Source organism: Acinetobacter johnsonii (assembly GCF_048551975.1).
In the GTDB taxonomy this organism is placed as follows: Bacteria; Pseudomonadota; Gammaproteobacteria; order Pseudomonadales; family Moraxellaceae; genus Acinetobacter; species Acinetobacter johnsonii_A.
Map to the genome: position 1 here is coordinate 115,178 of NZ_JBIMCF010000001.1, position 57,671 is coordinate 172,848.

Genomic DNA, 57,671 nt, shown 5'->3' on the forward strand with positions numbered 1-57,671 from the left:
TCGAAGTGACAATGACGCGTTTAACAGATTCAGTTTCATTCACGGTGTTTAAGACATTTTCTGTACCCAAAACAGCAGGTTCAATGATGTCTTTCACCGCATCTTTATAGTTGGTAACGACGAAAGGAGAGGCCATATGAAAGACAATTTCACAGCCTTGCATCGCTTCTTTAAAGGAATTGGGTTCAAGCAAATTGGCTTTAAAGAGTTTCAGTGTTCCAGCACTGCTGTCTGCAATTTTAGATAAATGTGCAAAGCTTTGGGTTTTGTTCAAGTCACGTACAGTGGCATGAACGGTATACCCTTGGGTTAATAATTTTTGAATCACCCAACTGGCAATATAACCCGATGCACCTGTGACCAGTACAGGCGCTTGTGTTGCTAAATTTGTCATAGATCAACCGTTGTTGTTTTAAGTATATGCTTAGTGTAAACGTGAATGCAGGGAAAGTCTTTGCGTGTTCATCGTTATCGTCGACCTACAGAGTCATTTATAAGCGTGAAATCAGTTGATTGATCTGAGGATATATTTATTTTACTCAGGCGATATTTAATGGGTCGATATGTTCTCTATTCTTTTTGCTGGGTTATTTTTTCGTTTTTATCGCCAAGCTCAGGCTCGAGTCCAGTCCGCAGAAATGCGATCTGTTTGGTCCGTTGCTCAGAAAAAAATGAAAGATTATGAACCGTTCTAAGGCTGAAATAAGAAGCATTTTTAATGGTTACAAAATGAAGCACAGAGCTGTTCAAGCCTAAAAAGCCTTTGCAAAAGCGATGAAGGTTTGCAAAGGCTTATTTTATAACTATTATTTTGATGAGTCATACTGCAAATGCGTATGTTTCTCATTTTAATTTTATAAAAATCATAAACTTACATAATTTATCTTTTGCAAAGTGAATTAAATGTGTCCATAATAGTTGCATTAGAGAATGGAGATTTTGAAATGCGTGGCAATCCTGAAGTCGTAGACTACTTAAATATGTTGATCGGTGGAGAATTGGCTGCACGCGATCAATATCTCATTCATTCACGTATGTATGAAGATTGGGGTTTGAGCAAAATCTTTGAACGTATTGATCATGAAATGCAAGAAGAAGTACAACATGCGGATGCGATTATTCGCCGTGTTTTGTTTTTGGAAGGCACACCGAATATGCAACGTGATGACGTTGAAATTGGTGAAGATGTGGTTTCATGCTTAAAAGCCGATTTAAAGCTTGAATATCATGTACGTGAAAAATTAGCAAAAGGCGTAAAATTGTGTGAAGAAAAGGGTGATTACATTACCCGTGACATGTTACGTCAGCAAATGTCAGATACCGAAGAAGACCATACCTATTGGTTAGAAAAACAATTACGTTTAATTGAGTTGATTGGTCTGCAAAACTACATTCAGTCTCAAATGTAAGAGATGCCTGTCACTTGATGTAAATGTGGCTTTTGCATTTACATACTGAGTAATCAAAAAAGCCTTCGAATCAATGTCCGAAGGCTTTTTTGTATCGGTTATTTTTTAGAGAATTTTTGAATATCTGCCAATACTTGTCCCGCATGGGTTTGGGTATTCACACTGCTGTAGTGATAGACCACTGTACCTTGTGGGTCAATCAGAAAGGTTTCACGTTTTGCAATTTTCGCGATGCCTAAGTTGCGCACGATGCCGAGTTGATTTGCCAGTTGATGATTGTGATCAGCCAAAATACGGAAATTCAGCCCTAATTTTTTAGAAAATTTTTGATGTGACTGTACATCGTCCAAACTCACGCCTAAGACAACCGCATTATTTTTGCTAAATTGTGGGTAGAGTGCTTTGAACTGATTGGCTTCTTGGGTGCAGCCCGGCGAGTCATCCTTCGGATAAAAATACAGAACGATCCATTTGCCTTGATATTGTTTGAGCTCATGCCATTTGGCATTTTGATCTTGTAACTTAAAACTCGGTGCGGGCTTGCCTACCCATTGCTTTTGGTCTGATGAAGCGCTTGAAAAAGCTGGTGCTGCATAAGAGGCATTACTGATGGCACAGAAACTACCTAGCGAAAGTAAGCTAATCGTTGCCACTTGCATTATTTTCATGGTATAGGCGGTCCAGAAATCTATTTCATTGATCTTAGCAAATTTTAAGGCACTAAAGTGCTGAGATTCTGGTGTCTAAATCTGAATTATTTGTTTAAATTTGCTGTTCATTCAAAGGGCTTGCTTTGCAACGGAGTCTGAGGTTTTATACTGTTTGAAATTTACAGTTTTAGAGTCTGCATTGAATCAACGTATTTTACTCATCACGGGCTGGGGTGGTGGGACCAAGTTACTGCAACCTTTGGCTCATGCTTTGCAGCATAAAGGGCATATGGTTGAGCTGATCAATATTTTTAATGGATTGGATACACAGGCGTTACAGGAACATGCTGAACAAGCCAAAGATTTTGATGTCATTATCGGTTGGTCTTTGGGGGGGCAACTGGCGACTTTATTGGTCGATGCTGTTGAACAGCAATATCAACAGCAAAAAATATTAATCACTCTGGCTTCAAATCCGTGCTTTGTGGCGCATGAAAACTGGCCAACCGCGATGAGTCCAGCGACATTTCAAAACTTTAAACAATCCTTCGAAGCAGATGCGATTGCGACCTTAAAGAAATTTGGATTTATGGTGTGCCAAGGGACGGCAACCACCAAGCAAGATTTTTTGAAGTTGCAAAGTTCGCTTCAGCCTCAATCTTTAGGTCTTTTAAAACAGGGACTCAATTGTTTAGAGCATTTAAATACGGTTGAGATCTTACAAAATTATACGGGACATCAACTCCATCTGTTGGCCAAACAAGATTTTTTAGTTAGCTACAAAGTCTTGGATAATTTAAAAACTTTAGGTGCAATTTTTTTAGATACGATGCTTTTAAGTGGTTCACATGGGCTTCCAGTTTTTTATACCGATGAAGTAACTGACCAAATCTGCCAATATTTACAAAAAATGGATTAAACAATTCGCTGAGTGGTGAATATCGCAATTTCTTTTTGATGCGCGCAGGTTTAAGATCAGTCAAATTGAAATTTTGCTCTAACTGTAGTCGATATGGAGTTAAGGATGACTGAGATCAATGCCAAATTGGATGGTGAGTTGGATGACTTAGCATTTGATCGGGAACATATTTGGCATCCTTATACCTCGATGACCAATCCACTCCCCACTTTTAAAGTCAAAAAAGCCTTTGGCTCAACCATTGAACTAGAGGATGGTCGTCAGCTGATTGATGGAATGTCTTCGTGGTGGTGCACCATACATGGCTATAATCATCCTGAACTGAATCAGGCTGTGACGGATCAACTGCAAAACATGTCGCATATTATGTTTGGTGGTTTTAGCCATGATCCCGCCATTCAACTGGGCAAATTACTGTTGCAAATCACCCCGCCAAGTTTAGATAAAATTTTCTATGCAGACTCAGGTTCTGTTGCAGTTGAAGTGGCGTTAAAGATGGCAGTTCAGTATTGGACGTCGCTTGGGAAACAAAACAAAACCAATTTTGTCACCCCGCGTTCGGGCTACCACGGTGATACATGGAATGCGATGTCGGTCTGTGACCCTGTCACAGGGATGCATCAAATTTTTGGCTCAAGCTTACCCAACCGTATTTTTGTTCCTGCACCGCAAGTTGCCTTTGATGCAGCATGGAATCAGGATGATATCCGTGAGCTTGAAAACACCTTAGCAACACAGCATGAAAGTATCGCCGCGCTGATTATTGAACCGATTGTTCAGGGTGCAGGCGGGATGCGTTTTTATCATCCTGAGTATTTACGACAGGCCAAATTGCTCTGCGAAAAATACGGCGTTTTACTGATTTTTGATGAAATTGCGACGGGCTTTGGACGAACGGGGAAACTCTTTGCTTGGGAGCATGCACAGGTCGAACCTGACATTATGTGTATTGGTAAAGGTTTGACAGGCGGCTATATGACCTTGTCTGCAACCTTAACCACAAAGCATATTGCTGAAACCATCAGTCGAGGCGAAGCGGGTGTGTTTATGCACGGCCCAACGTTTATGGCCAATCCCTTGGCGTGTGCGGTGGCGGCGAAAAGTACAGAACTCCTCATTTCACAAGATTGGCAAAGCAATATTCAACGCATCGAAACACAACTTCGTACCGCTTTGACACCGTTGCAGTCACTTGAATATGTACACGAGGTTCGTGTATTGGGGGCCATCGGTGTGGTTGAGCTGACGTTTAATGTAGATATGAAGACCTTACAACAGGAGTTTGTCCGCCGTGGTATTTGGGTGCGACCGTTTGGAAAACTGGTTTATGTGATGCCCCCTTATGTGATTACCACACAGGAACTCAAGACCTTACTTGAGCAATTGGTTGAAGTGGTCGTACAGATGCAGGAGCCTGCTGTATGAAGCATGTAGAGCATTTTGCTGCGCAGTTGGATGTGCTTAAACAGCAAGGCAATTTGCGCCAGTTTACGTCCAATGTGCAGCAAGGGCGGATGATTCGAATTAATGATCATGAGATGTTGAATTTGGCATCGAATGACTATCTAGGATTGGCTGCAAATATTGAATTGCGTGAGCAGTTTTTCGAGGAAACACCGAATGCGCAGCGCTGGATGAGTTCAGCTTCTTCACGCTTATTGACGGGTAATTTTCCTGAATATGAACAGTTTGAGAGCAGTCTGAGTCAAGCTTTTCATGGTCGAGCGGCTTTGGTATTCAACAGCGGCTATCACATGAATATTGGTATTTTACCTGCGTTAGCGGACAGTAAAACCCTAATTCTGGCTGATAAATTAATCCATGCCAGCATGATTGATGGTATTCGTTTATCGACAGCGAAGTTGGTACGTTATCGCCATAATGACTTGGCACATTTGACTCAACTTTTACACAATTATCATACCGATGATACTTTTGAGCGGATGATTGTGGTGACCGAGTCAATTTTTAGTATGGATGGTGACGAAACCGATTTGACTGAATTGGTCCGCATCAAAAAACAGTTTGAAAAAGTCATGCTCTATGTCGACGAAGCACATGGTATCGGTGTGCGTGGTGAGCAAGGTTTGGGCTGTGCCGAGCAATATCAAGTGATTGATGAGATCGACTTTTTGGTTGGTGCTTTGGGTAAGGCTATGGCTTCAATCGGCGGCTATCTGATTTGTCATCCTGTGATTCGAGACTATCTCATCAATACTATGCGCCCATTGATTTTTAGTACGGCACAACCGCCGATCTGCATGGCGTGGAGCAACTTTATCTTGCAAAAAGTCTTGCAGTTAAAGACCTCAAGACAGCATTTACACAGTATCAGTCAGACCTTGCAGCAAGCGGTTCAGGCCAAAGGTTTTGATTGTCCATCAACGTCTCAAATTGTCCCTGTGATCATCGGGGATTCGAGCAAAACGGTGGAGAAGGCAAAAGCTTTGCAACAGGCAGGTTTTTATATTATGCCTGTACGACCACCGACTGTGCCGCAGCATAGTTCTAGACTACGTATTTCCTTGACCGCTCAAGTTCGCCATACTGATTTAGATCAGTTGATTCAGTTGTTGTGAGTGAGTCGTGAAAAATTCAGAGATTGATAAATCCCAAGTCGCATTGCGCTTTGCTCAGGCAGGGCAAAGCTACAGTGAGCATGCGGTTGTGCAAAAGCAAATTGCACGCCAGCTTTTTGATTTAATCCAATGTTATGCCGTTAAAACGCAATTTGAGCGGGTGTTTGAAATTGGTTGTGGTTCAGGTAATTTAAGCCATTTATTGCTGAAGAATTTCCAAATTCAGCACTATTTACTGAATGACTTATATGCCGAGGTGCAGCAGCACTTTCAGGGTTATTTGAATATAGACTGGTTATTAGGTGATATTGAACAGCTTGTTTTTCCAGCTCATTTAGAACTGATCGTATCAACCTCTGCGCTGCAGTGGATGACGGATCTTGATGCTGTTTTGCAGAAAGCGAATGACAGTCTGCTTCCACAAGGTCTATTTTGTTTTTCTACTTTTGGTGAGCGGAATTTACAAGAGATTAAGACCTTAACGGGGCAAGGTTTAGATTATGTCAACCTCGATCAACTACGGGAAAAATTGCAAAACCAAGGTTTTGAAGTTCTGCATTTGTCTGAACAGATTGAGTACTTAGACTTTGTGACACCGAAACAGGTACTGCAACATTTAAAAGCCACAGGTGTCACGGCAACTGCATCGAGCTTTCGTTGGACCAAGCACTCGCTTGAACGCTTTTATCAAGATTATCAACAATTCTCACAACTCGATACATCAGGTCAGATTCATTATCGCCTGAGTTATCACCCTATTTATTGTATTGCACGGAGAATGCCATGACTGGATCAGTTTACTTTATCAGTGGAATCGATACAGGCATTGGGAAAACCTATACCACGGGCTACTTAGCCAAACTTTGGAATGAACAAGGCCAAAAAACCATTACCCAAAAGCTAGTGCAAACGGGCAATGTTGATGTTTCTGAAGACATTGAACAGCACCGTAAAATTATGGGTATGGGCTGGTTTCCTGAAGATGACAGTAAGCTGACCATGCCTGAAATTTTTAGTTATCCTGCATCGCCACATTTAGCGACTAAAATTGATGGTCGTGAGATTGATTTTGCAAAAATCGAGCGTGCTACTCAGCAGCTGGCTGAAAAATATGAGGTGGTGTTGTTAGAAGGTGCGGGTGGTTTGATGGTGCCTTTAACCACAGATTTGCTTAGCATTGACTATATTGCAACCAAGCAATTGCCTGTCATTTTGGTGAGTTCGGGGCGTTTGGGCAGTATTAACCATACCATTTTAAGTTTAGAAGCACTGAAAAGCCGTGGTTTAGAGCTTTACGCTTTAGCCTATAACTTAAATGATGAGTCACAAGATGAACTCATTTCTAAAGATACTGCGAGCTATTTAAAAGCTTATTTGGCGACACATTTTCCGCAAGCATTGTGGATCGACATCCCCGTATTGAAGTAATTCGTAGAGTCATTAAAAAAGAAAAAAACCGCTAACAGCAAAAGTTGTCAGCGGTTTTTTTGACGGTTTTATTTATTGATTACTCACGACTCCAATTTTTTTTACATCAAGGCGTTGGGCTGCGGCCATGACCATCGCAATGTATTTATATTCCGTTGCGCGGTCAGCTTTGAGTTTAATTTGGTCTTGATCTGCTTTTTGAGCAACGGTTTGAAATAAGGCTTCGAGCGCTTGTTTGGACTCCACAGCTTGTTCATTCCAAAACATTTTGCCTTGAGCATCTAAGCGTAGTTCCACGATTTCAGGTGGTTTTTCCTGAACTGGTGGTGGTGTGCCATTCGGAAGGTTGATATTAATGGCGTTGTTTGGCAATGGAATCGTGATAATGAACATAATCAGTAATACCAACATGACATCAATCAAAGGCGTCATGTTGACATCAAGCATCACATCTTCATCATCTTGGTTGGAACCAACATTCATACCCATAGCTGAATCCTTCTTTGATTAAGGTGAAGAGGGCGGTGTGGTGACAAAGGCAATTTTGCCAATCCCCGCTTGCTGCGTGGTGCTAATGACTTGGTCAATCGCATCGTATGGCGTAAGTTGGTCACCACGAATGTGAACATCGGGCTGAGGTCTCTTTTGTGCCTCTGTTTGTAGTCGTGCCAGTAAAGTGGCTTTGTCGGCAATGAAACTTTCATTCCAGAAAATATCGCCATTTTTATTGACTGCGAGTTGAATATTTTCAGGTTTTGTTTCATAAGGCACATTCCTTTCTTCAGGCAAATTGACTGGTATGGTATGAACTGCAACAGGCACTGTAATGAGGAAAATAATTAGCAAAACCAACATAATATCAACCAATGGTGTGGTATTAATGGTTCCGATTACATCATCATCACTGTCATTTGAATTTACCGTCATTCCCATGGCTGATTCCTCATGTTCTTATTTCATGTCACGGTTAACAGGATTGTTGGTGCTGATTTCACCACTTAACAACACCGCATGCAGGTCTGAACCAAAGGTACGGACTTCTTCCATCACGGCTTTATTCCGGCGGGTTAACCAGTTGTAACCAAGCACTGCTGGAACAGCCACGGCTAAACCAATTGCAGTCATAATTAAGGCTTCACCCACAGGGCCTGCGACTTTATCAATAGATGCTTGACCCGATACTCCAATTGCCGTTAACGCATGATAAATGCCCCAAACCGTACCGAATAAACCCACGAAAGGTGCGGTTGAACCTACAGTTGCTAGAAAAGCCAGCCCACCACTTAAATGACTGTGAATTTTGTCGATAGCGCGTTGAATCGAGATAGTGACCCAAGTATTAAAGTCGATACGCTCTAATAATGTTCCACCATGATTTTTTGTGGATTTAATGCCTTTTTCAGCAATAAAGCGATACACACTGGCATCATCTAAACCTTCAGTTGCAGTATCGAGAGAGGTTGCTTCCCAAAAGTTTTTATCGGCATGTTGGCCTTGTTTGCGAATTTTGCCTTGCTGTAAGCACTTGGTGATGATGATGTACCATGTCCCAATCGACATAATCACCAAAATAAACAGTGTCACTTTAGACACCAGATCACCTTCTTTCCACATTGCTTCTAAGCCATAAGGGTTATGTACTTTTTCTGAAACAGTAGGTGCTTTTTCAGCTAAGGGTGGGGGAACAGGTGTTGCTGTTTTTTCAGTCGTGGTGGCTGGTGTAGTTAGTGCTGTAGTGGGCGCAGCGGTTTCCTCTGCAAAAACAGCTTGTAGAGGAAGTAATGTGCTCATTCCAAGTAGGCTTGCTGCGGTAAAGTTTTTTAATTTTTGCATTGTGTAACTCCTAATGTCGGCTGATCTTTTTCAATTATTCGAGAACAAATTCGTATGGGATGTCGAACCAAGCGCTTTGAGCTACGCCATCTTTCATTGCAGGTTTAAATGTGCACAAGCTATACGCTTTCGTTGCAGCACGGTCTAAAGTACGGTCACCTGTAGAACGCTTTACTTTGACTTCTTGGGCTTTACCATTGGTATCGACAAAGACCGAAATCAGTACAGTGCCAGAAATGCCACTCATCTCTGCTTCGCGTGGATAGCTTGGTGCTTTACATCCAGCTTCACCTTCCGATACTCCACGTGTAACACCTGTGGGTTTGGGTGCAGGTGATGGAGCAGCGGCAGTCGGTGTTGGGGTTGGAGATGGGCTTGGAGAAGGCGATGATGCAACTGGCGTCGGCGTGCTTATCGTCGGTTTAGTGACGGGTGTAGCAACTGTTTTTTGCACTGGGACTACTTTTTCTACAGGTTTGGGGTCAGGTTGCTGCGCTACTTTTTCCACCATTTTTGGTGGCTCTGGTGGAACTTCTTTAGGTGGTTCAGGCTCAGGTGGCTTGACATCTTGCAGAATGACCAATTCCACAGGTTCGGTTGAGGGTTTGACAATATCTTTTGTCAAGCCCGCCATTAGCACCAAGCCAACAAGAACATGTAAGAAAATCACAATGCCAATACCTGTGAGTTTTTTGGCGGAGTTTTTTTCTAAATCTTCAAATGTAGTGCCCATAATTACTCCTAAAATTTAAGCCAAATGTACTTTTTAAAAGCATTGGATTGCACTTGGGAAAATCCATATATATCTGGTTAAAGTTGAGCATGTATAAACATCACCACAGATTGAATATTTCAATCTGTGGCTTCAGATCCGCTTAGAACGTATATGTACCTCTTACATAGAAAGTACGTCCTGTTGGGTCGCTGTAACGTGGGTCATAGCCGTATTGGAAGTTATCTAGAACATTTGATGCTGCAGGTTCTTCATCAAATAGGTTTTTGATACCACCCGTTAGGGTTAAATTTTTAAAACCTTTATAGGTGCCTGCAATGTTGTAGAGGGTATAGTCTGGAACTTTGTGGTTATCAAAGCCTTCTTCACCTGTTGCATTTTGGTCGTGATAGCCTCGGAAAAATTGCTGTTCAAAGACCAATTTCCAGTCTTCATAGCTCCAATTGATGTTTGCGGTATGTTTCCAGCGCAGTACAGCAGGGTCATCATAAACGCCCACTAAGCCCTCCCAGTCTCCATCTTTTTCTTCTTGGTAGTCATTTTTGATGACATAGGTTCCATTAATTCCAAAGCCAAACCGACCTGTTGATGTCATAGGAGTCAGGTAGTCTAAGCTAATGTCGATCCCTTCAGTTTTGATGCCGCCTGTATTCATTAAAGTGGTATTGATGTATTGGATACGGCCGTCTGCATCTCGCACAAAGCGATCTGCATATTTGGTTGGATCTTCGAAAATGGAAGTTTCACCCGTTAAGCCAATAAGATTCTCAATTTCAATATTGTAGTAATCGACTGCTAAGACCAGGTTCTTAAGAGGCTCAAAAACAAAGCCTGCTGTAAATGTGGTTGATTCTTCGGGCTGAAGCTCAGAGTTACCGCCTTGCATACGCTTAAACTGGGTATTACATTCTGTTTGATATTGCGGTGAAGTTGCTACGCCACCTGGACAGAGCACAGGGTCATCGTATTTTGCCCCGGTGTAAGTTTGGCTTTGCGGCGCATTAATTTCATATAAGCTTGGTGCACGGAAACCTGTACTGTAAGTACTTCGGAACATTAATTGTTTTAAAGGCTCCCAGCGTAAACCCACTTTCGGGTTGAAGGTGTCGCCAAAGTCACTGTAGTCATCATAACGTGCTGCAAGTTGTGCTTCTAAAGTTGAGGTAATAGGAATTTGTAGCTCTGAGAAAACGGCTGTAATGTCGCGGTCACCCTTACTGATAGGTTTGTCAGGGTCAATGCCACTACCTGGGACAAGTCGAACAAGATCTGAGTTTACCTTTGCTTCCCAGTCTTGTGTGGTAAAGCTACCACCGAAGGCAAAGCCCACATCACCCGCAGGAAGTGTGAAAATTGGACGGCTGATCGTAAAGTCAAAAGTGGTGGAGTCTAAGGTCGCATCATTGGTCGTACCGCTGACTTCTAATGAACTCCAAACACTTGAATCCACTGAAGGACCAAAGGGGTTAATGGTACCGTTATCTAGTCCTTCTTGTAGTTGACTACGATTTAAATAGCCACTAACGAAACTGTCCTTTGCTTTACCTTTTGCATAGGTTACGCCGCTGTCGATGTTCCAGCCATATGCTTCACCTTCAATCCCTGCAAAAATACGATGTGATTCATTGGTTGCCTTAGAAACACGGTTACCTGCTTGTGAGCGTAGGTAGAGTTGTAAAGGATCACCACTTAAACCGGGAACAGCAGGAGTGATACCTTCACCTGGATAGTATTGGCTTCCTTTGGGAAGTGTCACAGATCGGCTATAGACATCGGGTGCGATTGAGGTAGTGACTTCATTTTTTGCATATACATATTCAGCAATGGCGTTGAATTGGTCACTGAGTTTGAACGTTGCACGCCCTAGGGCAGATAAGTCTTCTGTTTCTGGTTGAATACCAATCAAGGCTTGAGTGTTTAAAAAACACAGACCATCTTCCGCAACGACATTAGGAGTGTTATTACAGTTGGTATTACCGTAAGGATTGGCTAATACACCACTGGTTGGGTCATAGAAGTTAGCAGGAAAACCATTCGCAGAGCCAGCATCGATCCCTAATTCAGGTAAAAGCCCACCACGACGGCTAACTTTACGGTCTTTGGCCATAATTTCTTTAGACTTTTGGTAGCTGATTGCGCCATATACGTTAAAACCTTGTTCGTCTAAGTCGCCATAGCCACCAAAGATAGAGACATCGTATTCTTCCCCCCCTTTTTCTTCGGGTTTAAGTACACCGCTGCTGATACCGAAACCTTCATATTGTTTTTTTGTGATGAAGTTAATCACCCCAGCAATGGCATCCGCACCATATACCGCGGATGCACCATCTCGAAGGACTTCAATTCGTTCAACCATTGCTAGAGGAATTGTATTGAGGTTAGTTTCAGAGGTACTAAAAGGGCTATAAGCCAAACGGCGACCGTTTAATAATACTAAGGTTTTATCTGAACCTAGGCCACGTAAGTTAGCTGTTGAACCAGAGGTATTACTTGCCCCCACGTTTTGCGCGGTTGTGTAACCCGCTTGGTTGGCACTGATTTTGGTTAAAGCTTCTTCGGCAGTTGTGACGCCTTGTTGCGCAAGCTCTTCAACTTTAATGACGGTAATGGGTGAAGAGCTTTGAGCTGCAACTCCTTTGATAGAGGAGCCAGTGACAGTCACTTTAGCAACTTTTTTAGTTGGTTCTGCTGAGACTGAGCTTTCGGTTTCTTCTGCATGAGCTAAAGACAAACACATCATACTTAAAGTCAGGGTACTTAGTTTAAGTATTGATTTGCTGATGGTTGGAGTCCCCATAGATCGAATAAGTTTGTTTTTTTGCATCGTAAATTCAACCCTTCTTTTTCTATATTTAGCGGTATTGCTGTGCTGAGGGAGTGCAAGGCAAATGCCAACTTTCAGGGACAGTCAAAAGACTGTGAATTAAGTTATTGGAAAATATTGTTTTATTTTATTATTTGTATAAATTTATGTAACTTTTTTTCATTTTTCTAGAAATTAAAAAATTAAAATGACAAAAAATTACTTATAAATCGATTAAAAAATAATCATGGAATGATTATTCATATAATAAGTGATCAAAAATGAGTCGTGATTTTTTGAATGTTTAATACAAAATATTATTTGTAATTATACTGAAATATTAATATTTATCTTTAATAAATAAATGCTTGAGATATTTTATTTAGTTTTTTGTAGTTCTTGTGATGTTCGAATTTGAATCATTGGTGTATTAAATCTGTGCAATAGTTTATTTAAACTGAACGTTTTAAAATAGCTACTAATTGGCAAAATGTTTCGATGTGAGTTGAGACTCTCATTTATAACTAATTAATATCCATATATTTTTCTTACAAAATGTTAAATTAGAATGATAAAAAAATAGGCGTGGCATGATATTCGCTTTGTTGCTGAGGTGAATATTTGCTCATGACCGTTTTTTAAATTTTGATAATTAAAATTTAATTTATAAAACATGGGTTTATGTTTTAAGTTTTTGTCAGTGTTGTCTGAAAAATAAAACACTGACATTGAACATGGATGGGATGAGATCACCTTGCTTAAAAAAAAGATGTGTATAGGTATGAACTTGAATTCAAAAAAACTGAAGCTTGCTGCTTTATCCCTTGCGATGGGTTTTGGCTTTTCTGCCTATGCAAAGTCGCCTGCAGATCCAAACAAAGTATTAAATATCGCTTATGAAGCGCCTGATGATGGTTTTGATACGGTTAAAACTTATAATTTCTATAGTGGGAGTATTGCCCAAGCCATTTTTGAACCACTTTTAAAATACGATTATTTGGCGCGTCCCGCTCAATTGGTTCCAAACACAGCAGTGTCGATGCCAAAAATAGAACAAGAGGGCAAAGTCTATATCTTTAAAATTCAGCCCAAGATTTATTTTAGCGATGATGCAGCCTTCAAAGGCAAGCCGCGAGAGTTGGTGGCGCAGGATTATATTTATTCCATGATGCGGATTATGGACCCGAAAAACCGCTCACCGACCTATTCATTTATTGAAGGCAAAATTGTCGGTGGCGGTGCTGCTGTTGCTCAGGCCAAGAAAACAGGTCAGTTTAATTACGATGCCGCGATTCCGGGTTTAAAAGCCCTCGATAAATACACACTACAAATCACATTAACCCGTCCTGACTATAATTTCCCGTATATCTTGGCTTATGCCACATTTAGCGGAACAGCGCGGGAAGTGGTGGAGTTTTATGGGGATCGAATCGCGCAGCATCCCGTGGGGACAGGGCCTTATCAACTGAGCAAATATGTACCGCGGAGTCGTATTGAACTGGTGGCCAACCCGAAATATCGTGGTTTTACATGGAACTTTAAATCTACAGGTTCAAGTTGGGACAATCGTCTGGTCAAGGAGATGCAAGGCAAAAAAATGCCGCAAATCGGCAAAGTCAGCGTCAGTATTATTGAAGAAGAACAGTCTCGCTGGCTCGCGTTCAAATCGGGACAACTCGACTTTGACAAACTGACTTCCAATGCGGTACCACAGGCTTTAAATGGCAAGCAACTCAAACCTGAACTGGTCAAGCAGGGTATTCAACATTTTCCCAATAAAGACGCTGAAATCACCTATACCATGTTTAATATGCAAGACCCTACAGTGGGTGGTTTTGGGCTTGAAAAAGTTGCATTAAGACGTGCGATTAGTCTGGCTTATAACCAAGCAGAAGCCATTAAACAACTGTATAAAGGGCAGGCAGTGAAGTCGGAGATGTTGGTGCCTGAGGGGGTACAAGGCTTTAATCCGAATTATCGCAGTAGTGTGGCCTATAACCCACTCTTGGCGAATAAATTACTGGATCGTTTCGGTTATAAAAAGGGAGTAGATGGTTACCGTCGACTACCGAATGGTCAGCCTTTAACGCTCAAGTTTATGACTGAAAACAGTTCCAGTTCCGTGATTCAGTCTGAACTATGGAAGAAAAATTTAGATGCGATTGGTCTGCGTGCCGACTTTGTGGTGAGTAACTTTGCTGACAATTTAAAAGCAGCGATGCAATGTAAATATATGATTTGGGGCGGGGCTTGGATTGCCGATTATCCTGAAGGGGAAAACTTTGCCCAACTGCTGTATGGGCCCAATTCGGCACAGGGTAATCTCAGTTGCTACCAGTCCAAAGCCTATGATGCACTTTATACACAAGCGATGGCTTTACCACCGCCTCAGCGTTTGCCGTTTTATGAAAAACTCAGTCGTCAAATTGAAGCCGATAATCCATGGATTATTCATAACAGTCGCATTCGAAATTGGTTGTTACATCCACAAGTTCAGGGTTTTAAAGCACATCCGATGATGAATACCAATTGGCAATATCTTGATATTCAGCCTATAAAAAATAATTGAGATGTAGAACACAATGAGAGATCTAAATCAGAAATTGAAACGATGGGGTTTGGGAATTTTGGCAGGCAGCATTCTGCTGAGTAGTTCAGTTTCCAGTTTTGCGCAAAGTACTGCCGACCCGAAAAAAGTTTTACGTTATGTTTTTCCTGTGGCTGAAACAGGCTTTGACCCTGCGGGCGTGCATGACTTGTACTCCGCCCATGTTAACGGTTCGATTTTTGAAACGTTGTTTACCTATGATTATTTGGCCTCACCTGCGAAATTGGTACCACGAACAGCTGTGGCTTTACCCGAGGTGAGCGCGGATGGATTGACCTATACCATTCGTTTGCAAAAGGGGATTTATTTTGCTGCAGACCCAGTGTTTAAAGGTAAAAAGCGTGAGCTGACCTCGGCTGATTATGTGTATACCTTTAAGCGTTTACTGGATCCGAGTTTGCATTCACCCAACAGTTGGCTGCTTGATGGGCGAATCTTAGGGATGGAGGCTTTGCTGAAACAAGCGCAGAAAACGGGAAAATTCAATTACGACCAATCTGTCGCTGGTTTACAAACACCAGACCGTTATACCTTGGTTATTCGCCTGACCAGCCCAGATCAGAACTTTCCAATGCTGCTTGCGCATCAGCCTGCAGGTGCAGTTGCACGGGAAGTCATCGAAAAATATCGTGACAAAGCGGGTTTTGTGATGGGGCATCCAATAGGAACTGGGCCGTATATGCTCAGTCGTTGGACACCGGGTTCGCGGATCATTTTAAAGGCCAATCCTGATTTCCGAAGTTTTGTTTGGAACTTTAAAGCCAGTACGCCTGAGGACCAAAAGATCGTTAAAGCCATGCAAGGCAAAAAGATGCCACAAATTGGGGTGATTGATATTCAGGTCATGGAAGAAGGACAATCACGCTGGTTGTCCTTTATTAAAGATGAAGTCGATCTATTTGCTTTGGATGGTGAGTTGACGGTTCAAGCCTTGCAAGATGGAAAACTAAAACCGGAATTGATCAAGAAAGGTGTACAGCTGTCACGGATCACCGATCCCTCTATTGACTATCATTATTGGAACATGCAAAACCCAGTAGTTGGTGGTTTGAGTAAAGATAAAATTGTTCTGCGCCGTGCCATGGCGATGGCGTTTTCAGCCGATAACTACATCAATATTTTACAAAAAGGCGATTCGCAAAAACTGCAAGCACCGATTCCAAGTGGTGTGGTGGGCTATGATCCCAATTATCGAAGCAGTATTCCTTACTCAGTCAAAGCGGCAAATTTATTGTTAGATCGTTATCACTATAAAGTCGCTGCGGATGGTTGGCGTACTCAGCCGAATGGGAAACCTTTGGTGATTGAGATGACGCTTTCGGGCAATAATTTACGCAGTCAACAACAGGCCGAGTTTTGGAAGAAAACCTTGGACAGCATTAAAATCAAAATGACCACCAAGTCGATGCCTTTTGCTGAAGCTTTGAAATTAGAAAAACAATGTAAAACCATGTTTAAAGCATCAGCATGGATTGCAGACTACCCAGATGCAGATAACTTTATGCAGCTGTTTTATGGCAAAAACATCAAGATTACCAACAATGGCTGCGTCAAAATTCCTGAATATGACCGCCTATATGAACAAGCCCAAAAGATGACACCAAGCCCAGAGCGCGATGCAATCTACGCCAAAATGTCGCGTCTGCTAGAGGTGTATATGCCTGTGCAGGTGATTGGTGCGCGTTATCGAAATATCTTGGCACAACCGCGTGTAATTGGTTTTAAAAAGCATCCCATACTGCCAGCAGAGTGGATGTATATCGATATTGATTTGAAGAAATAGAAATTAAACAAAACTGGAGTCATGATGAAAAAGCAACATTTTAAATTCACTGCATTGTGCATGTTGGGCCTAGGGATGAGTCAGATGGCTTTGGCGGAAACAGCACCGCGCCAAACATTACCCAGCTTTCAAGCCAAAGACATCCCTGCACTGTGTAATGCCAAAATTGCGGATGTGAAAAAGCAACTTAAAACGTTTGAAAATAAGCCCCTTAAAAACGAAACGGCAGCAGCACCTGTATTGGCTGAATGGGATCGTATTTTTGCATCATTTGAAGATTTTTACGGCCCGATTGGTCTGTATAGCAATGTTGATCCTGATGAGGCACTGCGTAAAGCGGCTGAAGACTGTGAAATTAAAATTAGCCAATTCCAAACTGATGTTTATCAAAATCCAAAGCTATATCAACAAATTAAAAAAATTAAAATTGCTGATCCAATTGAAGCCAAGTTCCGTGAAGATATTTTGGAAGGTTTTGAAAAAACAGGGATACAGCTTTCAGTAGATAAACAAGCACGCTTAAAAGCGATTTTTGATGAATTGGCAAAAATTGAACAAGAGTATGCACGTAATGTACGTGATAATCCTGAAAAACTCGAATTTAGCCCAGATGAGCTAAAAGGCCTGCCACAAAGTTATATCGATGGCTTAAAGAAAAATGAAAAGGGTAATTATTTACTCGGGTTTGAGTATCCAGATTATCGTCCGTTTATGGAGTTGGCAGATAACGATGACGCACGTAAGCGTTATCAAATTGCATTTACCCGACGTGGTGGCGAGAAAAATTTAGCGCTGCTGAAGCAAGCGATGGACCTACGTTATGAGTTAGCACAACTGTTTGGCAAGTCTAGTTATGCCGAATGGGTACTGCAAAGCCGGATGGCGAAAACGCCTGAAACCGTGAATAAATTCTTGGCAGAGGTACATGCTACCGTAGCACCCCTAGAGAAAAAGGAAGTCCAAACTCTACGTGAGTTTAAAGCACAAAGTTTAAATATCCCTGTTGAGCAAGCCAGTATTGAGCGTTGGAGCGAAGCATATTGGAGTGAAAAATTACGCAAAGCCAAGTATCAGGTCGATCAAGAGCAACTACGTCAGTATTTTCCAACGCAAGCCTCTCAAGACTGGCTATTTTCCATTTCTGAAAACCTGTATGGCATCAAGTTTAAGCCTGCAAAAGTCGAGGTTTGGCAAGATGAAGTGGAATATTATGATGTGACCGATGCCAAAACTGGGCAACTGCTCGGCGGCTTATATATGGATAAATTTCCACGTAAAGGTAAATATGGACATGCTGCTGTGTGGGGTGTGTATGGCGGCAGTAGCTTAACTGGGCGTAAACCGATTTCAGCACTGGTGACTAACTTTAACCGCAATGGTTTAAATAGCGATGAACTTGAAACCTTTGTACATGAGTTTGGTCATGCGCTGCATGGCATTTTATCTAACACACGTTTTTCATCTCAGTCAGGAACTTCAGTTGAGCGGGACTTTGTCGAAGCACCGTCACAAATGTATGAAGAATGGGCGCGACGCAAAGAGACTTTGTCAAAGGTGGCAGACTACTGTAAACCTGACTGCCCACGCGTGGATGATGCGTTGATTACTAAACTCAATGCCGTGCATAGCTATGGGCGTGGTTTACATTATGCACGTCAGACGTTGTATGCACAGTATGACATGGCGCTACATGGTAGTGATGCACAAGAGGTTCAGCCCTTAAAGGTTTGGGAAAAAATGGAAGGGGCAACGGCCTTGGGCTATGTTCCAACCACCGAGTTTCCGGGGCAGTTTGGTCACATCATGGGTGGTTATCAAGTCGGTTATTACGGCTATATGTGGTCAGAAGTGATGGCGTTGGACATGCTTTCAGCCTTTGGTGATAACTTAAATAACCCTGAAGTGGGGCAGCACTATCGTCAAACCATTTTGTCCCAAGGTGCTCAAAAACCTGCCAAAGCATTGGTCAAAGACTTTTTGGGTCGTGAACCTGATAACAAAGCCTTTTTCGATGAAATTACCGGTCAACGGGTGAAATAAGGGGCATTTTTATGCTGGCATATATTATTCGTCGAATTTGGCAAATGATCCCGACCATGCTTGGGGTGGTTTTGCTAATTTTCTTCTTGTTTAACTGGGTCGGTGGTGATCCTGCCTATATTTTGGCAGGGAAAATGTCGAACCCTGAACAGATTGAAAATATCCGACAGCAGCTTGGGGTCGATCAGCCCTATTATGTGCAACTGTGGATTTTTATTAAGCAGATTTTGACATTTGATTACGGGCTGAGTTGGAGTACAGGAGAGTCAGTATCGCAAATCATCATGACACGACTTGGGCCTTCACTGACTTTGCTCATTCCACTGACGATCTTACAAACCATTATTTCTATTATTTTGGCTTTGGCGGTGGCAGCGGTGCGTGGCAGTTTAACAGATCGTATGGTGATGATGCTGTGTACGATTGGCATGTCGATCAGTATCTTGGTGTATATCATTGTTTTTCAGTATGTCTTTGCCTATCAGCTGAGCTGGTTTCCAGTACAAGGCTGGAGCGATAGCTTTAGTGAGAACCTGTTTAAATATGCTTTATTGCCTATTCTGATCATGTTGGTGGTCAGTATTGCCCCGACTTTACGGTTGTATCGTAGTTTTGTTTTGGATGAAGTCAATCAAGACTATGTTCGTACTGCACGTGCCAAAGGGATGGGTGAACGGCGCATTTTAGGCGTGCATGTGCTACGTAATGCCTCAATCCCGATTATTACAGACGTGATGGCAAGTTTACCTGCTTTGCTGATTGGTGCATTTTTGATTGAGCGTTTCTTTGGCATTCCGGGCATTGGTCGTGAAGTAATTATTGCGGTAGAGCGTAGTGATTTTCCTGTGATTAAAGCCATTACTGTGTACGTTGCTCTCGCAACGATGTTTTTCAACTTGATTGCCGATTTGATTTATAAATGGGTCGATCCACGCGTACAGTTGAAGTAGGTGAATTATGCTCAGTGTTCTCACTAAAAGAAAACCAGATACTGCTGAACCTACAACAGCGTCTACAGGACTATGGCAACTCGCCATACGCCGCTTAAAACGCGATCGAATCGCCATGTTTTCTCTCCTAATCGTACTGTTTTATTTTGTGCTGTTAATTTTGTCATCTACAGGATTGATTGCAAAAAACTGGAATAAAGAAGTCGCTGTGAGTTATGCACCGCCTACGTTTATCGGTGCAACAGCGATACCTGCTACGCAAAGTGAAACAAGAAAAGTTGAAGCGGCTGTGCCTGAGAACCCTGTTGATCCTTTAAACGATGTGATTCGTGAGCTCAACGCAGAAATTGCTGCTGAACAGGGTGTAGGTGGTGCTATTGATTACTATGGGGTTGTTGATCCTTTAGCCGAAGATATGAGAGCGATTGACCAAGCGCTGGATGGGCATTTACTAGATCAACAAGCGGAACTCAAGCAAAGCCTGATTTTAGGTGCCGACAAATGGGGACAAAGTGTTTTACTGAAAACTATTAAAGGTGCAGAAACATCAATTATTGTTGGCTTGGTCGCAGCTTTTCTTGCCGTGGTGATTGGCACGGTTTTAGGTGCCATTTCGGGCTACTTTGGTGGCTGGGTCGATGATGTCTTGAACTGGTTTTATAACATTTTTACCTCAATTCCTTATTTGCTTTTGGTGCTAGCGATTGCTGCTGTACTGCAACAAAAAGGTATTTTATCGATTGTTTTGATTTTGGGTTTAACGGGGTGGACGGGTGTATATCGTTTAATTCGTGCCGAATATATGAAGCATACTTCGCGGGAATATGTGCTGGCGGCAAAAGCAATTGGGGTGAGTCATGGCCGGCGTATCTTTGTGCATATATTTCCCAATGTCAGTCATATCGCACTGGTTCAAATGTCAATTTTAGTGGTGGCCTTTATTAAATCAGAGGTGATTTTGAGCTTCTTAGGTTTTGGTGTCCCTGTCGGTGTGGTGTCATGGGGCAGTATGCTGAATGAGGCGCAAAGTGAGTTGATTTTAGGTAAGTGGTGGCAGTTAGCGGCTGCTTCGGTAGCGATGGCTGTTCTGGTCACTGCATTTTCAATGTTTACCGATGCACTGCGTGATGCATTAGACCCAAAACTGAAATAGGAGCATGAGAATGTCTGAACTTAATCATATGACAGCGCCAGCCTTACTTCAGGTGGAAAACTTGCGTATTAGTTTTAAAAATGAAGAAAAGCAGTACATTGAAACGGTCAAAGGCATCAGTTTTAGTATTCCAGTGAATACCACTGTGGCCTTGGTTGGGGAGTCAGGGAGTGGGAAGTCGGTCACATCGCTAGCCACCATGGGGCTGTTACCTACTGAAAGCAGTCAAATTGCTTCGGACAGTAAAATTTTGTTTGAGGGGAAAAACCTACTCGATTTACCACGCCGTGAAATGCGGAAAAAGTGTGGTAAAGATATTGCCATGATTTTTCAGGAACCGATGTCATCCTTAAACCCTGTGTTTACGGTAGGTTCACAAATTGCAGAAATTTTGCAGTTACATTTGGGTATGAGTCGTAAGCAGGCGCGTGCACGTGCTTTGGAACTCTTGATAGAAGTTGGGATTCCATCTCCTGAAACCAAGATTGATGCTTATCCGGGGCAGTTGTCGGGTGGTCAGCAGCAGCGCGTCATGATTGCTATGGCAATTGCGTGTAAGCCAAAACTATTGATTGCCGATGAACCGACGACAGCGTTGGATGTCACTATTCAAAAGCAAATTTTAAATTTGTTGGAGTCTTTGCGGAAGAAGCATCAAATGTCGATGCTGTTTATTACCCATGATTTGGCTTTGGTCGGGGAAATTGCCGATCAGGTAATCGTAATGCGGCATGGTCAAATTCGTGAACAAGGTAGGGTTAAAGATGTGCTTGAACGCCCTCAAGATGTCTATACCAAAGCGTTGTTACACTGCCGTCCACAACTGTCCAAACGTCCCCTGCGTTTGCCGATGATCAGTGATTTCATGCAGCAAAAGGGTGATGACTATATTGAGATGCATACTATCGATGTCGAGTCACTTCAACAAAGATCTCGCGGTTTAACTGGCCAAGAAGAGATTATTTTAGATGTACGTGATCTTAAAAAGTCATTTTATAGTCGTAAAGGATTGTTCGGTAAGGATGAATTTCAAGCGGTCAAAGGTGTTACTTTTCAGTTAGCAAAAGGCAAGACTTTAGGCTTAGTGGGGGAGTCTGGTTCGGGGAAAACCACGATTGGGTTGTTACTCATGCGGTTACAGGAGGCAACAGGTGGTAAAGCTTTGTTTCAAGGACGCGATTTGCTGTCGATGACAGAAAAAGAGTTTGCTCAGTATCAACGCAAGATTCAAATTATTTTCCAAAATCCCTATGCATCACTGAATCCACGCTTTACTGTTGGGCAGATTTTGATGGAACCAATGCAGGTACATGGGATCGGGGCGGATGATATTGAACGCAAACAAATGGCGTTGGATCTGTTGGAGCGCGTGAGTTTACCTGTACAGGCATTTTATCGTTATCCGCATGAGTTTTCTGGTGGGCAACGTCAGCGTATTGCAATCGCGCGTTGCCTAACTTTAAAACCTGAAATTCTGATTTGTGATGAGTCGGTATCAGCATTGGATGTTTCGGTACAAGCCCAAGTACTGAATTTGCTGCAAGACTTACAGGATGAATTTGGACTGAGTTATATCTTTATTTCACATGACTTGTCTGTAGTGAAATATATTTCAGATCAAATCATGGTGATGAATCATGGTGATTTGGTGGAAATAGCCAATTCAGATGAGGTGTACCAGTCACCGCAGCACGAATATACCAAGCGCTTGCTTAGTGCTATCCCGCAGGGAGTGTAGTGAAGAGGGAGTGGGATAATGAAACGCTCAATAAATTGGGCGTTTTTATGAGGGTTTACATCTTCTTCGCACTTCGGAACACAAAGTGATCTTATTGCACCGTAAACACATATAAAAAGAGCCACTCGAAAGTGGCTCAAATTTTGACTTTAGAAATTAAAATTTCTTAAAGCTTTTATTTCCAAAAGGTTTACGAGGTGCATTTTCGTCACGTGTATCACGCTGACCATAGGTGCCTTTGTTGCCAAAGTTGTCTGGACGACTGTCGCGCTGTGCATAGCCTGAGTTTTGACGTAGTTCACGTTGACCATAAGCAGCTTGCGTATTGTCTTGACGGCGCTGGCTGTGACCATTTGGATTTTCACGGCGATCACGGTTGAAGGCAGGCTTCGCTTGTTGTTGGCCTTCATCTTCATTGTCACGGCGCTGCTGACGTAAGAAGCCACCACGACGTGCAGCCATTGGTTTTTCTTGCATACGTTCAGTACGACGTTTTGCCATGCCGTACAAACCTGTGCCTTGACGTGGTTTTAGCTCAACCGCTTTGGTTAAGTTATCGATGTCGTTTTTGTCCAATTCCATCCAACGACCCGTACGTAGTTCGCGTGGTAAAATAACCGTGCCATAACGTGTACGGAGTAGACGGCTGACTTTTAAACCTTGCGATTCAAAAATACGACGTACTTCGCGGTTACGACCTTCTTTTACCACCACTTGATACCAGCGGTTAATCCCTTCACCGCCAATTTCAGAGAAGGACTCAAACTTCGCTGGGCCATCATCTAACACCACACCTTTGAGCATGTTGTTCTTAATTTGCGGAGTCACTTCACCCATAACACGTACAGCATACTCACGTTCAACTTCATTTGATGGGTGCATCAAGCGATTCGCGAGTTCGCCATCATTCGTGAACAACAGTAGACCTGTTGAGTTAATATCCAGACGACCCACCATCACCCAGCGATCATTCGCGATTGCAGGTAATTGATCAAATACTGTTGGACGTGACTCAGGGTCATTGCGTGAACAAATTTCGCCCTCTGGTTTATAGTAAATCAGAACACGACGACGAATTTCATCTTCAATTTGGAACGATACTTTACGACCATCGATGCGAAGCTCATCACCTGGTTCAATACGTTCGCCTACTTGGGCAACTTGGCCGTTGACACTCACACGACCAGCGGCAATGACTTCTTCCATATAACGGCGAGAACCCAAACCAACTCGTGCAAGTACCTTTTGCAACTTTTCACTCATGACAGCATAACCTTAGAAATTATCATCAACAGTTCACCTATTTACGACTTCGGTGCATTCACATCGAGCGCCATAAAAGCTTCCTTGGCATCCTGCAGGGGAGGCAACTGACCTAAAGAATTTAGACCAAATGCATTTAAAAATTGGGGCGTCGTAACTAACAACGCAGGTCTTCCTGGGAGTTCACGAAAACCAGATTCTTTAATCCAGTTCCAATCAAATAACGTGCGTAAGAGTTGACTGTTATTTGAGACTCCTCGAATTTGTTCTATATCTGCTCGAGTGACGGGTTGATGATAAGCAACCACGGCCAACATTTCGAGTAGCGATGGCGAAAGGCGAGTTGGTCGCTCTGGCCACGTTTGTGCAACGATTTGACGGTATTTTGCTCGAACTTGAAAACGAAAACCTTGAGCAGTTTCAATCAGTTCAATCGAACGACCATGTTGTAGCATGGCAAGTTGTTGTAAAAACTGGCGTAAATCTTGTTTGCTATATTGATTTTGGAACGATTCTTTCAATCGTGCAAGTGAAACAGGCGCATCACTGGTAAAAATAATCGCTTCTAACTGCATCAGTACTTCATGCAAGTTATCTTCGTTCGTTACAGGAGCGGTTTGTTCTAACATTATTTTTTGACTCCTTGTATCGAAAGCGGTGCTTCAACACCTGAACTCACAATTTGAATACGTTGCTGACGAGTTAACTCTAAAATGGCCATAAACGTCACGACCATGCCCATACGTCCTTGAATGGGACGCAGCAAAGATTCAAAAACTAAAACTTCACCTGAAGCGATTTTGCTTTCAATAAAAGCCATGCGCTCTTCAAGTAAAACCGGTTCTTGTGTAATTTGATGGGTGATCGGCTCAGGTCTGTTAAACACGCAGAACAATGCATCACGCAGCTGTTGCACATCATGACCATCATTATTATCCAGAGTTTGGCCTAAGCTGACATTGGTTGAGAATGTGTCTCGCTCTAATATAGGCATTTGCCCCAAGCGTTCAGCCGCTTGTTTAATCCGTAGATAAGTTTCTAAACGGTCAATCAGCTCTTGTTTTGGGTCTTTTTCAATTTGGATTGCATTGGGTGCTTTTGGCAATAGCAAACGTGACTTTAAATCAGCCAATAGCGCGGCCATCACCATATAGTCTGCTGTCAGCTCAATGTTCAGCGACTTCATGGCATCCATATAAGACAGGTATTGCGCTGCAATCGGGGCAATATCTAACTGTAATAAGTCAAAGCCATTTTTTTGAATCAGGTAAATCAGAAAGTCGAGTGGTCCTTCAAAATGCTCTAAAAGAATTTCAAATGCAGCGGGAGGAATATATAAATCCTCGGGGATGGAGTCATGCCACTCATCCATAACACGGATTTGTGGAAGATCTTCCATGGCATTATGGACGGATTGATTCATTACAGTTATTGGCCACGCGAATTTTCAAAGGCATGATTATGTTTTTTCGAATCAGTACTTAGGAGAAAAAGTAGAGGTGATTTAAAAATACATAATTTTAATAGGGCTTAGTGTAAAACAAATTGCGGTGTGAATACATGATTTCACCGACCAAATAACAAAAAAAGCTGTAAATAAATAGAGAGTATTTATTTGTGTGATGCCTTTTATCCACTGATGTCGTAGCTAAATTTGCAGATATGGGGTGGGTTTGAGAGAACTTGGCACACTTAGGGCATAGTCCTGTAGTTTGCAAAATAATCAATTTGCTACAGATAGGTAGATGGGTGATACAGATTTATTGAGATTAGAGTAGTGATGGACAACGCTTTAATTTTATAAATGGTTTGAAAGAGGGAAGAGAGTAGCTGAGCTCAAGTTAATGTCAGTTGACGCCAAAGAAAAGATTTACTCAGGTGCTTGTAGCGCAAATTCAATGATGCGCTGACAGCTGTCTTGTAGGCAGAGATTTTTAGGTTCAAGATATTTAAAGTATTGTTGGATGGTCGAGATCGTCAGGAAATAGCTGTACAGATTGTCTTTCTGTATATTGCAGTTGATTGAGCTATGGCGTTGCACCAAGGTCTCGGACTCAAGCGTCCAAGGACGCTGCACATATAAACTATGTTGCTCGGAAAATTGATCCAGATTGAGCAAAACTATAAACAGGGTTATGTTGATCTCTTGAAAATGTGAGATTCAGTTTCCCTAGCGAATAAATGCAGCGCATCACTCAAATGCGCTGACATCGCCAAGCCCACGGCGAATCACTTCAGGGTGATCACCTGATAAGTCGACAATACTGGTGGTGCTCAAGGTGCCCAGCCCGCTGTCGATAAACACATCAATTCGTTTTGATAGTTGCATTTCAATGTCATAGGGGTCATCCAGTGGTTCTTCCTGATTCGGCAGGATTAAGGTGCTGGTTAGTAGCGGCTCGCCTAACTCTTTGAGTAACATTTGGCACACTGGATTACTTGGAATACGTAAACCAATGGTTTTTTTCTTAGGATGCATCAAGCGTTTAGGCACTTCACTGGTTGCAGGCAAAATGAACGTGGTCACGGCTGGTGTGTTGTTTTTCAGTAAACGATACATGGCATTGTCCACTTTGGCGTAAGTAGCAATATCGGAAAGATCTGCACAAATGATGGCATATTGATGTTTGGCCCCAAGGCCGCGAATTTGAGCAATCCGCTCCATGGCATTTTTATTCCCAATCTGGCAGCCAATAGCATAAGCGGCATCGGTCGGATACACCACCACATCGCCTGCGCGAATCCGTTCTACTGCTTGGCTGATTGAGCGTGCTTGAGGGTTATCAGGATGGACTCTTAAGTGAAGCATCGTTTTTATCTCCTGATGATTTTTTCAACATTATCGCGCTTTATCTTGGTGATGTTCAATAACCAAAATGTGAATTGTGCTAAATTTAGTCGAGCATTTCTCTTTGAAATTCATTGCTCTGTAATGTTTTGCCAGCACGGGTACATAAGCAAATACAGTGAATGAAGTGTTTCGCATCGCGCGGTAATTGGGCTTGTCCTGAAAAATAAGCCTGAACTTGAGCGAAAACATGGTCTTTAAACCGTTTTCCGTCACCACCTTCACCAGTCAGATTGTCTAAGGAAACACGGAACTTCCGACCAAAAGCTGTGGCAAATAACCATTCAATGGCTTGCGGTTTAATTTCAACCTGTTCAAATAAAGCTTGTTGCTCAGCCGTACGACCATCGGGTGCATACCAGTAGCCTAAGTCGGGGAGTAGACGGCGTTTATCTCCTGCAATGCTCCAATGGCTGATTTCATGTAAGGCACTATTAAAAAAACCATGGGCAAATTGGATACGAGCAGGAGTGCTGTCTATTGAGGGAAAATATTCAGGTTCAAAGTCACCTTTAACCAAGTTGACATTCAGGTGGGAAAACCAATGATTAAAGTGTAAGATGAGCCAATCAACTTGTTCTGCTTCTGTACACAAATTCTCCCACGTCGAGAGTTGCACTTGGCGGTTTGAAATGTCAGAATCGACAGTTGAAATTGTGCTCACAAGTGATGAATTACTCACTTCTGTTTGCGGCTGCAACAGATGCATGACTTAAGTTACCCAAATGGTCTGTCTAAATAAGTACAAAATTGTATCTTAATCTTTGACAGAGTACTGATGAATTTGTAGAATTGCCGCCTTAATTATGTCAGCAAATACCTTTCCGGCACAGATTGAGCCGTTTAAATGGGCCGAACAAGGCTTTACATGGTCAGGAACACTGCCATTGTCTCGCTTTGCTCGTATAGCCCGTGAAGCTGTTGGATCAATTGATGATCAATTGATTAACATAGACTGTAAGCTATCAATGGATGCGTATCATCGTATTGTATGGCTAGATGGTCACGTTGAAACACAAGTCCCAATGGAATGCCAGCGTTGTTTAGACGTGGTTAACATTGAACTGGTTTCAGATTTTCATCTAGCTCTAGTGGATGATGAGTCACTGATAGAGCGCTTGGATGAGGATGCTGATTTCATCGTCTTAGGTGAAAGTGAAGCAACGACGAAAGGTAGCTATGATGCGCCTGCGACGGCTGATTTACTGTCTCTGATAGAAGATGAATTGTTATTGTTGATGCCTTTGTCTCCCAAGCATGACGCTTGTGAACATAAGCACCAACCTGCCATTGAAGAACTTGTTGAAGAAAAGCGGGATAATCCGTTTGATGTTTTGGCAAGTTTGAAGGGTAAACTTAACTAATTTTTGTGTTATACTCTTCCGTATAAGACAACTGAATTTGTTCTGATCCATATTTTTCGATTTGTAAGGAGCCATCATGGCCGTTCAGCAAAACCGTAAAAGTCGCTCTCGCCGTGACATGCGCCGTTCACATGACGCTTTAACCGAGAATGCATTAACTGTAGACCAAGCTACTGGCGAGACTCACCGTCGTCACCATGTATCTAAAGATGGTATCTACCGTGGTCGTCAATTATTCGCTAAAGCATCTGCTGAATAATTGTCGAAGCATTAAGCTTAAAGCTTAGTCGAAAAAAGGGGAGCGTAAAGCTCCCTTTTTTTGTTGTCGAATTTTTATCGCTGCTGTTTTTGTTGTATTTGGCAATTACATCGACCTAAATTAAGTGTTAAATTTTCGCTCCATAAACGAGAGCAAAGACAAGAAAGGACTTTTTTATGTCTGCGAAACAACTTGATCAAGTCGCTCAGGCAACAAAAACAGCTTTTGTATTTCCCGGTCAGGGTTCACAAAAGGTTGGCATGTTGGCTGAATTGGCAGAACAATTTGCCAGTGTTGAAGCAACATTTGCAGAAGCCTCTAAAGCGGTTGGATTCGATTTGTGGCACATTGCACAATCTGGTGAAGGTTTAGACCAAACTGAATTTACCCAACCTGTATTGTTAACTGCCAGCATTGCTTTGTGGCGTATATGGTTAGAACTTGGTGGTGTTGCACCAAAGTATTTGGCGGGACACTCACTTGGTGAATACAGTGCGTTGGTTGCAGCAGGAAGCCTAAGCTTAGGCGATGCAGTCAAGCTGGTAAACTTGCGTGGCAAGTTAATGCAAAGTGCTGTACCTCAAGGTAAAGGCGCAATGGCAGCCATCTTAGGTTTAGATGATGCGCAAGTTGTTGCTTTATGCCAACAAGTTTCGAGTCAAGCTGAAGGTTCAGTTGAAGCAGCTAACTACAATGCTCAAGGTCAAGTGGTGATTGCTGGTGAAAAAGCAGCAGTTGAAGCAGTCATGGTTTTAGCCAAAGAAAACAGCGGCAAAGCGATTGCACTCCCAGTTTCTGTTCCATCGCATTGTTCATTGATGAAGCCTGCTGCAGAACAGTTTGCACAAGCTTTGGAACAAACTGCCATTGAGCTGCCTAGCATACCTGTAATACAAAATGTGGGCGCGGAAATTGCTACAGATGTAGCACAAGTCCGCCAAGCACTTACCGCTCAGTTATATGAGTCTGTACAATGGACCAAAACAATGCAGTTTATTCAGGATCAAGGGATCCAATATGTTTCTGAGTGTGGTCCAGGTAATGTCTTGGCAAACTTGGCGAAACGTTTACCAAATATCGAAAAAGCTTTTCCACTTGATAGCAAATCACGTATGGAAGATGCACTCAATGCCATTTTAGTGGCTGAAGGAAAAATTGTATGACACAGGAAGGCAAAATTGCACTCGTGACAGGTGCAAGTCGAGGGATTGGTGCTGCCATCGCTCAGCAACTTATTCAAGACGGTTATTTTGTTGTGGGTACTGCGACATCTGAGTCAGGTGCAGAAAAACTTGCTGCAAGCTTCGGTGAACACGGTGCAGGTAAAGTGCTCGATGTTCGTGATGGTGCTGCCATTGATGCGCTTGTCACTGATATTGAACAAAACTATGGCCCTGTGTTGGTTTTGGTGAACAATGCTGGGATTACCAAAGATAATTTGTTACTTCGTATGTCAGAAGATGACTGGGATGACATTTTAAATATTCATTTAAAAGCAGTTTACCGTTTGTCGAAACGCGTTTTAAAAGGTATGACCAAAGCGCGTTTTGGACGAATTATTAATATTAGTTCTGTGGTTGCGCATTTTGCCAACCCAGGTCAGGCCAACTATTCAGCAGCGAAAGCTGGTATTGAAGCATTTAGCCGTAGCCTTGCAAAAGAAATGGGCAGCCGTCAAATCACTGTAAACTCGGTGGCGCCTGGTTTTATTGCAACAGAAATGACTGAGCAATTAAGCGAAGACATCCGTAAAAAAATGAGCGATCAAGTGGCCTTGAACCGTTTAGGTGATCCACAAGATATTGCCAATGCGGTGAGCTTTTTGGCATCGGACAAAGCAAATTACATTACTGGTACGGTAATGCATGTAAATGGTGGTCTATACATGAGCTAATTGGCTGATGGATAAACTTTCAAAATTTTAAAGATTCAATTAAACTAACGGCATTAAAAACGCCACAAGCAATGAGGAGAATTCCTGTGAGCGATATCGAACAACGCATCAAGCAAGCAGTTGCAGAACAACTTGGTCTTAAGGCTGAAGAAATCAAAAACGAAGCATCTTTCATGGATGACTTAGGTGCTGACTCTTTAGACCTTGTTGAGCTTGTTATGTCTTTCGAAAACGACTTTGACATCACAATCCCAGATGAAGATTCTAACGAAATCACAACTGTACAATCTGCGATTGACTACGTTTCTAAGAAACTAGGTTAATCCATATTGTTTCAGCTTTGCTGAATGGAAAGGCCACCCACTTGGGTGGCTTTTTTATGCCTTTCAAAAAATGCAAAGTGCCTAACTCACCTTTAAAATCTAATATTTACTGGGCTAACTTACAAAGCTTTACCTTAACAGGACTTTTCGCTACCAAATCTGTTGTCTTTTTGGGGTATAAAAAAGGGTGTCTCATTTTTGAGCATTCACTATAACAACACTGATATAACAAGATGGAGCATACACATGGGTCTTTTTGATTTTGTTAAAGGCATTGGTAAGAAAAACACAGCAGCAGCTGAGCCTCAAGCCGCACCAAGCACACCAGCAGAGCCATCTGCTCAAGAAATTGCCAACAAGTTATTAGGTCATATCAAAGCATTGGGCTTACCTGTGACGGGACTTTCAGTTAGCTATAACTCAACTACGGATTTGGCGACCGTGAAAGGGCAAGTTCAGAGTCAAGCTGATAAAGAAAAGATTGTTTTAGCTGTTGGTAATATTGACCACGTTGCACAAGTCGATGATCAACTCACCGTTGCAACCCCAGAACCAGAAAGTAAGTTCTATACAGTAAAATCAGGCGATACCTTATCTAAAATTTCTAAAGAGTTTTATGGGGATGCCAACCAGTACAATAAAATTTTTGAGGCCAACCGTCCGCTATTGAAAGATGCAGATGATATTTTCCCAGGCCAAGTCCTACGTATTCCTGCTTAAGTTAAAAGGTTGAAGAAAAGGCGCATGAAGCGCCTTTTTTATTTTAGACTGGAATGTTGACAAGTGCTTAGCGACTTGCTTTCACAACAGCATGCTGACTGAGCATACCTAAGGTAATTTTTTTTACTTCATCCCGACTTTGTTGAATGTGAGCGCTGATCTTTTCAACGGCAAGTTCCGTCTGTTGCTGTGCTATATAATTCAAAATAGCTTGATGCTCGGCATAGGTGGCTTCAATCCGATCTGTTTTTGAAAAATCGAGGCGACGAATAATGCGAATTTTTTCACTGCCCTCTTGATGAATTTTGATCATTTCTTGATTGCCAATGGCACGAACCAACGCACAGTGAAAATCTTCATCAATTTTCGCCATGGCTTTTAAACTCGATAGATACTGTTCAGGTGCAACCATCCAAATTTTGTGTAGATGTTTCATTTCCTTCGATGGCTGAGATGCACTGCTGCATAACTTTCGAATTGCATACTGCTCAATCATGATGCGTAGCTCATACAGCTCATCGTAATATTGTAAGTTCAACGGACGGACAGTCCAGCCACTACGAAATGCTACCTCTACATAGCCTTCTTGTTGCAATCGATATAGCGCTTGCCGCGCAGGCGTGCGGCTGACCTGATAGTTCAAGGCGATTTCGGATTCGGTAAAACGTTCACCCGGCATCAATTTGAAATCAAAAATATCGTTTTTAATTTGCTGGTAAACAAGTTCAGACAAATTGTCTGAACTTGAACCTGAACGTGTCATATTGGGCATGTACTATTCCATATAAATTAAAGGCTCACCGCTATGAACGGTTTGTCCAGCCCGACAAATGATAGCTTTGACAGTACCATCATCCGCAGCGTACACTGGTAATTCCATTTTCATTGCTTCAATGATAGCAATGGTTTCACCTTTTTTCACAATCTGACCTTGTTCCACTAATATTTTCCAAATATTACCTGTCATCGAAGCATGTAGTGCTGCATAGGCGCTGTAGTCGGTCTCATCAGGTATTTCTGCAATCAAATGTTCTTGATGATCAACACTTTCTTTCCACAAGCCCACTTCAGCGCTAAAAGCGTGTTGTTGCTGTGCACTAAATTCGGCAATGCTGTCTTTTTCATCCTCAAGCAGTTGTAAATACGCGGCATAGTCAAATTCAGTATCTTCAATTTGAATTTGTGCTTGTCCATTTTCAAAGTCGGCACGCCATTGTTCTAACTCTGACTCAGATACGGGGAAGTATTTGATTTGATCAAAAAAGTTTAGGAACCATTCTTTGTCGCCAAACTGTTTGTTCTTTTTAAACTTATTCCAGATGGGTAGGGTGCGTCCGACCAGTTGGTAGCCTCCCGGAGAGTCCATACCGTAGATACACATATACATGCCGCCAATGCCTACAGTACCTTCAGCGGTAAAAGTACGTGCAGGGTTGTATTTCGAGCTTAATAGGCGGTGGCGTGGGTCAATCGGTACTGCACAGGGCGCGGTGAGATAAACATCACCAAGGCCTAAAATGAGGTAATGGGCATTGAAAATAATTTCTTTGACTTGCTCACGGCTTTCTAAACCATTGATACGTTGAATAAAATCGACATTGTTCGGTAGCCAAGGTGCTTTGGCACAGACACTTTCTTGATAGCGTTCAACAGCACCTAAAGTTGCACTGTCTTCAAATGCCATTGGGAGATGGATGATCCGTGACGGAATCTTGATTTGGCTTAAATCTCCCATTTGTTGTCCAAGCTTGAGTAGAAATTCGATCAATTGGTACTGTGGAAGTGTGAGTCCATCGTATTTGATTTGCAGCGAGCGTACACCGGGGGACAGTTCCAATATGCCTTGAATATTAGCCGCGCGGATCAGCTGCATCAGTTGGTGAACGCGCAAGCGTAGCGCCAAGTCTAAAACGTTGTCACCGTACTCCAGTAAGATATAACTGTCCCCCGCTTGGCGGTATACCGTGCGTGGAGACATGTCAGTTGCCTCTAAGCTGGCAAGAATTGCGGATGTTGGAATATCACTGCTTGGCGGCTCAGAATGAAGTACTGCATCGGTAAAGTTTTCGATTCGTTCAATTTGTTGTTGTTCTAAGGCATTGGCTTGTTCAACAGTTAAAGGATAAAAGCTGATTTTATCATCGGCTTTAAGCTGACCCACTTTCCAAAGTTCAGCTTTGGCAATGGTTACAGGGCAAACAAAGCCCCCCAGACTCGGCCCATCTTTGGCTAAAATGACAGGGAAGTCGCCTGTGAAGTTAATCGCACCAATGGCATATTCACAGTCATGGACATTGGATGGGTGAAGTCCTGCCTCACCGCCATTTTCACGTGCCCAGCTTGGTGTTGGCCCTGATAGACGAATGCCTAAACGGTTGGAGTTAAAGTGTACGCTCCATTGGGAGGCAAAAAACTCTTCAATATATTCGGGTTTAAAGAAGTCAGGTGCACCATGTGGTCCATACAGCACCCCAATTTTCCACTCTTTACCGTAGCTTGGAATGAGTGCAGGAGATAGAGCTTCTGGTTCTTGCGTTGCTAAAGGTGTATCGCTATTTGGATGGATTGTGTTGACGAGTTTGATCATGTCACCTGCACGAAGCACGCGTCCTGCATGCCCGCCAAAGTTACCTAAAGCAAAAGTCGAACGACTGCCCAAATATAGGGGGACATCAAGTCCATGGCGAACTGCTAAATAGCTACGGCAACCAGACTCGACCTGTCCTAAGCTGAGAACCTGACCTGCATGTACATGAATGGGTTGCCAAAATGCAACAGTTTCATTATCTAATTGTGCAGGACAAGGCGCACCAGTAAGCGCAATCACACTGTCTTGGTGGAACTTGAGGCTTGGGCCTTGCAGGGTGAACTCGAAACCTGCTGCGCTAGCATCATTCCCTACAATTCGATTGGCCAATTGGAAAGCATAGTCATCCATTGGGCCTGATGGCGGTACACCGATATCCCAATAGCCAACACGTCCCGGAAAGTCCTGAATCGAGCTTTGCGTGCCAGCTTGGAGTACTTCAATCACATTCGGTACGTAGTCAAAGTCATCTAGCAAGCGTGTCCAGATTTGCATTTGTGCAAAGCGTTCATCAGAGATCACGCTATGTGCATAGTCTAAATTGGTGCTGATGCCATTTAAACGAGTTTGAGAGAGCACACTTTTTAGTTGCTCAATGGCTTGTTCACGGTTGTCAGCATGTACGATGATTTTGGCAATCATCGGGTCGAAATATTGTGAAATTTCTGTTCCTGTTGAAACCCATGTATCAACACGACAATTGTCTGGAAATGCAACTTCGGTCAGTATACCCGGGCTAGGTTGGAAGTTCTTAACAGGATCTTCTGCATAAATACGCACTTCAATCGCCGCACCTTGCGGTTGGATATTGCTAAGTGCATTCCAATCCAGTGCATCGCCCGCAGCAACTTTAAGCATGCATTCAATCAGGTCTAAACCCGTCACCATCTCAGTAACAGGGTGTTCCACTTGTAGTCGGGTATTGACCTCAAGGAAGTAAAATTCATCACGTGCAGCATCATAAATAAATTCGACCGTACCTGCGCTGCGGTAATTGACCGATTTGCCGAGTTCAACTGCTGCTTGGTGTAGTTTTTGACGTGTGGCTTCGGGGAGATGAGCCGCTGGGGTTTCTTCCACCACTTTTTGGTTACGACGTTGCAATGAACAGTCGCGTTCGCCTAATGCAACCACTTGACCTTGGCCATCACCAAAAATCTGAACTTCGACATGGCGTGCACGGTCAATAAATCGTTCTAAAAATACGCCCGAATCTTTAAAAAATTGTGCGCCTAAACGTTTGACGCTTTCATAGGCTTCAACTAAGGCTTGTTCATTATCACAGCGGGTAAGACCAATACCACCACCGCCTGCGGTACTTTTCAGCATGATGGGATAACCAATCTCTGTAGCCGCAGAAATTGCCTCATCTAAGCTTTCAAGTAACCCTGTCCCTGGTGTCATAGGCACTTGTGCAGCCGCCGCAAGTTCACGTGCACGGTGTTTTAAACCAAACTCTAAAATTTGTGTCGCGGTTGGCCCCATAAAGGCAATATTATTTTTCTCACAAGCCTCTGCAAATTCAGTACTTTCTGATAAAAAGCCATAGCCGGGGAAAATAGCTTCAGCCCCCGTTTTTTGTGCAGCTTGAATCAATTTTTCAATGCTTAAATAAGTGTCGGATGGTTTTAAGCCGTCTAAGGCAATGGCAATGTCCGCGTCTTTGACATGTTGTGCGTAACGGTCACTGTCTGAATATACGGCTACACTGGTCATCCCCAGTTTTTTTAAAGTGCGAATTGCACGTACGGCAATTTCGCCACGGTTTGCAATCAATACAGTTTTAAACATTTTAAAATTCCTAAATTTGACTAAGCTTGTTCTACTTTTGAATTGTTACGGTGCTGGATATAGGCGCGCCAACCGCCAAAGTGACTGATATTTTCGGCATCGTTTAAGCCATAAGGCTCACAAATAAAACCTTTCACCCATCGACCGTCTGCCAGTTCGACATTGCCCATGCCCAGTGGTGTCGGAATCTCTGCGACAAATTCTCCAAAGCGAGCGGTGGGTACATCCCACAGTTCAACAATGATCTGCTGACCGTGTTCATCGACTCGGGCTAGACCGGGTTTAGGTGGGACAGTGTCGTTTAGTGCAAACAGGGCATAGTGCTCAGCGGTATGTGTGGTTTCCACAAGCACAGCATCACGTGTGAGCAATTGGAAGTTCAACGGCATTCCTGTCAGGTGTGCGCCAACCACCGCAACACGGATATGATGTGGAGAGACTGAGTTCTGCAGCACTGGAATGGGTGCATAGCGTTCTAAGGCCCCCAGTTTTAAGTTCAAATGCGTCTGCCAAATTTTTCCAAATTCAATCAGGGCTTGGTCATACCATGCAGGTGCAATTAGGCTGATGCCGAAAGGTAAATCGTCGGTGCGGAAACCTGCGGGCAGGGCGAGAGCACTTAAATCGGCGAGGTTGGTAAAATTGGTATAAGTCCCAAACTCAGAGTTCAGACTAATCGGTGATTGTTCCATTTCTACAAGGGTATGAATGGTTGGGGAGGTAGGAACAATCAATGCATCAAATTGGGATAAAGTATCTTGAATTTTTCGGCTTAAGTCTTGCTTTAAGTACTCTGCGTTATAGGCATCAACTGCACTAAAATCATGACCTTTTTGAATGATTGTGCGCACTGTCGGATCGAAAACCTCAGGCTGCTGAGCCAATAATTCGGCAACCGCCGCCGTACGTTCTGCCACCCATGAGCCTTGATAGAGTTGGGCTGCCAATTGTTCAAACGCTGAAAAATCAATTTCAGTAATTTCAGCACCGAGAACTTTTAACTGTTCTACAGCCAATTGGAAGGCATATTTAGCTTGGTTATCACCAAAGAAGTCCAGTTTTTGGGGAATAGCAAAATGCGGTTTAGCCGAGAGTTTCGCAGGTGCAGTCTTTGGATGCTGGCGTGAATAGCCATCTAGCGCATCGTAGTGTTCTATCATTTGGGCAATGGTGTCGGCGTCTGTTACCGTTAATGCGAAAATGGAAATACAGTCCAAGCTTTTACAAGCTGGTAATAAACCACGATTTGAAAAACGGCCTTTAGTCGGTTTTAGCCCAATAATATTGTTAAACGCAGCAGGAACACGACCAGAGCCTGCAGTATCTGTTCCGAGTGCAAAGGGCACCAAGCCACGAGCTACAACACTGGCTGAACCAGAGCTAGAGCCACCACTGACATAGTCAGCGTTAAACGTGTTACTGACTGCACCAAAAGGAGAGCGTGTCCCGACAAGCCCCGTTGCGAACTGGTCTAAATTGGTTTTTCCCACAACAATGGCCCCTGCATTTTTAAGCAGGCGAATGGTTTCCGCATCTTGCGTAGCAACAGTTGTCAGGGCCTTGCATGCGGCCGTGGTGATAAATCCAGCAACATCGATGTTATCTTTCACTGCAAACGGAATGCCGTATAAAGGAAATTCTTTGTTGAGGTCTGTGGCTTGATCTGCTTTTTGTTTTAAGGCTTCAATTTGTTGGAAAAGTATTTCTGTGGTAGTAATTGAAATCCATGCATGATCAGGTTGTGGTAATTGCGCTACATAGTCGATTAAATCTTCAAGATGAATGTCTTGGTTGAGATAAGCGGTTTGCCATTCTTGAAGTGTCCAGCCAATGCATTTGTTCTGACTCATTTTTTGCATTCCAACTTGTATACATGATGGAATACAAAAATGCAGAATCTATGCCAATCTAATTAATTTGATTTATTTTTGCTTATAATTTTTATAAATCAATTGGTTGTGGTTGAGTTTTGGGTTTAATTGAGTGATTCTAAATGTTTTTAGAGTTGCACCAAAACAAGCGCATAGGGGAGCTAATGGTGCTTTTTATGATCAAGCCTTGGGTAGTTTGACGTTAAACTATTTAAAAATAGGCTTTAAATCATATTCTTTGTTTATGTGGATTGAGGGAATTAAAGCCAAAAGGATTGATAATAAAAAAAATCAAACCAATGCAATAGGAGCAATCCATGGGGGGAAGGTATTTGCAGTGGGTTTATTTGATAGCAAAGTAAATTCGGATGTATTTCATTTTTGGATAGATAAGTTTTTATTACCAGAATTACCCTCGAATAGTGTAATTGTCATGGACAATGCAACCTTCCATAAACGACCAGATATACAAGATCTATTAGCCCAACATGGGCATCAAATACTTTGGTTATCACCTTATAGTCCTGACCTTAATCCTATTGAAAAAATGTGGGCATGGGTGAAAGCAAAAAGGAAAAAATGGTTGGTTAACTCAATAGATAAGCTTTTTAATCGTTTCTTTAACGAGTGTATGGGTAATTAAGCGTTTTGACTATAGATGCATCCATATCAGATGGTATCAATTTAAATTTGCCTACACCTTGGGTTTGTCATGAACTAAATCTTAATTTTAATAAAGACTCTTTAACATGGGATGACCATGAAGGTAATGTAGTAATAAGGAATATTAGTTTTGAGGCAAATACATGTACTTTGTTGAATTATAAAGCTGCGGAAAAATTCTTTAACGAAGATAAAACTTTTATATCTATCTATCTCTCTGAAAGGGGGGGGCTTGGCTCAAAGGAAGTAATGGAAATGTTTCATGGGTAAGGGTTGAGGGTGTATGTTGGAAAAATGGAACAAGAGTTTTCGAGAAAACTAAAATAAAAGAAACAAGGAAAAATATGGAATGAAAAAAATAGAGCCATTAGGCTCTATTTTTTATTTCAAGGAAATTTCATTTGTCGCTAAGGAAAACTTATATGTCGTCTTACGCGCGTGACGCGCGTCATGCGACACATACTCTGTCATTATCGAATACAGAAATTCAAAAACTTATAAATCGTTGCGACACATAATGACATTGGAATACGACACAACCTATGACATTTTATGAGAAAAGCGACTCATCTAGTGTCATTTTTAGAAAAAGGCTATAGATTAATCATGCTTTAATCAATGAATATTGGTATATCCATAAACTTACTGATCATATCTCCTATTGAATTAATAGAATTATATCCACCAGAAAAGTTCTGATTGAGGCAGTTTTTGTTAAGTATACGATTATTTTCAGTCTTAACTTGGCCTATACCGGATTTTGTGTAACCTAGTTTAGTAAGAGTGAAATTGTTCAGCTTACTTTCAAATATATCAACGTATTCATTAGGTACAAGGCAAGCAAGTTGCCAATCACCAAAGCTATAGAAAATATTCTCTAAATTGATATTCTTATTTAAAACAAACCCTGTGATTTTTGGATCAAGATCCCACTGGACATCATTGTAAATAGTTATATCCAAATCATTTAAGTGAGCGAGCTGGAATAGAGCATTAGCTGCACCATCAGAGCAATCCATACATGCAACTTCAAAGCTCAAAGAACCAATTATTTGTCCAGCTTTTGTTTGTGGTACTGGAAAACAGAGAGCCATATTAAGCTCATTTTGTATAGTGGTAGGCAGATTATCCCAACCATAGTGGTTTCCAATTACTGATGACCAAAAACGACCAGACTTACCTACTAAATAGAAGGTACAATTTTTTTGCTTTATATGACGAGTAATTTTCTGTTCAGACGCTGTTCCTATGATCGTCCCTGTTGCTCCAAACTTAGCAGTACTCTTAACATTGCCACCTAATAATTTCGCATCTGCTTTTTGTAAAGCGGCCATTAATCCTGATTGATATCTTTTAAGAAATTCAACAGAAGTATTATCAGGGATTTCTAAGGACACTAACATTCCTATCGGATTACCCCCGGAAGCTGCTATATCAGATAAGTTAATAATAGCTGTATAGCAGCCCCATACTTCAGGAGTTGCCTTATCAAACCATTTAGCCATAGGGGTTGGGCAAGGATCAATAGACCAAAGCAAGTCGCCATTAGCTTGAAAGTGAGCGCAATCATCATTTATTTCTTTTGTATTTGAACTTACATCAGGAATAAATATCTCTTTTAATAATTGAATTTCACCTAAATCTGAAACAGTTAAGGATTTGGCCATATAGAAGCTCCAATCTTATCTAAGCCAATTAATGTCCAAACTAATTCCATTTCATCGTAGCCGCTTAACCCTAAAACAACTAAAAATAGACTACCGAAATAATTTTCTTTTGCAGAAATTAGACTTTCATTTTCTTCACAAAATTTATTTAATACTTTTTGTGCTGATATACGAGTTGTTCGGATGCACAGATACATACGTTTTATGGCACTAATTTGATAATCTTCAAGTGAGTCAATTAATGCTACATTTTCAAAAAAAACATTCCAATCAGGTAAATCAAAACAATATTTACATAGAAAATCTTCAATATTTTCATAAATGTTGATAGGAATATGTAGAGGGGCTTCTCGAGTAGGGCGTTCTATATTTTTAAGTAACTCGGATAAAAGCATATATTTTAAAGTTGCTTCTATAAGGACAAAATCTTTTGCAGGATGTCCGTAATGGCTCCAGCCAAAATCAATTAATTCAGTATCATTTGGTTGTTTAGCATCTAACATTAAGTTTCTTGCATGTAAATCACCATGAACCAAATAAGGAGTAAACTCAAAATCTAACTTTTTTGTTATGTCTGAATAATATTTAAAAATATTATTACCAAGCTGATAAATACCTGGGTAACTTTTTGAAGAATCAATAAGAGCTTGTATTCTTTCAATGGGTTTATTTTTTCGTTCTAAGTACCTAGAAAAGTCTTCTATAAAATTCTTTTTCGTTAGTTTATTAACATCTAAACAAACTTTTCTAAAAACTGAATCAAGAGCTAATGTACAGTCCTCATGAGAATTTTTCATATCAAGGAAAAACCCCCGAAACTCTTGGTGATTGGGTATTTTGGCTAAGTCGTAAATAATAACCCCTAAATCCTTAGTGGAATGTTCTTCAGCAATTACTCTCGAACACAGAGAGTGATGTTCAGCTAGTTCGGCAGCTTGTTTCTCTTTAAAAGTAGCTTTTTTATTTTGAAATTTCGCGATAAATCTTTTGGGAATACTACTTGACGTAATATAGTAATCGAAATAAAAGACTTCACTTCCGCTTTTCCCAGCACGGGCTACTGGATATAAATCTACTTTATCAATTATAAAAGATTTTTTAAAATGTTTATCAATTACTTGTCTAATCAGATCAATTCTTAATTGAGTTTTATCTCTATTGGACTCCAAATCACGATCAAATCGGAATTCAAATTTAATTTTTTCTAATAGATCATCATCTAATGAGTTAGGGGTTAAACTAGTTGCAAGAGATGTATTCATGCGAGATCTACCTTTTCAAGGATAGAAAGCATATTTTCTTCTCGTTCTGCTTTTCGCCAATCCCATTCATTTTTATCAAGTTGAGTAGCTATAGCTTTTCTAAGAGTTTGGCTTGGCAAGGCTTCATTTAACTGTAGATGATAGAAGCCATCTTTCAAATTTCCAGCAAAAATATATGGCTTATCAATAGATGTATTCTTTAGTACAGATTCAATATTAGTTATGAGATCTTTATTCTGAAAATTATAAAGTTCACTTACATCGACTTGACTAGTTGAAGGTAAAACATGGAGGTGTGCGTGATAAATTCCACAACTACCATCATTAGGCCCTAATGCTCCATGCTCGAAAATTAAGCTGTTAGTTAACTCAAAGCCTAAGATTAAATGAACTTGTTTAAGTAAATGGGTTAATTCTTGATTAAGATTGTTTAATCTTTTTTGTGTTTGCGCTAGCGTAGAATCATGACTCTTGGGTACCACAAGAAAATGTCCATTTACTAGTTGCCCAATACAAGGGAATGCTACTAGAGATTCAGTTTCGTAAATAATTCTACTCGGAATTTCTGGGTATCGAGTAGCAAAATTTGTGTCACGGCTTCCATTGAGTTCTCTACAAAACACACAATCATTAATCATGTAATGCCCCTTAATACAAATTTATAAGTATGAATTTATCGAATTCTACTATACCAAAGAACAATCTATTTTTTTAAACTATTCTTTCAGCTAAAAGTTATTTATCTTAAAAGGAGAAAGTGTGATTCAGAAATTAATACAATTTGGTTTTGATATTCATGTTGAGATGTCATTAGATGAAATCATACAGGCATTGAGATTCTGCCCAATTACATACGAGGTAGAACGATTAGATTCTCAACATTTCTTTTTTAAAGTTGAAGATTCGTATCAAAAAAATTTAATTCTTAATTTCTTAAATGATTTTAAATTACGTAAAGAGTTAAATAAGCAAGTTAGTCCTCAACAGAAGTCTTTTGTTGATGCAATTATTTTAGCAAGTATAAGTAAATAAAATGATTTTTAAAAATGTGGAATTAATGCCATTTAACTTTAAACGAATGACAGATGATAATTATCTCATAACAAGTGTTACGGGTGATTTTGAGTTTATTTCTCAGGATAATTTAAAAAAAATTATTGCTAAAGATGAATCATTAGATATGGATATCTATCTCAAATTGAAATCCAAATTTTTTCTGATGAGTCAAAATGCTATTGGTTCAAAGCGAGCTTTAACTTCAAGGTTACATGCAAAAAAATCAACAATTCTAGAAGGAACTTCGCTCCATATTATTGTTGTGACGATTCAATGTATGCACTCATGTTCTTACTGCCAAGTCAGTCGCCAGCAAGCAGGAGATGAGTTCACTATTTCTAGAAAAGATTTACTCTTGGCCTGCGATACTATCTTTGAAAGTACATCAGATACTTTAACAGTTGAGTTCCAAGGGGGAGATCCTCTAATCAAATATGATTTAGTACAACTTGCTATTGAATACATTACTGAAAAAAACAAAGAGCACAATAGATCTATTCGTTTTGTGGTAACTACAACATTGCACCAGTTAACCTCTGAAATGTGTTTATTTTTCAAAGAACATCAAGTGGTATTGTCTACAAGTATTGATGGTCTTGAAGACTTACATAATAAGAATAGACCGATTGCTAATCGAGATGCTTATGAAAGAACTATTGAAGGCTTAGAACTAGCACGTCAAGAATTAGGCCAAGACTCAGTTTCTGCATTAATGACGACTACACGTAAAAGCTTGAATTATCCTAGTGAGATTGTAGATGCATATGTTCAATTAGGATTTAAGGATATTTTTATTCGTGGTTTGAGTGATTATGGATTTGCTAAGAAGAACTCAAAGCGACTTGCCCCAACTCACGCTGAGTTCTTAGATTTTTATGAGAAAGCATTGGAACGTGTCATTCATTGGAATGATAGAGGATATGAACTAATAGAAGTTCATTCAGCAATTTTATTAAACAAAATCCTTTCTCCATTTGATCAAGGTTATATTGATCTCCAAAGTCCATCCGGCGCTGGATTAGGGTGTATTGTCTATAACTATGATGGATACGTATACCCTAGTGATGAATCTCGTATGCTAAAAGAAACAGGGGACACTTCTTTACGCTTAGGTAAAATTGGTGAACCTTTATCTCAATTGTTAAGCTCGGATCTACAAAGAAATATCATTACTTCGAGTTTGAATTTCAATGATCCGAGTTGTAGTCAATGTGCTTATCTACCGTATTGTGGGCCTGATCCTATCAGTGCTTATAACGAATTCAAAACGATGACTCCACCAACACATTTAACCAGTCATTGTAGGCGTTACATGGGTTTGTTCGATTTGATATTTAACAAGTACCAAAATTCTGACAAGTTTAGAAAGTTAGCAAATCAGTGGGCCTTTAGTAAGTAGATAGTATGAGAAAAATAAAACTAGACTCAGTCACAAAACATACCCCACAAATCTTTAGGGTACTTAATCTGGATAACTTAGATGGAGAGTGGTTGCCTAATCAATCTATTTTAGTGCCAGTTACTAATATCCAGGAAGTTGAAATCTTTGATCGATATATTCAGGCTGGGCTAGATAATCTTTATTCAATTTATAGCTCAGACTTGCTCGAAAGGGTTGGTGCAAATAATCTCTTTATTCCAGAACAACAAGCACTAGAATCAAATGACGTGGTTACTATTGATCCATATAAAAAGAACCTAAGCGTACTTTTGAGAGCAAGTGATACTCACCATACTTTGTTTTTAACTAACAGATGTAATAACTATTGCATCATGTGCTCTCAGCCACCTACTAAGCATGATGATTCATGGTTAGTACAACAAGCATTAGAAATTATTGATCATCTCAGCTATGAACCGATGAATATTGGTTTAACAGGTGGTGAGCCATTACTACTAGATACTCAGTTAAGGTTAATCATCGATACCATTCATAATAAATTTCCTACAACCAAGATTGATGTATTAACGAATGGTCGCTTGTTGAGTAATCCTAAGATAGCTAAATCAGTGTTATCTAATCTTGAAACAAAAGTGAATTGGCTTATCCCATTATATGGTCACGCAGATCTTTTACATGACTTTGTCGTGCAGCAACATTCGGCTTTTGAAGAAACACTAGAAGGTCTATATGTCCTCCAGCATTACGAACAACCGATACAGTTAAGAATTGTTTTAGTTAAGCCTGTATTGGAGAACTTAATTGATCTTTGTACCTATATACGAACCAATCTTCCATTTGTGAATGAGGTCGCTCTGATTGGATGTGAACCTATTGGTTTTGCACTTGCGAATAAGGAACTTAGCCAAGTTGATATTAAGGACTGGTGGGATCAACTAAATGCGGCAGTGGATTTATTGCTAAGTACTAAAACTCGGTTAATTTTAATGAATATTCCGCTATGCTGTTTGCCGCAAAGCTTATGGCAATATGCAGCAAAAAGTATTTCTGATTGGAAAAATACATATGATGATGTATGTAATAGTTGTGAAATTAAAGCTGATTGTTGTGGACTATTTAGTTGGTACAAATCAGGATGGATGCCATCTACGTTGTCGCCAATTAAACTTGTTGATATTATGAAAACTTAAATTGCATAATATATTTATTAATTAGTATCTTATTATTTTTTGGGGCGGTGGAAACTTGAGTAAATTTATAAAATCGTTAGCTCTTTTTGCTGTATCAGCTCCAATCGTTCATAATAAAGCGGAAGCAATGGCGAATGTGACTGTTGATTCTTATGATAACTTAGAGCCAGTATCAATTCGTCCTCTCAATTATGAGTACGAAAATGTGTTTGCTGCACATCGAAGTCACTCAAGTCATCGTAGCCACTCAAGTCATTCGAGTCATTATTCTGGTACTGGTTATTCGGGCTATTCAAGTTCTAAACTTCCAACCTATTCTGTACCGACTTATAGTGCACCAAGTACAAGTAGTTCATATGCTGGGACTACTTCAACTGCGAAAAAAAGTTCAAATATAACTGTAAAAACATATAGTAATGTACCTACACGGACTGATACAGCCTCTAATCCTTTCTATGGCAACTCTACTTCAGTTAATACTGGAGCAACAGAAGACCCGGTATTAGCTCGTGTGCTACAGGTGAAACGTGTACAAATGTCTTTACTACGACTCGGTTATTATTCCGGAAAAATTGATGGTGATTTGGGTAAAAACACAAGGAAAGCTATTGCAAATTATCAAGTTGATAAAGCATTAACAGTTAATGGTCGAATGACTACAGAATTATTAAATAGTCTAGGAATTCCAGCGGTCAATTTTGTTGAAGACTCTTATTAAGAATTTAGATTCAAAAAAATAAAAAATGTCAGAATTTCTTAAATTTCTATTCTTGAAGATAGAATGGCTAATAGGATTTAGTGGGCTAATTACTAAGTTTATTATTGGTTTTGGTATATGCCTTATACTTTGCTATTTTATTTATATTGATTATTTTCCAACAGATTTGTCGTTGGGGGATGGTCTTTTATTCTTTCTTATCACAGTTAAATTTTGTTTTGTGTATCTGTTATTTTTAGGGTCACACTATGCTCTCGGAAATACTTTAGTTGGTTTATTAAGTGTATTAAAAAATATATGTATCACCTTATTTTATTTTAGAGAAAAGTTAGCCAAAAAATTATTGAATCTTTTTTTTATCAAATTAGATTTGAAAGAAAGTGTTGATCGAATTGGAAAATTTTTTATCAAGTTTTTACTTTCTGTTTTTGGCTTGGCCTTTGTGTTTGCTTTTTATGGTGGAAAATTATTGAATTTGATTACAATGATTTTTTTAAGTTTATTACTAAAATTTTGTATTGATAAAATCATAAATCAATTAAAAACAGAAAAATTAAATAATGAAAATTTAACTGAGAATGAGAAGGACTATAAAAATAAAAAATTATTATTAATGTTGGTTTATATTTTAATCGTTCCTAGTGTCGTATATCTTTTTTATGCAGGAAAAGATACAAATATTTTTATTAAGAATACACTAGGTTCTGTACGAGAAGATGATAAAAATAGCCTTATTTATATCAAATTAGTATTCAAAGATTTTTTTCCTGAAGCCAGAATTGGAGAGAAGAAAGGTGAATACATAGAAATTAAAGATGCTGAAGTCTTGTTAAGAGGTGTTGGGGTAATCCCCCCTAAAAATAATAGGATCTAAAAGTAGAATTTTCTCTTAAGATACGAGCAGGAGATTCTGCATGAAAACATCTAAATTTACTGACAGTCAGATCATGTCCATCTTGAAACAGGCAGAATCTGGCACACCTGTAGCGACCCTTTGCCGTGAACACGGCATGAGTAATGCTACCTTTTATAAATGGCGTGCCAAATATGGTGGTATGGATACATCATTAATGGCTCGACTGAAAGAGCTAGAAGCCGAAAATACCAGACTTAAAAAGATGTATGCGGAAGAGCGATTAAAGGCCGAAATCATCCAGGAAGCGATGGCAAAAAAGTGGTAAAGCCATCTTGCCGGCGTAAGATGGCACAACAGGCAGTTGCCCAGCATGCCATTAGTATTCGTTTGGCTTGTAAAGCATTTGGCATTAGTGAAACCTGCTACCGCTATCAAGCCAAACTCAGCGATGACAATGCACTCATTGCTGAACAGCTCATTGAACTCACTGAGGAAAATTCCGATTGGGGCTTTGGTTTGTGCTTCTCGTATTTACGGCATGTTGAGAGTTGCTGCTGGAATCACAAGCGGGTTTACCGCATTTACTGTGAGTTGGCACTGAATCTGCGTATTAAACCGAGAAGAAGACTAAAACGGCATGCGCCTGAACCATTGAAAGAACCAATCCGAGAAAATCAGGTTTGGTCATTAGATTTTATGCATGATCAGCTTTCCGATGGTCGCAAGTTTCGATTATTGAATGTGATTGATGATTACCGCCGCGAAGGCCTAGCCATTGAAGCAGGGTTCTCATTGCCCACAATCAGGGTTATTCGTACGTTGAATCAATTGCTGGAGTGGAGAGAAAAACCGTTAGTGATCCGATGCGATAATGGTCCCGAATTTATCAGTCACGAATTTGTGCGCTGGGCTACTGAGCACGGTATTCGTATTGAATATATTCAACCGGGTAAGCCACAGCAGAATGCGTATATTGAACGCTATAATCGGACCATACGTTATAGTTGGCTGAGCAAGCATTTATTTGATACTTTGGATGAAGTACAAGATTATGCAACAAACTGGTTGTGGCATTACAACCATGAAAGACCACATCAAGCTAACAAAGGAAAGCCACCTCTAATGGCTGCTTAACCTCTACTTTTAACTTCGGTTATTTATGGGAGGATTACCGAACAGTACAAAAAACTGAATCAGATGCTGATATTAATGCTGTTAACTTATTATTTACATTATTGTTAGAATTTACTCAAAAAGAAGTCCCAGGATTTCAAATAATAGTTACTGAGCATGCAAACTTAAGAGATAAATGGTTTCAGGAGTGTCTAGTCGAAACTCCTTGGACAAAACCACCAGCGCTGGTCCCTGATGATTGGCCTACTTTATAAGCTTTCATATTTATAATGTAAAAAACCGCCATTAATGGCGGTTTTTTCAATGACAACTTATGTGTCGCGCAATGACATTTTATGTGTCGCAAATGACAACTTATGTGTCGCGTGACGACGCGGTTTTCCCTTACCAGCTCAACGCACCACCAGTCTGATAATCTGTCACACGCGTTTCGAAGAAGTTCTTCTCTTTACGCAAGTCCATCATTTCAGACATCCACTGGAATGGGTTGTTCACACCAGCAAACTGCTCAGGCAAACCTAACTGAGCTAAACGACGGTTACAGATGAATTTTAAGTATTCTTCCATCATCGCAGCATTCATACCCAATACACCACGTGGCATAGTGTCACGTGCATATTCGATTTCAAGCATTGTTCCTTCAAGAATCATCTGAACGATTTCTTCTTGGAATTCAGCAGTCCACAAGCTTGGGTTTTCGATCTTGATTTGGTTAATCATGTCGATACCAAAGTTCAAGTGCATAGATTCATCACGCAAAATGTATTGGAATTGCTCTGCAACACCATTCATCTTGTTACGACGACCCATCGACAAAATTTGGCTGAAACCGCAGTAGAAGAAAATCCCTTCAAGTACGCAGTAGAACGCGATCAAGTTGCGCAGCAAAATTTGGTCGTTTTCAGGTGTACCAGTTTTGAAAGAAGGATCACTTAAAGATTGAGTATACTTTAAGCCCCAAGCTGCTTTACGTGCTACAGATGGAACTTCGCGGTACATGTTGAAGACTTCGCCTTCATCCATACCTAAAGATTCGATACAGTATTGGTAAGCGTGAGTGTGAATCGCTTCTTCAAAGGCTTGACGCAAAATGTACTGGCGGCATTCAGGGTTGGTAATGTGGCGATAAATTGCCAATACCAAGTTGTTTGCAACCAATGAATCCGCAGTCGAGAAGAAACCTAAAGAACGCATAACAATGGTGCGCTCATCTTCAGTTAAGCCATTTTCAGACTTCCAAAGTGCGATGTCATGGTTCATGTTGACTTCTTGTGGCATCCAGTGGTTTGCACAACCATCTAGATACTTCTGCCAAGCCCATTCGTATTTGAATGGTACAAGTTGGTTCAAGTCAGCACGACAGTTAATCATCGCTTTGTCGTCAACCTGTACACGTTGAGCACCCATTTCTAGTTCTTCTAGACCTGGAGCAACATCTAAACTTTCTAAGGCGTTAGATGCTCTTGCCAATGGATCGGCTGGATTTGTTGATCGGCTTCGAGCGGTTGAAGCGGGTTGTGCAGTTGCCACATTCTTCTGTGGTTGCTCTGCAGTAGATACCATCTGCGGATTAGCCGCTTTTTGCGGTTCGACGGGCGCAGACTTGTGTTCAGGTGCAGCCGGTTTTTGCGAATCATCTTCGAAATCGTCCCAACTTAGGATAGACATATCAATTCTCTCTACGTTGCTTTATATCTTTTATCGACATCCAACAGTGCTGAGATGTCTTACTATACGCTTAATTTGTGAAAGCAAAATTAAGTTTTGCCAATCATTGTTCTAAAACTGTGCATAGAACGTGATTCTCACGACTTATTTTGCTTTCGCTTTTTGCTTTGGTTTGCTTTTACCCAAAAGTAGGCAATCGGCATATAAAACAAAACCACAAAGGAAATCACCAAGGTCGCAAGACCTAACATATAGTTATGTGTCATATGGAGCATGGTGATTTCCTAGGTTGTCTTTAATTTTTAATCTCCCTAAATCCATCTTTAAAAAAGAGGGACTTTCACACCTCAATAATTTTGGTGTAATTCCCCTTCTTTTAGGAGGGGTTAGGGGAGGTTATTACTGACAAGCCTCACAGTCTGGATTGTCAATTGAACACGCCATTGGCACTGGAGCTGCTTGACCGAAGCCTTCATCTTCAGTAACCACTTCTGGTTTAACTTCTTGAGCAACTGCTGCAACAGGCGCTGCCGTTACCGTTGCAGGTTTTACTGCATTCAATGCACCCGTGTTAATGGTTGATTTCTCAGCAGAAGTTGCACCTAAAGCTCGGAGGTAATACGTCGTTTTCAGACCACGTAACCAAGCCATTTTATAGGTCAAGTCCAGTTTCTTACCGTTTGCACCAGAGATGTAAAGGTTTAAAGACTGCGCTTGATCGATCCATTTTTGACGACGTGATGCAGCATCCACAATCCAGCGCGGCTCAACTTCAAATGCCGTCGCAAAGATCGCTTTAAGTTCTTCAGGAATACGAGAAATCTTCTGAACTGAACCTTCAAAGTGTTTCAGATCATTCACCATCACAGAGTCCCAAAGACCACGGTCTTTCAACGCACGTACTAGGTACGGGTTGATCACTGTGAACTCGCCTGACAGGTTCGACTTCACATATAAGTTTTGGAATGTCGGCTCAATAGACTGAGAAACGCCACAAATATTTGAAATGGTTGCAGTCGGTGCAATCGCCATCACGTTTGAGTTACGCATACCGTCTTTTTGAACTTTGGCACGTAAGCTGTCCCAATCTAAACGCTGTGTACGGTCTACTTCAAACATACGTTCTGGACGTGATTTCGCCACAATGTCTAAAGAGTCAATTGGTAAGATGCCTTGATCCCACAATGAACCTTTAAATGTTTCGTAAGTACCACGCTCAACCGCCAAGTCACTAGACGTTTGAATCGCGTAGTAGCTAATCACTTCCATAGATTCATCGGCAAATTCAACTGCAGCATCTGAACCATAAGCCAAGTTCATTTCATAAAGTGCATCTTGGAAGCCCATGATGCCCATACCTACAGGACGATGTTTCAAGTTTGAATTGCGTGCTTGTGGTACCGCGTAGTAGTTGATGTCGATCACGTTGTCGAGCATACGAACCGCTGTTTTTACTGTACGTGCAAGCTTTTCACGGTCTAACACACCACCTTGAACGTGTTGTACAAGGTTGATCGAACCTAAGTTACATACCGCAATTTCATCTTTGCTTGTGTTTAATGTGATTTCTGTACACAAGTTAGAAGAGTGAACTACACCAACGTGTTGTTGTGGTGAACGTAAGTTACATACGTCTTTGAATGTGATCCACGGGTGACCAGTTTCAAACAGCATCGACAGCATTTTGCGCCACAAATCTTTTGCACGGATTTTCTTGTGCAACATGTTTGTTTCTTTTGCAATTGCTTCATAGTGTGCATAACGCTCAGCGAATTCTGCACCTGTTAAGTCGTGTAGGTCTGGTGTTTCAGACGGCGTGAACAGTGTCCATTCTGCATCTTCAAAGACACGTTGCATAAACAAGTCAGGCACCCAGTTTGCCGTGTTCATGTCATGCGTACGGCGACGGTCATCACCAGTGTTTTTACGTAGCTCTAGAAATTCTTCGATGTCTAAGTGCCAAGTTTCAAGATATGCACAGACAGCACCTTTACGCTTACCACCTTGGTTGACCGCAACAGCAGTATCGTTAGCCACTTTAAGGAATGGAACTACACCTTGTGACTTACCGTTAGTCCCTTTGATATATGAGTTCAAGGCACGAACTGGCGTCCAGTCATTACCTAAACCGCCTGCCCATTTAGATAGCATTGCGTTATCACGCATAGCGCCATAAATGTCATACAGGTCATCATCAATGGTCGTTAAATAACAGCTCGACAACTGTGGACGCAGCGTACCTGAGTTAAACAGGGTAGGCGTAGACGCCATGTAATCAAAGCTTGACAATAAGTTGTAGAACTCGATTGCACGTTCTTCACGGTCATCTTCATTAAGTGCCAGACCCATCGAAACACGCATGAAGAATAATTGTGGCAATTCGAAACGCACGCCATCTGAGTGGATGAAGTAACGGTCAAATAATGTTTGTAGACCTAAGTACGTAAATTGGTTTGAGCGTTCTGGTTGAATCGCTGCGGCTAATTTCGCAAGGTCAAAGTTAAGAAGCTCTGGTGAAAGTAGGTCTAGCTCAATACCTTTCTTCAGGAAAGTTTCTAAAGCATCGCCTTCAGCTGTGTCTTCAGACAAGCCAAGGAAAGTTAAACCAGTTGCGACCAATTCATCACGAAGTAGGCGAGCCGTTACGTAGGTATAGTTTGGTTCTTGTTCGATACGTGTACGTGTTGCCATCATCATCGTGGTTGCGATGTCAGACGCTTTTACACCGTTGTAAAGGTTTTTGATGGTTTCATCGATGATCGCTTGAACATTGATGCCTTCTAAACCTTCAGCCGCTTTGGTTACAGTCGCTTCAAGCTTACGCATGTCAAGCGGTTGAAGCTGACCATTGGCGTCAGTAATTTGTAAGGTTGGGTGATGGTTTTCACCTGCTTGTTTACGTGCATCAGCACGTTGATCGCGGTAGATGACATACGCACGAGCAACTTTCTGTTCACCTGTACGCATTAGCGCAAGTTCAACTTGGTCTTGGATTTCTTCAATGTGAATTGTACCGCCAGAAGGTAGGCGGCGACTGAACGTATTTAATACCATCTCGGTAAGTTGAGAAATACGATCGTGGATGCGGCTTGAGTCAGCACTTTGTTGGCCTTCAACAGCCAAAAATGCCTTACCAATGGCAACAGAAATTTTTTCTGCGTCAAAGCTGGCAACATCTCCAGTGCGTTTAATCACCTGAATTTGACCAGGGGTTGAATTCGATACGCTCATGCTAGCATAGCTCCATTTTGTCATCTATTTTTATGTCTATGGACCGTTTGAACTGGGCAGTTTTTATGCCACAGTGTTTGAGGTTTAAACACAAGACCTAGTGGTTTAAAAATTAATTGAACACAAGATACGGGAAAATTCAGGGTAGATCAATCTTGACATTTTATTAAATATTTTGATCGATCTGGTCTCGGAAAGATCTCAAAAAGATCTTTTTTTTATGATTCTTGTATTAAGCCTTATTAGACAAGGCGATAGCATAACAAAGCTCGGTTTAAGTGCTTATAGATAACATTGTGGATAAGTTCAAAACAGACGAATGAGTGAGTTATAAACTGTTCAAACAGTGACTTGGTATGAAAAATCGCCATTTTGTAAAGAAACGTTTCTTTTGCTTTGGTTGGATATACAGCAAACGCGAGAAAGCCTGCATTTGGAGGTTAAAAAAATGTATAACAAAATGCTACTTTGATGTATCAGTTTGGTGAACAAGATCTTGTTTACAATGTAAACGTGTGTATATTGCAAAATATATCACAGCGTATCCCTTGGATTTTAAAGGATACGTTAAGTCGTCAAAATAAAGGGGCACTCCATGAGCCAAGAAGAAAAGTTACCAAAAATTTTAATCGTAGAAGACGATGAGCGCCTAGCTCGCTTAACTCAAGAGTACCTGATCCGTAATGGTCTTGAGGTTGGGGTAGAACCTGATGGTAACCGTGCCATTCGCCGTATTATTGCAGAACAACCCGATATGGTGGTGTTGGATGTGATGCTTCCAGGTGCAGATGGTTTAACCATTTGCCGTGAAGTACGTCCACATTATCACCAACCGATTTTGATGTTGACTGCACGTACTGAAGATATGGATCAAGTGCTTGGTCTAGAAATGGGTGCAGATGACTATGTGGCAAAACCAGTTCAGCCACGTGTTTTACTTGCACGTATTCGTGCTTTATTACGTCGTACTGATAAAGCGCCTGAAGATGAAGTGGCACAGCGTATCGAATTTGATGATCTAGTGATTGATAACGGTGGTCGTTCAGTGACTTTAAATGGTGAGCTGGTTGACTTTACCAGCGCTGAATATGACTTATTGTGGTTGCTGGCTTCAAATGCAGGCCGCATTCTTTCTCGCGAAGACATTTTCGAACGCTTACGTGGCATCGAATATGACGGTCAAGACCGTTCAATTGATGTGCGTATTTCGCGTATTCGTCCAAAAATTGGTGATGATCCTGAAAATCCAAAACGTATTAAAACGGTACGTAGTAAAGGCTACTTATTTGTAAAAGAAACCAATGGTCTTTAAGCCGTTTATTTGATTCGTTAAAACGGGACATTTTTAGTGTTCAAACACAGTATATTCTTGCGTATCTATGCTGGGCTGGTAGTGCTGGTCGCTATTGTTGCCCTCATGGGGTATTTGCTTGTACAAATTATTAACTATCAGCGAGTGCAAGAATATCGAGAGTCTTTGACGGACGGGATTTCCTTTATTATTAGTGAAGGTGTATCCCGTCAGACCAATGCACAGCAAAAAGCAGACTGGATTTCAGATGCTTCAGATTTGCTTGAACTGCCGATTAATATGATCCCTGCCGATAAGGTAGATTTGAGTCGTGCAGAGTTAAAGCGGATCAGTGAGCGTAAAGCGGCTGTGCGTTATGATGCGCAAACGCAAGTGGCGTATCTGATCATTGGTCTAAAAGATGATCCGAAACATTTACTGTATATTAAAGTAGATAAAATTGGTGAGCTGCAAATGAAAGCACTCCCGATTTTTATCCTAGATTATCTGGTGTATTACCCAGGCCAAGAAGAAGAGTACTTGGAAAAAGTACAGAAACATTTCTCTTATCCTGTACAAATTGAAGAAGTACAAAATCTGGCTTTAGAGTCGGAGCAGATTGGTCGCTTGCGTTTAGATCATAGCGTGATCTTATATCGTGATAGTGCTTCTGTGCGTGGCACCACCATTTCTATTGTGTCTCCACCTTTACCAAATTCACCGAGCAAGGTTTTGGTATTGGGGCCTGTGCCTATTTTCAACTGGATGCCGTTTCAGCTCGCAGCAGGGATTACCTTGTTGAGCCTGTTTGTACTCAGTTTGGGGGTATATGGCTTGCTTGTACCGATGCAGCGTAAACTGCGTGAGGTTAATTACGGTTTAAACCGTATGAAAGCAGGTGATATGACCCTACGTTTGCCTGTCGACGGCACTGATGAAATGGCCAGTCTAGCTAATAGCTATAACAGCATGTCAGATCATATTCAGCGACTCATCGAGGCACAGCGTGAGCTGATGCGTGCGGTATCGCACGAGCTTCGTACGCCCGTTGCTCGGATTCGTTTTGGTATGGAAATGTTGGCTGAAGAAGACGATTATGAATATCGTCTTCAACAAGTCGATATGATTGATAAAGACATTGAGGCTTTAAATACCTTAATTGATGAAATCATGACCTATGCCAAGTTAGAGCAGGGCACACCATCACTCGATATTGAAAACATTGTATTGTTTGAAGTGTTAGATCAGGTGGTGGTTGAGACTGAAGCACTAAAAACCCAGAAAGAAATTCATTTAAATGCCCCTCCTTTAAGCTTAAAAGTTGAAGCTGAGCGTCGTTATTTACACCGTGTGGTGCAGAACTTGGTTGGTAATGCGGTTCGTTATGGCGATCATCAGGTGCTGGTCAGTGGCGGAATTAATGACAATGGTATGGCCTATGTGTGTGTTGAAGATGATGGGCCTGGTATTCCAGAAGACGAGCGAGAGCGCGTTTTTGAAGCATTCGCACGTTTGGATGATAGTCGGACTCGAGCATCGGGTGGTTATGGTTTAGGTTTGTCGATTGTGAGCCGAATAGCCTATTGGTTTGGTGGTAGCGTTACAGTAGATCAGAGTCCAAGTCTCGGTGGTGCACGTTTTACTATGACATGGCCGGCACACCGCTTTAGTAAGTCTAAAAAGAAATATAGTGTCAAAGATAATACAGACTCAAAAAGTTAAGCATTAAAAAAGCACCGAAATTCGGTGCTTTTTTATTTCTCATACTGACTTATTCTTGGATGCTGGCATCGGGAGAAATAATCTGCTTGCCTTGTTTTAGGCTTTCAAGCGCATCTGCATTAAAGTCAATCAATAATGAGTTATTTTGCGTATCTATGCCATAACGGCTAATGAGCTTTTGATCACCATTAATCGTTTCAATTTTATATTCATCCACAATATTCATAATGCCATCAAGATTGGTGGTGGCTGAAGCCTTGTCTTGGCGAAAAAGTTCATAAATGTCGCGTAAATCAAAGATGGCATTATTGGCATCGGGGTGTTTACGAACATAAGTTTCAACATGGCGAATAAGCAACTGGGCAAATAAAAAATAGTTAGGTTTATGGGTGAATTCTAGACTCATGTGGTGCTCCTTATTCTTTGTTGTTGGTTATTTATATCAATAGCATAAGAAAAAGCTGAGTGCATCTATTGATTGATTTGATTTGCAAATAAACACAAAAAATATGAGTGACTTAATTTGTTTTTGTACTTTTTAAATAAGCAAAATGCTGCGGTTTCTGAGCTGAGTTTTTTAAACTGCTGATTGTGGATTGTTATCCAAATAAAGTTGAAAAATGCTTTATAGGCTTTGTTTGATGTTAAAATTTGGAAAAATAATAGAATAGTAGTGTTTTATTAGATAAAGCGATTGGTTTCGAAATAAAAGGGCTCCATCGAAAAAATCTCAAAAAACGAAGAGAAATCATCCTAAAGACGAATATCTATAAGCTAGCAACTTACGTCAGCAATCGGGTACAATTGGCGGGATTAATTTTGTGTTTGGTGTATTTGAAGGCCAATACATACATTCTTTGTTAATAAATTAGGCCTGCCAGGAGTTATCCCCGCATGAGTGCCATTACTCCATACGAATGGGCAATTATTGCCTTCGTGATCGGCGTTACATTTCTTTGCGTCTTTATGCTGACCGTTCCATTACTCCTTGGGGGTAAGTCATGGGGCCGTGCCAAGCAAGAGCAATTTGAATCGGGTGTGGTTGGTGCTGGTGGTGCACGTATCCGCCTATCAGCAAAGTTCTATTTGGTTGCTATCTTCTTCGTCGTATTTGACTTAGAGGCGCTCTACCTTTACGCATGGGCGAACTCTGTTCGTGAAGTGGGTTGGGTTGGGTTTACAGCAGCAGCAGTATTTATTTTAGTTTTACTCGTTGGTTTGGTTTATGAGTTGTCTACTGGTGCGCTTAACTGGTCGCCTTCTGACAAACGTAAAGCAGCAGGGATTAAACCTAAAGTTGGTTCTCCAAATATGAATCTTGCAGAAATCACTCGCTTTAATTCAATTGAAGAGTTGGTTATGGACCCTACAGGTCAAATCCCAGCTCAATCATCTGGTCGTGTGAAAGATAAGTCACCGGCTAAATCGTCTGATAAGGAGTAACTCGGGATGAAATATACATTAACCCGTGCGAATCCGGATGCTGATCAATATCCACTTCAAGAGCGTCAAATCGTAACGGATCCGCTTGAAGAAGAAGTGAATAAAAATGTGTTCATGACTCGTTTAGAGGATGTGGCACATACAGCAGTGAACTGGGGTCGTAAGAACTCGGTTTGGCCGTTTAACTTTGGTACATCTTGCTGCTACGTAGAATATGCAACGACTTTAACAGGCGTGCATGACTTGTCGCGTTTCGGTGCCGAAGTAATCCGTGCTTCACCTCGTCAGGCTGACTTGATGATTGTTGCAGGTACATGTTTCGTCAAAATGGCTCCAGTTATTCAACGTTTATATGAACAAATGTTGGAACCGAAGTGGGTTATTTCAATGGGCGCATGTGCAAACTCTGGCGGTATGTACGATATTTATTCAGTTGTACAAGGTGTTGATAAAATCATCCCAGTCGATGTTTATATTCCAGGTTGCCCACCGCGTCCAGAAGCATTAATCCAAGCATTAATGTTGTTACAAGACCAAATTCAATTAGAGCGCCGTCCACTTTCTGCCGTGATTGGTGATGATCTTAAGCCAGTGTATAAGCCAAAGATGATGCCAGAACGTGACCGTAAGAATGCTGAACGTATTGCAGTGAAAAACTTACGCTCTATGGATGAAATTAAATAATTTAAACGACAGTTGTTTTGATGCACCCGGTCTGGGTGTAGTTGTCGTTTAGGTTGAATGAATTTGTATTAAATAGGAAGCCAAGCCAATGGCTGAAACTGAAAACGCTATGCCAGAATCAGCGCAAGTTGATTCACG

At 41.1% G+C, this 57,671-nt stretch carries 54 protein-coding genes and 1 pseudogene (2 of these 55 running past the window's edge); 32 read left to right on the forward strand and 23 right to left on the reverse strand.

Annotated features, from left to right (window positions below; translation table 11 throughout):
• A protein-coding gene (locus ACG9ZB_RS00545) for an SDR family oxidoreductase (protein WP_419323435.1) crosses the window boundary here: on the reverse strand, positions 1-394 show its 5' end (the start). 674 nt of this gene lie to the left of the window's left edge; 394 of the gene's 1,068 nt are visible here — the first part of the coding sequence; it begins with the start codon at positions 392-394; its stop codon lies off the left edge, out of view.
• Positions 395-944: 550 nt separating this feature from the next.
• Here ACG9ZB_RS00545 and ftn point away from each other — a divergent pair.
• Positions 945-1,409: a heteropolymeric bacterioferritin subunit Ftn gene (gene ftn, locus ACG9ZB_RS00550; RefSeq protein ID WP_419323787.1), complete on the forward strand. Its 465-nt coding sequence runs from the start codon at positions 945-947 to the stop codon at positions 1,407-1,409.
• Positions 1,410-1,507: 98 nt separating this feature from the next.
• Here ftn and ACG9ZB_RS00555 read toward each other — a convergent pair whose 3' ends face one another.
• Positions 1,508-2,068, reverse strand: a complete 561-nt coding sequence (locus ACG9ZB_RS00555) for a peroxiredoxin (RefSeq protein ID WP_419323789.1) — start codon at positions 2,066-2,068, stop codon at positions 1,508-1,510.
• 163 nt (positions 2,069-2,231) lie between these two features.
• On the opposite strand from ACG9ZB_RS00555, the gene ACG9ZB_RS00560 reads away from it, so the two are divergent.
• The 5 genes from ACG9ZB_RS00560 to bioD all read left to right on the forward strand — a co-directional run bounded on the left by ACG9ZB_RS00560 (position 2,232) and on the right by bioD (position 6,985).
• Complete coding sequence (locus ACG9ZB_RS00560; RefSeq protein WP_419323437.1) at positions 2,232-2,978, forward strand: hydrolase; 747 nt, start codon at positions 2,232-2,234, stop codon at positions 2,976-2,978.
• A 105-nt stretch (positions 2,979-3,083) separates the two neighbouring features.
• The gene (gene bioA / locus ACG9ZB_RS00565) at positions 3,084-4,403 is read left to right on the forward strand and encodes an adenosylmethionine--8-amino-7-oxononanoate transaminase (RefSeq protein ID WP_419323439.1); all 1,320 of its coding nucleotides are present in this window, start codon (positions 3,084-3,086) and stop codon (positions 4,401-4,403) included.
• Positions 4,400-5,557 carry an 8-amino-7-oxononanoate synthase gene (locus ACG9ZB_RS00570; protein WP_419323440.1) on the forward strand — a complete coding sequence of 386 codons (1,158 nt, stop codon included), beginning with the start codon at positions 4,400-4,402 and terminating at the stop codon, positions 5,555-5,557. Before bioA ends, ACG9ZB_RS00570 begins: the two co-directional genes overlap by 4 nt.
• Positions 5,558-5,564: 7 nt before the next feature.
• Positions 5,565-6,344 (forward strand): malonyl-ACP O-methyltransferase BioC, encoded by a 780-nt coding sequence (gene bioC / locus ACG9ZB_RS00575; protein ID WP_419323441.1) that lies wholly within the window; start codon positions 5,565-5,567, stop codon positions 6,342-6,344.
• A complete protein-coding gene (bioD, locus tag ACG9ZB_RS00580; RefSeq protein WP_184118457.1) occupies positions 6,341-6,985 on the forward strand; it encodes a dethiobiotin synthase in 645 nt (214 codons plus the stop codon). Before bioC ends, bioD begins: the two co-directional genes overlap by 4 nt.
• A 72-nt stretch (positions 6,986-7,057) precedes the next feature.
• Here bioD and ACG9ZB_RS00585 read toward each other — a convergent pair whose 3' ends face one another.
• From ACG9ZB_RS00585 to ACG9ZB_RS00605, 5 genes are all read right to left on the reverse strand, one after another.
• A complete protein-coding gene (locus tag ACG9ZB_RS00585) occupies positions 7,058-7,474 on the reverse strand; it encodes an ExbD/TolR family protein (protein ID WP_004695313.1) in 417 nt (138 codons plus the stop codon).
• Between the two features lie 18 nt (positions 7,475-7,492).
• Positions 7,493-7,918, reverse strand: coding sequence for an ExbD/TolR family protein (locus ACG9ZB_RS00590; RefSeq protein ID WP_419323442.1), 426 nt, complete (start codon positions 7,916-7,918; stop codon positions 7,493-7,495).
• A gap of 18 nt (positions 7,919-7,936) precedes the next feature.
• Positions 7,937-8,833 carry a MotA/TolQ/ExbB proton channel family protein gene (locus tag ACG9ZB_RS00595; RefSeq protein WP_419323791.1) on the reverse strand — a complete coding sequence of 299 codons (897 nt, stop codon included), beginning with the start codon at positions 8,831-8,833 and terminating at the stop codon, positions 7,937-7,939.
• A gap of 19 nt (positions 8,834-8,852) precedes the next feature.
• Positions 8,853-9,551 carry an energy transducer TonB gene (locus ACG9ZB_RS00600; RefSeq protein ID WP_279702234.1) on the reverse strand — a complete coding sequence of 233 codons (699 nt, stop codon included), beginning with the start codon at positions 9,549-9,551 and terminating at the stop codon, positions 8,853-8,855.
• A gap of 142 nt (positions 9,552-9,693) precedes the next feature.
• Positions 9,694-12,375 (reverse strand): TonB-dependent receptor, encoded by a 2,682-nt coding sequence (locus tag ACG9ZB_RS00605; protein WP_419323444.1) that lies wholly within the window; start codon positions 12,373-12,375, stop codon positions 9,694-9,696.
• Positions 12,376-13,129: 754 nt separating this feature from the next.
• On the opposite strand from ACG9ZB_RS00605, the gene ACG9ZB_RS00610 reads away from it, so the two are divergent.
• From ACG9ZB_RS00610 to ACG9ZB_RS00635, 6 genes are read left to right on the forward strand one after another with little or no spacing between them, the layout of a single operon-like run.
• On the forward strand, positions 13,130-14,923 hold the full coding sequence (locus ACG9ZB_RS00610) for an ABC transporter substrate-binding protein (protein ID WP_419323793.1): 1,794 nt from the start codon (positions 13,130-13,132) through the stop codon (positions 14,921-14,923).
• Positions 14,924-14,936: 13 nt separating this feature from the next.
• Positions 14,937-16,745: an ABC transporter substrate-binding protein gene (locus tag ACG9ZB_RS00615; RefSeq protein WP_419323445.1), complete on the forward strand. Its 1,809-nt coding sequence runs from the start codon at positions 14,937-14,939 to the stop codon at positions 16,743-16,745.
• A gap of 24 nt (positions 16,746-16,769) precedes the next feature.
• Positions 16,770-18,785, forward strand: coding sequence for a M3 family metallopeptidase (locus ACG9ZB_RS00620; protein ID WP_419323447.1), 2,016 nt, complete (start codon positions 16,770-16,772; stop codon positions 18,783-18,785).
• Between the two features lie 11 nt (positions 18,786-18,796).
• Complete coding sequence (locus ACG9ZB_RS00625; RefSeq protein ID WP_205667666.1) at positions 18,797-19,735, forward strand: ABC transporter permease; 939 nt, start codon at positions 18,797-18,799, stop codon at positions 19,733-19,735.
• A 7-nt stretch (positions 19,736-19,742) separates the two neighbouring features.
• Positions 19,743-20,888, forward strand: a complete 1,146-nt coding sequence (locus ACG9ZB_RS00630; protein WP_419323449.1) for an ABC transporter permease — start codon at positions 19,743-19,745, stop codon at positions 20,886-20,888.
• A 10-nt stretch (positions 20,889-20,898) separates the two neighbouring features.
• Positions 20,899-22,626 carry an ABC transporter ATP-binding protein gene (locus ACG9ZB_RS00635; protein WP_058870160.1) on the forward strand — a complete coding sequence of 576 codons (1,728 nt, stop codon included), beginning with the start codon at positions 20,899-20,901 and terminating at the stop codon, positions 22,624-22,626.
• A gap of 156 nt (positions 22,627-22,782) precedes the next feature.
• On the opposite strand, the gene rluB is transcribed toward ACG9ZB_RS00635, so the two are convergent.
• From rluB to ACG9ZB_RS00665, 6 genes are all read right to left on the reverse strand, one after another.
• On the reverse strand, positions 22,783-23,889 hold the full coding sequence (gene rluB, locus ACG9ZB_RS00640; RefSeq protein WP_081313262.1) for a 23S rRNA pseudouridine(2605) synthase RluB: 1,107 nt from the start codon (positions 23,887-23,889) through the stop codon (positions 22,783-22,785).
• 41 nt (positions 23,890-23,930) lie between these two features.
• Positions 23,931-24,518, reverse strand: a complete 588-nt coding sequence (scpB, locus tag ACG9ZB_RS00645) for an SMC-Scp complex subunit ScpB (protein ID WP_419323451.1) — start codon at positions 24,516-24,518, stop codon at positions 23,931-23,933.
• Positions 24,518-25,312: a segregation and condensation protein A gene (locus ACG9ZB_RS00650; RefSeq protein WP_419323453.1), complete on the reverse strand. Its 795-nt coding sequence runs from the start codon at positions 25,310-25,312 to the stop codon at positions 24,518-24,520. The genes scpB and ACG9ZB_RS00650 overlap by 1 nt, the downstream gene beginning before the upstream one ends.
• Positions 25,313-25,759: 447 nt before the next feature.
• Entirely contained in the window at positions 25,760-25,966 is a 207-nt protein-coding gene (locus tag ACG9ZB_RS00655; RefSeq protein WP_419323455.1) for a hypothetical protein, read from the reverse strand.
• A gap of 114 nt (positions 25,967-26,080) precedes the next feature.
• Positions 26,081-26,698: an L-threonylcarbamoyladenylate synthase gene (locus ACG9ZB_RS00660; protein WP_004695345.1), complete on the reverse strand. Its 618-nt coding sequence runs from the start codon at positions 26,696-26,698 to the stop codon at positions 26,081-26,083.
• 85 nt (positions 26,699-26,783) lie between these two features.
• The gene (locus ACG9ZB_RS00665; RefSeq protein ID WP_160362259.1) at positions 26,784-27,446 is read right to left on the reverse strand and encodes an elongation factor P hydroxylase; all 663 of its coding nucleotides are present in this window, start codon (positions 27,444-27,446) and stop codon (positions 26,784-26,786) included.
• Between the two features lie 97 nt (positions 27,447-27,543).
• Between ACG9ZB_RS00665 and ACG9ZB_RS00670 the strand changes: the two genes are divergently transcribed.
• The 6 genes from ACG9ZB_RS00670 (at position 27,544) to lysM (ending at position 31,297) form a co-directional block, all read left to right on the forward strand.
• Complete coding sequence (locus tag ACG9ZB_RS00670) at positions 27,544-28,101, forward strand: YceD family protein (RefSeq protein WP_279669738.1); 558 nt, start codon at positions 27,544-27,546, stop codon at positions 28,099-28,101.
• A gap of 76 nt (positions 28,102-28,177) precedes the next feature.
• Positions 28,178-28,360: a 50S ribosomal protein L32 gene (gene rpmF, locus ACG9ZB_RS00675; RefSeq protein WP_004279227.1), complete on the forward strand. Its 183-nt coding sequence runs from the start codon at positions 28,178-28,180 to the stop codon at positions 28,358-28,360.
• 176 nt (positions 28,361-28,536) lie between these two features.
• Positions 28,537-29,523, forward strand: coding sequence for an ACP S-malonyltransferase (fabD, locus tag ACG9ZB_RS00680; RefSeq protein ID WP_419323458.1), 987 nt, complete (start codon positions 28,537-28,539; stop codon positions 29,521-29,523).
• Positions 29,520-30,254, forward strand: a complete 735-nt coding sequence (gene fabG / locus ACG9ZB_RS00685) for a 3-oxoacyl-ACP reductase FabG (RefSeq protein ID WP_419323460.1) — start codon at positions 29,520-29,522, stop codon at positions 30,252-30,254. The genes fabD and fabG overlap by 4 nt, the downstream gene beginning before the upstream one ends.
• Before the next feature lie 86 nt (positions 30,255-30,340).
• A complete protein-coding gene (gene acpP, locus ACG9ZB_RS00690) occupies positions 30,341-30,577 on the forward strand; it encodes an acyl carrier protein (protein WP_004695351.1) in 237 nt (78 codons plus the stop codon).
• Between the two features lie 246 nt (positions 30,578-30,823).
• Positions 30,824-31,297, forward strand: coding sequence for a peptidoglycan-binding protein LysM (lysM, locus tag ACG9ZB_RS00695; RefSeq protein WP_419323462.1), 474 nt, complete (start codon positions 30,824-30,826; stop codon positions 31,295-31,297).
• 67 nt (positions 31,298-31,364) lie between these two features.
• Here the strand turns inward: lysM and ACG9ZB_RS00700 are convergent, their stop codons facing one another.
• The 3 genes from ACG9ZB_RS00700 to atzF are packed head-to-tail and all read right to left on the reverse strand — an operon-like array spanning position 31,365 to position 37,525.
• Complete coding sequence (locus ACG9ZB_RS00700) at positions 31,365-32,069, reverse strand: GntR family transcriptional regulator (protein ID WP_419323464.1); 705 nt, start codon at positions 32,067-32,069, stop codon at positions 31,365-31,367.
• Positions 32,070-32,072: 3 nt separating this feature from the next.
• The gene (gene uca / locus ACG9ZB_RS00705; protein WP_419323466.1) at positions 32,073-35,675 is read right to left on the reverse strand and encodes an urea carboxylase; all 3,603 of its coding nucleotides are present in this window, start codon (positions 35,673-35,675) and stop codon (positions 32,073-32,075) included.
• Positions 35,676-35,695: 20 nt separating this feature from the next.
• Positions 35,696-37,525 (reverse strand): allophanate hydrolase, encoded by a 1,830-nt coding sequence (gene atzF, locus ACG9ZB_RS00710; protein ID WP_419323468.1) that lies wholly within the window; start codon positions 37,523-37,525, stop codon positions 35,696-35,698.
• A gap of 133 nt (positions 37,526-37,658) precedes the next feature.
• On the opposite strand from atzF, the gene ACG9ZB_RS00715 reads away from it, so the two are divergent.
• Both ACG9ZB_RS00715 and ACG9ZB_RS00720 read left to right on the forward strand, forming a co-directional pair.
• A complete protein-coding gene (locus ACG9ZB_RS00715; protein WP_419323470.1) occupies positions 37,659-38,189 on the forward strand; it encodes a transposase in 531 nt (176 codons plus the stop codon).
• Between the two features lie 5 nt (positions 38,190-38,194).
• Positions 38,195-38,479 carry a hypothetical protein gene (locus ACG9ZB_RS00720; protein WP_419323472.1) on the forward strand — a complete coding sequence of 95 codons (285 nt, stop codon included), beginning with the start codon at positions 38,195-38,197 and terminating at the stop codon, positions 38,477-38,479.
• 341 nt (positions 38,480-38,820) lie between these two features.
• On the opposite strand, the gene ACG9ZB_RS00725 is transcribed toward ACG9ZB_RS00720, so the two are convergent.
• From ACG9ZB_RS00725 to ACG9ZB_RS00735, 3 genes are read right to left on the reverse strand one after another with little or no spacing between them, the layout of a single operon-like run.
• Positions 38,821-39,876, reverse strand: coding sequence for an AIR synthase related protein (locus tag ACG9ZB_RS00725; RefSeq protein WP_353142107.1), 1,056 nt, complete (start codon positions 39,874-39,876; stop codon positions 38,821-38,823).
• Complete coding sequence (locus ACG9ZB_RS00730; RefSeq protein ID WP_353142106.1) at positions 39,861-41,138, reverse strand: phosphotransferase; 1,278 nt, start codon at positions 41,136-41,138, stop codon at positions 39,861-39,863. Before ACG9ZB_RS00730 ends, ACG9ZB_RS00725 begins: the two co-directional genes overlap by 16 nt.
• The gene (locus ACG9ZB_RS00735) at positions 41,135-41,776 is read right to left on the reverse strand and encodes an HIT family protein (protein WP_353142105.1); all 642 of its coding nucleotides are present in this window, start codon (positions 41,774-41,776) and stop codon (positions 41,135-41,137) included. Before ACG9ZB_RS00735 ends, ACG9ZB_RS00730 begins: the two co-directional genes overlap by 4 nt.
• A gap of 121 nt (positions 41,777-41,897) precedes the next feature.
• Between ACG9ZB_RS00735 and ACG9ZB_RS00740 the strand changes: the two genes are divergently transcribed.
• The 7 genes and pseudogenes from ACG9ZB_RS00740 to ACG9ZB_RS00770 all read left to right on the forward strand — a co-directional run.
• A complete protein-coding gene (locus ACG9ZB_RS00740) occupies positions 41,898-42,170 on the forward strand; it encodes a hypothetical protein (protein WP_353142104.1) in 273 nt (90 codons plus the stop codon).
• A gap of 1 nt (position 42,171) precedes the next feature.
• Positions 42,172-43,593 (forward strand): His-Xaa-Ser system radical SAM maturase HxsB, encoded by a 1,422-nt coding sequence (hxsB, locus tag ACG9ZB_RS00745; protein ID WP_130113994.1) that lies wholly within the window; start codon positions 42,172-42,174, stop codon positions 43,591-43,593.
• A gap of 5 nt (positions 43,594-43,598) precedes the next feature.
• The gene (gene hxsC / locus ACG9ZB_RS00750; protein ID WP_419323475.1) at positions 43,599-44,786 is read left to right on the forward strand and encodes a His-Xaa-Ser system radical SAM maturase HxsC; all 1,188 of its coding nucleotides are present in this window, start codon (positions 43,599-43,601) and stop codon (positions 44,784-44,786) included.
• A 55-nt stretch (positions 44,787-44,841) separates the two neighbouring features.
• Entirely contained in the window at positions 44,842-45,504 is a 663-nt protein-coding gene (gene hxsA / locus ACG9ZB_RS00755; RefSeq protein ID WP_130113992.1) for a His-Xaa-Ser repeat protein HxsA, read from the forward strand.
• 25 nt (positions 45,505-45,529) lie between these two features.
• On the forward strand, positions 45,530-46,378 hold the full coding sequence (locus ACG9ZB_RS00760; RefSeq protein WP_419323477.1) for a hypothetical protein: 849 nt from the start codon (positions 45,530-45,532) through the stop codon (positions 46,376-46,378).
• Between the two features lie 40 nt (positions 46,379-46,418).
• Positions 46,419-47,494 (forward strand): IS3 family transposase gene (locus ACG9ZB_RS00765; protein ID WP_101494812.1). Its coding sequence is split into 2 segments (ribosomal slippage): positions 46,419-46,671 and positions 46,671-47,494, totalling 1,077 coding nucleotides; the frame shifts between segments, so codons are not numbered across the junction.
• A 47-nt stretch (positions 47,495-47,541) separates the two neighbouring features.
• Positions 47,542-47,748: pseudogene (locus ACG9ZB_RS00770) on the forward strand (DUF3732 domain-containing protein); the annotation flags it as partial.
• Between the two features lie 130 nt (positions 47,749-47,878).
• On the opposite strand, the gene ACG9ZB_RS00775 reads toward ACG9ZB_RS00770, so the two are convergent.
• From ACG9ZB_RS00775 to ACG9ZB_RS00785, 3 genes are all read right to left on the reverse strand, one after another.
• Positions 47,879-49,162 carry a ribonucleotide-diphosphate reductase subunit beta gene (locus ACG9ZB_RS00775; RefSeq protein WP_419323479.1) on the reverse strand — a complete coding sequence of 428 codons (1,284 nt, stop codon included), beginning with the start codon at positions 49,160-49,162 and terminating at the stop codon, positions 47,879-47,881.
• Positions 49,163-49,299: 137 nt separating this feature from the next.
• Positions 49,300-49,437 carry a hypothetical protein gene (locus ACG9ZB_RS00780; RefSeq protein WP_004695369.1) on the reverse strand — a complete coding sequence of 46 codons (138 nt, stop codon included), beginning with the start codon at positions 49,435-49,437 and terminating at the stop codon, positions 49,300-49,302.
• Positions 49,438-49,561: 124 nt separating this feature from the next.
• Entirely contained in the window at positions 49,562-52,393 is a 2,832-nt protein-coding gene (locus ACG9ZB_RS00785; protein WP_419323481.1) for a ribonucleoside-diphosphate reductase subunit alpha, read from the reverse strand.
• A gap of 595 nt (positions 52,394-52,988) precedes the next feature.
• On the opposite strand from ACG9ZB_RS00785, the gene bfmR reads away from it, so the two are divergent.
• Both bfmR and bfmS read left to right on the forward strand, forming a co-directional pair.
• The gene (bfmR, locus tag ACG9ZB_RS00790) at positions 52,989-53,705 is read left to right on the forward strand and encodes a response regulator transcription factor BfmR (RefSeq protein ID WP_004695375.1); all 717 of its coding nucleotides are present in this window, start codon (positions 52,989-52,991) and stop codon (positions 53,703-53,705) included.
• Between the two features lie 36 nt (positions 53,706-53,741).
• A complete protein-coding gene (gene bfmS / locus ACG9ZB_RS00795; protein ID WP_419323483.1) occupies positions 53,742-55,406 on the forward strand; it encodes a sensor histidine kinase BfmS in 1,665 nt (554 codons plus the stop codon).
• A gap of 49 nt (positions 55,407-55,455) precedes the next feature.
• Here the strand turns inward: bfmS and ACG9ZB_RS00800 are convergent, their stop codons facing one another.
• The gene (locus ACG9ZB_RS00800) at positions 55,456-55,812 is read right to left on the reverse strand and encodes a hypothetical protein (protein ID WP_004695379.1); all 357 of its coding nucleotides are present in this window, start codon (positions 55,810-55,812) and stop codon (positions 55,456-55,458) included.
• A gap of 488 nt (positions 55,813-56,300) precedes the next feature.
• Between ACG9ZB_RS00800 and ndhC the strand changes: the two genes are divergently transcribed.
• From ndhC to nuoC, 3 genes are all read left to right on the forward strand, one after another.
• On the forward strand, positions 56,301-56,849 hold the full coding sequence (gene ndhC, locus ACG9ZB_RS00805; RefSeq protein ID WP_419323485.1) for an NADH-quinone oxidoreductase subunit A: 549 nt from the start codon (positions 56,301-56,303) through the stop codon (positions 56,847-56,849).
• 6 nt (positions 56,850-56,855) lie between these two features.
• Positions 56,856-57,533, forward strand: coding sequence for a NuoB/complex I 20 kDa subunit family protein (locus ACG9ZB_RS00810; RefSeq protein ID WP_004695382.1), 678 nt, complete (start codon positions 56,856-56,858; stop codon positions 57,531-57,533).
• Positions 57,534-57,621: 88 nt separating this feature from the next.
• Positions 57,622-57,671, forward strand: the start of a protein-coding gene (gene nuoC, locus ACG9ZB_RS00815; RefSeq protein ID WP_419323487.1) for an NADH-quinone oxidoreductase subunit C/D. It continues 1,738 nt past the right edge of the window; 50 of the gene's 1,788 nt are visible here — the first part of the coding sequence; its start codon is at positions 57,622-57,624; its stop codon lies off the right edge, out of view.

What these genes read in the sequence shown, in the direction of transcription:
- ftn (WP_419323787.1), top strand. Translation starts at nt 945, where the DNA reads ATGCGTGGCAATCCTGAAGTCGTAGACTACTTAAATATGTTGATCGGT.
- ACG9ZB_RS00555 (WP_419323789.1), bottom strand. Translation starts at nt 2,068, where the DNA reads ATGCAAGTGGCAACGATTAGCTTACTTTCGCTAGGTAGTTTCTGTGCC.
- bioA (WP_419323439.1), top strand. Translation starts at nt 3,084, where the DNA reads ATGACTGAGATCAATGCCAAATTGGATGGTGAGTTGGATGACTTAGCA.
- ACG9ZB_RS00570 (WP_419323440.1), top strand. Translation starts at nt 4,400, where the DNA reads ATGAAGCATGTAGAGCATTTTGCTGCGCAGTTGGATGTGCTTAAACAG.
- bioD (WP_184118457.1), top strand. Translation starts at nt 6,341, where the DNA reads ATGACTGGATCAGTTTACTTTATCAGTGGAATCGATACAGGCATTGGG.
- ACG9ZB_RS00585 (WP_004695313.1), bottom strand. Translation starts at nt 7,474, where the DNA reads ATGGGTATGAATGTTGGTTCCAACCAAGATGATGAAGATGTGATGCTT.
- ACG9ZB_RS00590 (WP_419323442.1), bottom strand. Translation starts at nt 7,918, where the DNA reads ATGGGAATGACGGTAAATTCAAATGACAGTGATGATGATGTAATCGGA.
- ACG9ZB_RS00600 (WP_279702234.1), bottom strand. Translation starts at nt 9,551, where the DNA reads ATGGGCACTACATTTGAAGATTTAGAAAAAAACTCCGCCAAAAAACTC.
- ACG9ZB_RS00605 (WP_419323444.1), bottom strand. Translation starts at nt 12,375, where the DNA reads ATGCAAAAAAACAAACTTATTCGATCTATGGGGACTCCAACCATCAGC.
- ACG9ZB_RS00615 (WP_419323445.1), top strand. Translation starts at nt 14,937, where the DNA reads ATGAGAGATCTAAATCAGAAATTGAAACGATGGGGTTTGGGAATTTTG.
- ACG9ZB_RS00620 (WP_419323447.1), top strand. Translation starts at nt 16,770, where the DNA reads ATGAAAAAGCAACATTTTAAATTCACTGCATTGTGCATGTTGGGCCTA.
- ACG9ZB_RS00625 (WP_205667666.1), top strand. Translation starts at nt 18,797, where the DNA reads ATGCTGGCATATATTATTCGTCGAATTTGGCAAATGATCCCGACCATG.
- ACG9ZB_RS00630 (WP_419323449.1), top strand. Translation starts at nt 19,743, where the DNA reads ATGCTCAGTGTTCTCACTAAAAGAAAACCAGATACTGCTGAACCTACA.
- ACG9ZB_RS00635 (WP_058870160.1), top strand. Translation starts at nt 20,899, where the DNA reads ATGTCTGAACTTAATCATATGACAGCGCCAGCCTTACTTCAGGTGGAA.
- rluB (WP_081313262.1), bottom strand. Translation starts at nt 23,889, where the DNA reads ATGAGTGAAAAGTTGCAAAAGGTACTTGCACGAGTTGGTTTGGGTTCT.
- scpB (WP_419323451.1), bottom strand. Translation starts at nt 24,518, where the DNA reads ATGTTAGAACAAACCGCTCCTGTAACGAACGAAGATAACTTGCATGAA.
- ACG9ZB_RS00650 (WP_419323453.1), bottom strand. Translation starts at nt 25,312, where the DNA reads ATGAATCAATCCGTCCATAATGCCATGGAAGATCTTCCACAAATCCGT.
- ACG9ZB_RS00660 (WP_004695345.1), bottom strand. Translation starts at nt 26,698, where the DNA reads ATGCTTCACTTAAGAGTCCATCCTGATAACCCTCAAGCACGCTCAATC.
- ACG9ZB_RS00665 (WP_160362259.1), bottom strand. Translation starts at nt 27,446, where the DNA reads ATGCATCTGTTGCAGCCGCAAACAGAAGTGAGTAATTCATCACTTGTG.
- ACG9ZB_RS00670 (WP_279669738.1), top strand. Translation starts at nt 27,544, where the DNA reads ATGTCAGCAAATACCTTTCCGGCACAGATTGAGCCGTTTAAATGGGCC.
- rpmF (WP_004279227.1), top strand. Translation starts at nt 28,178, where the DNA reads ATGGCCGTTCAGCAAAACCGTAAAAGTCGCTCTCGCCGTGACATGCGC.
- fabD (WP_419323458.1), top strand. Translation starts at nt 28,537, where the DNA reads ATGTCTGCGAAACAACTTGATCAAGTCGCTCAGGCAACAAAAACAGCT.
- fabG (WP_419323460.1), top strand. Translation starts at nt 29,520, where the DNA reads ATGACACAGGAAGGCAAAATTGCACTCGTGACAGGTGCAAGTCGAGGG.
- lysM (WP_419323462.1), top strand. Translation starts at nt 30,824, where the DNA reads ATGGGTCTTTTTGATTTTGTTAAAGGCATTGGTAAGAAAAACACAGCA.
- ACG9ZB_RS00700 (WP_419323464.1), bottom strand. Translation starts at nt 32,069, where the DNA reads ATGCCCAATATGACACGTTCAGGTTCAAGTTCAGACAATTTGTCTGAA.
- uca (WP_419323466.1), bottom strand. Translation starts at nt 35,675, where the DNA reads ATGTTTAAAACTGTATTGATTGCAAACCGTGGCGAAATTGCCGTACGT.
- atzF (WP_419323468.1), bottom strand. Translation starts at nt 37,525, where the DNA reads ATGAGTCAGAACAAATGCATTGGCTGGACACTTCAAGAATGGCAAACC.
- ACG9ZB_RS00725 (WP_353142107.1), bottom strand. Translation starts at nt 39,876, where the DNA reads ATGGCCAAATCCTTAACTGTTTCAGATTTAGGTGAAATTCAATTATTA.
- ACG9ZB_RS00730 (WP_353142106.1), bottom strand. Translation starts at nt 41,138, where the DNA reads ATGAATACATCTCTTGCAACTAGTTTAACCCCTAACTCATTAGATGAT.
- ACG9ZB_RS00735 (WP_353142105.1), bottom strand. Translation starts at nt 41,776, where the DNA reads ATGATTAATGATTGTGTGTTTTGTAGAGAACTCAATGGAAGCCGTGAC.
- hxsB (WP_130113994.1), top strand. Translation starts at nt 42,172, where the DNA reads ATGATTTTTAAAAATGTGGAATTAATGCCATTTAACTTTAAACGAATG.
- hxsC (WP_419323475.1), top strand. Translation starts at nt 43,599, where the DNA reads ATGAGAAAAATAAAACTAGACTCAGTCACAAAACATACCCCACAAATC.
- ACG9ZB_RS00760 (WP_419323477.1), top strand. Translation starts at nt 45,530, where the DNA reads ATGTCAGAATTTCTTAAATTTCTATTCTTGAAGATAGAATGGCTAATA.
- ACG9ZB_RS00775 (WP_419323479.1), bottom strand. Translation starts at nt 49,162, where the DNA reads ATGTCTATCCTAAGTTGGGACGATTTCGAAGATGATTCGCAAAAACCG.
- ACG9ZB_RS00780 (WP_004695369.1), bottom strand. Translation starts at nt 49,437, where the DNA reads ATGCTCCATATGACACATAACTATATGTTAGGTCTTGCGACCTTGGTG.
- ACG9ZB_RS00785 (WP_419323481.1), bottom strand. Translation starts at nt 52,393, where the DNA reads ATGAGCGTATCGAATTCAACCCCTGGTCAAATTCAGGTGATTAAACGC.
- bfmR (WP_004695375.1), top strand. Translation starts at nt 52,989, where the DNA reads ATGAGCCAAGAAGAAAAGTTACCAAAAATTTTAATCGTAGAAGACGAT.
- ACG9ZB_RS00800 (WP_004695379.1), bottom strand. Translation starts at nt 55,812, where the DNA reads ATGAGTCTAGAATTCACCCATAAACCTAACTATTTTTTATTTGCCCAG.
- ndhC (WP_419323485.1), top strand. Translation starts at nt 56,301, where the DNA reads ATGAGTGCCATTACTCCATACGAATGGGCAATTATTGCCTTCGTGATC.
- ACG9ZB_RS00810 (WP_004695382.1), top strand. Translation starts at nt 56,856, where the DNA reads ATGAAATATACATTAACCCGTGCGAATCCGGATGCTGATCAATATCCA.